The 57,671-nt window shown below is 45.1% G+C and carries 56 protein-coding genes and 1 riboswitch (1 of these 57 running past the window's edge); of the genes, 39 read left to right on the top strand and 17 right to left on the bottom strand.

The window, feature by feature from the left end:
• On the top strand, nt 1-1,477 hold the 3' portion of the coding sequence (locus BUR42_RS28620; RefSeq protein ID WP_074242941.1) for an ABC-F family ATP-binding cassette domain-containing protein. Its footprint begins 167 nt before the window's first position; the window shows 1,477 of its 1,644 coding nt (coding positions 168-1,644); the start codon falls outside the window, past its left edge; its stop codon occupies nt 1,475-1,477.
• A 92-nt stretch (nt 1,478-1,569) separates the two neighbouring features.
• On the opposite strand, the gene BUR42_RS28625 is transcribed toward BUR42_RS28620, so the two are convergent.
• Nucleotides 1,570-1,965 (bottom strand): response regulator, encoded by a 396-nt coding sequence (locus tag BUR42_RS28625; protein ID WP_074243276.1) that lies wholly within the window; start codon nt 1,963-1,965, stop codon nt 1,570-1,572.
• Between the two features lie 297 nt (nt 1,966-2,262).
• Nucleotides 2,263-3,228, bottom strand: coding sequence for a coiled-coil domain-containing protein (locus BUR42_RS28630; protein WP_074242942.1), 966 nt, complete (start codon nt 3,226-3,228; stop codon nt 2,263-2,265).
• 99 nt (nt 3,229-3,327) lie between these two features.
• Here BUR42_RS28630 and BUR42_RS28635 point away from each other — a divergent pair, with 99 nt between their 5' ends.
• Together BUR42_RS28635 and holA are read left to right on the top strand one after the other, a co-directional pair.
• Nucleotides 3,328-4,053, top strand: a complete 726-nt coding sequence (locus tag BUR42_RS28635) for a 3'-5' exonuclease (protein WP_074242943.1) — start codon at nt 3,328-3,330, stop codon at nt 4,051-4,053.
• A gap of 6 nt (nt 4,054-4,059) precedes the next feature.
• Nucleotides 4,060-5,058 carry a DNA polymerase III subunit delta gene (gene holA, locus BUR42_RS28640; protein ID WP_074242944.1) on the top strand — a complete coding sequence of 333 codons (999 nt, stop codon included), beginning with the start codon at nt 4,060-4,062 and terminating at the stop codon, nt 5,056-5,058.
• On the opposite strand, the gene BUR42_RS28645 is transcribed toward holA, so the two are convergent.
• The gene (locus BUR42_RS28645; protein WP_074242945.1) at nt 5,047-5,976 is read right to left on the bottom strand and encodes a bifunctional riboflavin kinase/FAD synthetase; all 930 of its coding nucleotides are present in this window, start codon (nt 5,974-5,976) and stop codon (nt 5,047-5,049) included. The two genes, holA and BUR42_RS28645, sit on opposite strands and share 12 nt — an antisense overlap.
• 100 nt (nt 5,977-6,076) lie before the next feature.
• Between BUR42_RS28645 and BUR42_RS28650 the strand changes: the two genes are divergently transcribed.
• Complete coding sequence (locus BUR42_RS28650) at nt 6,077-7,255, top strand: AIR synthase related protein (protein WP_074242946.1); 1,179 nt, start codon at nt 6,077-6,079, stop codon at nt 7,253-7,255.
• A gap of 92 nt (nt 7,256-7,347) precedes the next feature.
• On the opposite strand, the gene BUR42_RS28655 is transcribed toward BUR42_RS28650, so the two are convergent.
• Together BUR42_RS28655 and BUR42_RS28660 are read right to left on the bottom strand one after the other, a co-directional pair.
• Nucleotides 7,348-9,036 carry a M56 family metallopeptidase gene (locus BUR42_RS28655; RefSeq protein WP_074242947.1) on the bottom strand — a complete coding sequence of 563 codons (1,689 nt, stop codon included), beginning with the start codon at nt 9,034-9,036 and terminating at the stop codon, nt 7,348-7,350.
• Nucleotides 9,033-9,404, bottom strand: coding sequence for a BlaI/MecI/CopY family transcriptional regulator (locus tag BUR42_RS28660; protein WP_074243277.1), 372 nt, complete (start codon nt 9,402-9,404; stop codon nt 9,033-9,035). The genes BUR42_RS28655 and BUR42_RS28660 overlap by 4 nt, the downstream gene beginning before the upstream one ends.
• A 134-nt stretch (nt 9,405-9,538) precedes the next feature.
• Between BUR42_RS28660 and BUR42_RS28665 the strand changes: the two genes are divergently transcribed.
• The 3 genes from BUR42_RS28665 to BUR42_RS28675 all read left to right on the top strand — a co-directional run bounded on the left by BUR42_RS28665 (nt 9,539) and on the right by BUR42_RS28675 (nt 13,122).
• Complete coding sequence (locus tag BUR42_RS28665; RefSeq protein WP_074242948.1) at nt 9,539-10,231, top strand: cell division ATP-binding protein FtsE; 693 nt, start codon at nt 9,539-9,541, stop codon at nt 10,229-10,231.
• A gap of 141 nt (nt 10,232-10,372) precedes the next feature.
• Entirely contained in the window at nt 10,373-10,645 is a 273-nt protein-coding gene (gene rpsO / locus BUR42_RS28670) for a 30S ribosomal protein S15 (protein WP_074243278.1), read from the top strand.
• An 86-nt stretch (nt 10,646-10,731) separates the two neighbouring features.
• On the top strand, nt 10,732-13,122 hold the full coding sequence (locus BUR42_RS28675) for a polyribonucleotide nucleotidyltransferase (RefSeq protein WP_074242949.1): 2,391 nt from the start codon (nt 10,732-10,734) through the stop codon (nt 13,120-13,122).
• 51 nt (nt 13,123-13,173) lie between these two features.
• Here the strand turns inward: BUR42_RS28675 and BUR42_RS28680 are convergent, their stop codons facing one another.
• Entirely contained in the window at nt 13,174-13,749 is a 576-nt protein-coding gene (locus BUR42_RS28680) for a hypothetical protein (RefSeq protein ID WP_074242950.1), read from the bottom strand.
• A 117-nt stretch (nt 13,750-13,866) separates the two neighbouring features.
• On the opposite strand from BUR42_RS28680, the gene prmA reads away from it, so the two are divergent.
• The 3 genes from prmA (at nt 13,867) to BUR42_RS28695 (ending at nt 16,343) form a co-directional block, all read left to right on the top strand.
• Nucleotides 13,867-14,688 (top strand): 50S ribosomal protein L11 methyltransferase, encoded by an 822-nt coding sequence (prmA, locus tag BUR42_RS28685; protein WP_074242951.1) that lies wholly within the window; start codon nt 13,867-13,869, stop codon nt 14,686-14,688.
• 126 nt (nt 14,689-14,814) lie between these two features.
• Nucleotides 14,815-15,465, top strand: coding sequence for a glycerol-3-phosphate 1-O-acyltransferase PlsY (plsY, locus tag BUR42_RS28690; protein ID WP_074242952.1), 651 nt, complete (start codon nt 14,815-14,817; stop codon nt 15,463-15,465).
• A gap of 77 nt (nt 15,466-15,542) precedes the next feature.
• Complete coding sequence (locus BUR42_RS28695) at nt 15,543-16,343, top strand: M48 family metallopeptidase (protein ID WP_074242953.1); 801 nt, start codon at nt 15,543-15,545, stop codon at nt 16,341-16,343.
• Between the two features lie 429 nt (nt 16,344-16,772).
• On the opposite strand, the gene BUR42_RS28700 is transcribed toward BUR42_RS28695, so the two are convergent.
• Both BUR42_RS28700 and topA read right to left on the bottom strand, forming a co-directional pair.
• Nucleotides 16,773-17,642, bottom strand: a complete 870-nt coding sequence (locus BUR42_RS28700) for a transglutaminase-like domain-containing protein (protein ID WP_074242954.1) — start codon at nt 17,640-17,642, stop codon at nt 16,773-16,775.
• Between the two features lie 97 nt (nt 17,643-17,739).
• Entirely contained in the window at nt 17,740-20,091 is a 2,352-nt protein-coding gene (topA, locus tag BUR42_RS28705) for a type I DNA topoisomerase (protein ID WP_074242955.1), read from the bottom strand.
• 279 nt (nt 20,092-20,370) lie between these two features.
• On the opposite strand from topA, the gene BUR42_RS28710 reads away from it, so the two are divergent.
• From BUR42_RS28710 to BUR42_RS28750, 9 genes are all read left to right on the top strand, one after another.
• On the top strand, nt 20,371-21,141 hold the full coding sequence (locus BUR42_RS28710; protein ID WP_074242956.1) for a Rossmann-like and DUF2520 domain-containing protein: 771 nt from the start codon (nt 20,371-20,373) through the stop codon (nt 21,139-21,141).
• Nucleotides 21,142-21,158: 17 nt separating this feature from the next.
• Nucleotides 21,159-21,692 (top strand): KdsC family phosphatase, encoded by a 534-nt coding sequence (locus tag BUR42_RS28715; RefSeq protein WP_074242957.1) that lies wholly within the window; start codon nt 21,159-21,161, stop codon nt 21,690-21,692.
• A gap of 66 nt (nt 21,693-21,758) precedes the next feature.
• Nucleotides 21,759-22,703 carry a geranylgeranylglycerol-phosphate geranylgeranyltransferase gene (locus tag BUR42_RS28720; RefSeq protein ID WP_074242958.1) on the top strand — a complete coding sequence of 315 codons (945 nt, stop codon included), beginning with the start codon at nt 21,759-21,761 and terminating at the stop codon, nt 22,701-22,703.
• Nucleotides 22,703-23,272, top strand: a complete 570-nt coding sequence (locus tag BUR42_RS28725; RefSeq protein WP_074242959.1) for a Maf family protein — start codon at nt 22,703-22,705, stop codon at nt 23,270-23,272. Before BUR42_RS28720 ends, BUR42_RS28725 begins: the two co-directional genes overlap by 1 nt.
• Nucleotides 23,273-23,345: 73 nt before the next feature.
• Entirely contained in the window at nt 23,346-24,134 is a 789-nt protein-coding gene (locus BUR42_RS28730) for a hypothetical protein (RefSeq protein ID WP_074242960.1), read from the top strand.
• A 20-nt stretch (nt 24,135-24,154) separates the two neighbouring features.
• Nucleotides 24,155-24,985 (top strand): hypothetical protein, encoded by an 831-nt coding sequence (locus BUR42_RS28735; protein WP_074242961.1) that lies wholly within the window; start codon nt 24,155-24,157, stop codon nt 24,983-24,985.
• A 77-nt stretch (nt 24,986-25,062) separates the two neighbouring features.
• Nucleotides 25,063-25,878 carry a hypothetical protein gene (locus BUR42_RS28740; protein ID WP_074242962.1) on the top strand — a complete coding sequence of 272 codons (816 nt, stop codon included), beginning with the start codon at nt 25,063-25,065 and terminating at the stop codon, nt 25,876-25,878.
• 9 nt (nt 25,879-25,887) lie between these two features.
• The gene (locus tag BUR42_RS28745; protein WP_074242963.1) at nt 25,888-26,691 is read left to right on the top strand and encodes a hypothetical protein; all 804 of its coding nucleotides are present in this window, start codon (nt 25,888-25,890) and stop codon (nt 26,689-26,691) included.
• Nucleotides 26,688-27,515, top strand: coding sequence for a hypothetical protein (locus tag BUR42_RS28750; RefSeq protein WP_074242964.1), 828 nt, complete (start codon nt 26,688-26,690; stop codon nt 27,513-27,515). The genes BUR42_RS28745 and BUR42_RS28750 overlap by 4 nt, the downstream gene beginning before the upstream one ends.
• Before the next feature lie 233 nt (nt 27,516-27,748).
• Here BUR42_RS28750 and BUR42_RS28755 read toward each other — a convergent pair whose 3' ends face one another.
• Nucleotides 27,749-28,933 carry a homoserine dehydrogenase gene (locus BUR42_RS28755; RefSeq protein ID WP_074242965.1) on the bottom strand — a complete coding sequence of 395 codons (1,185 nt, stop codon included), beginning with the start codon at nt 28,931-28,933 and terminating at the stop codon, nt 27,749-27,751.
• A 3-nt stretch (nt 28,934-28,936) separates the two neighbouring features.
• Nucleotides 28,937-30,115, bottom strand: a complete 1,179-nt coding sequence (locus BUR42_RS28760) for a trans-sulfuration enzyme family protein (RefSeq protein ID WP_074242966.1) — start codon at nt 30,113-30,115, stop codon at nt 28,937-28,939.
• Between the two features lie 171 nt (nt 30,116-30,286).
• A riboswitch (SAM riboswitch) is annotated at nt 30,287-30,398 on the bottom strand.
• A gap of 119 nt (nt 30,399-30,517) precedes the next feature.
• Between BUR42_RS28760 and BUR42_RS28765 the strand changes: the two genes are divergently transcribed.
• Complete coding sequence (locus BUR42_RS28765) at nt 30,518-31,834, top strand: DUF2851 family protein (protein ID WP_074242967.1); 1,317 nt, start codon at nt 30,518-30,520, stop codon at nt 31,832-31,834.
• Between the two features lie 217 nt (nt 31,835-32,051).
• Here the strand turns inward: BUR42_RS28765 and BUR42_RS28770 are convergent, their stop codons facing one another.
• Nucleotides 32,052-32,459 carry an OsmC family protein gene (locus tag BUR42_RS28770; protein WP_074242968.1) on the bottom strand — a complete coding sequence of 136 codons (408 nt, stop codon included), beginning with the start codon at nt 32,457-32,459 and terminating at the stop codon, nt 32,052-32,054.
• A 162-nt stretch (nt 32,460-32,621) separates the two neighbouring features.
• Between BUR42_RS28770 and BUR42_RS28775 the strand changes: the two genes are divergently transcribed.
• The 3 genes from BUR42_RS28775 (at nt 32,622) to BUR42_RS28785 (ending at nt 35,363) form a co-directional block, all read left to right on the top strand.
• The gene (locus BUR42_RS28775) at nt 32,622-33,452 is read left to right on the top strand and encodes a hypothetical protein (RefSeq protein WP_143197623.1); all 831 of its coding nucleotides are present in this window, start codon (nt 32,622-32,624) and stop codon (nt 33,450-33,452) included.
• 30 nt (nt 33,453-33,482) lie between these two features.
• Nucleotides 33,483-34,376: a lipoyl synthase gene (lipA, locus tag BUR42_RS28780; protein ID WP_074242970.1), complete on the top strand. Its 894-nt coding sequence runs from the start codon at nt 33,483-33,485 to the stop codon at nt 34,374-34,376.
• Between the two features lie 72 nt (nt 34,377-34,448).
• On the top strand, nt 34,449-35,363 hold the full coding sequence (locus BUR42_RS28785) for a phosphodiester glycosidase family protein (RefSeq protein ID WP_084185875.1): 915 nt from the start codon (nt 34,449-34,451) through the stop codon (nt 35,361-35,363).
• On the opposite strand, the gene BUR42_RS28790 is transcribed toward BUR42_RS28785, so the two are convergent.
• Nucleotides 35,360-35,761, bottom strand: coding sequence for an SdpI family protein (locus tag BUR42_RS28790; protein WP_074242972.1), 402 nt, complete (start codon nt 35,759-35,761; stop codon nt 35,360-35,362). The genes BUR42_RS28785 and BUR42_RS28790 overlap by 4 nt on opposite strands.
• Nucleotides 35,762-35,869: 108 nt before the next feature.
• Nucleotides 35,870-38,584: an AsmA-like C-terminal region-containing protein gene (locus tag BUR42_RS28795; protein ID WP_074242973.1), complete on the bottom strand. Its 2,715-nt coding sequence runs from the start codon at nt 38,582-38,584 to the stop codon at nt 35,870-35,872.
• Nucleotides 38,585-38,672: 88 nt separating this feature from the next.
• On the opposite strand from BUR42_RS28795, the gene BUR42_RS28800 reads away from it, so the two are divergent.
• The 12 genes from BUR42_RS28800 (at nt 38,673) to BUR42_RS28860 (ending at nt 45,657) form a co-directional block, all read left to right on the top strand.
• On the top strand, nt 38,673-39,269 hold the full coding sequence (locus BUR42_RS28800; RefSeq protein ID WP_074242974.1) for a TrmH family RNA methyltransferase: 597 nt from the start codon (nt 38,673-38,675) through the stop codon (nt 39,267-39,269).
• Nucleotides 39,266-39,730: a TlpA family protein disulfide reductase gene (locus tag BUR42_RS28805; RefSeq protein WP_074242975.1), complete on the top strand. Its 465-nt coding sequence runs from the start codon at nt 39,266-39,268 to the stop codon at nt 39,728-39,730. Before BUR42_RS28800 ends, BUR42_RS28805 begins: the two co-directional genes overlap by 4 nt.
• Nucleotides 39,727-40,221, top strand: coding sequence for a hypothetical protein (locus BUR42_RS28810; RefSeq protein ID WP_074242976.1), 495 nt, complete (start codon nt 39,727-39,729; stop codon nt 40,219-40,221). The genes BUR42_RS28805 and BUR42_RS28810 overlap by 4 nt, the downstream gene beginning before the upstream one ends.
• A gap of 313 nt (nt 40,222-40,534) precedes the next feature.
• On the top strand, nt 40,535-41,125 hold the full coding sequence (locus tag BUR42_RS28815; protein WP_143197624.1) for a hypothetical protein: 591 nt from the start codon (nt 40,535-40,537) through the stop codon (nt 41,123-41,125).
• 97 nt (nt 41,126-41,222) lie between these two features.
• On the top strand, nt 41,223-41,678 hold the full coding sequence (locus BUR42_RS28820) for an RHS repeat domain-containing protein (protein ID WP_262488021.1): 456 nt from the start codon (nt 41,223-41,225) through the stop codon (nt 41,676-41,678).
• Between the two features lie 36 nt (nt 41,679-41,714).
• Nucleotides 41,715-42,155 carry a hypothetical protein gene (locus BUR42_RS28825; RefSeq protein WP_234979822.1) on the top strand — a complete coding sequence of 147 codons (441 nt, stop codon included), beginning with the start codon at nt 41,715-41,717 and terminating at the stop codon, nt 42,153-42,155.
• Between the two features lie 598 nt (nt 42,156-42,753).
• Complete coding sequence (locus tag BUR42_RS28835; RefSeq protein WP_074242981.1) at nt 42,754-43,392, top strand: hypothetical protein; 639 nt, start codon at nt 42,754-42,756, stop codon at nt 43,390-43,392.
• Complete coding sequence (locus tag BUR42_RS28840) at nt 43,389-43,907, top strand: hypothetical protein (RefSeq protein WP_074242982.1); 519 nt, start codon at nt 43,389-43,391, stop codon at nt 43,905-43,907. The genes BUR42_RS28835 and BUR42_RS28840 overlap by 4 nt, the downstream gene beginning before the upstream one ends.
• A gap of 28 nt (nt 43,908-43,935) precedes the next feature.
• Nucleotides 43,936-44,373, top strand: coding sequence for an energy transducer TonB (locus BUR42_RS28845; RefSeq protein WP_159442365.1), 438 nt, complete (start codon nt 43,936-43,938; stop codon nt 44,371-44,373).
• Nucleotides 44,370-44,930 (top strand): DUF7710 domain-containing protein, encoded by a 561-nt coding sequence (locus tag BUR42_RS29940; protein WP_074242984.1) that lies wholly within the window; start codon nt 44,370-44,372, stop codon nt 44,928-44,930. The genes BUR42_RS28845 and BUR42_RS29940 overlap by 4 nt, the downstream gene beginning before the upstream one ends.
• 11 nt (nt 44,931-44,941) lie before the next feature.
• A complete protein-coding gene (locus BUR42_RS28855) occupies nt 44,942-45,253 on the top strand; it encodes a hypothetical protein (RefSeq protein ID WP_143197625.1) in 312 nt (103 codons plus the stop codon).
• The gene (locus BUR42_RS28860; protein WP_074242986.1) at nt 45,250-45,657 is read left to right on the top strand and encodes a hypothetical protein; all 408 of its coding nucleotides are present in this window, start codon (nt 45,250-45,252) and stop codon (nt 45,655-45,657) included. The genes BUR42_RS28855 and BUR42_RS28860 overlap by 4 nt, the downstream gene beginning before the upstream one ends.
• Nucleotides 45,658-45,943: 286 nt before the next feature.
• Here the strand turns inward: BUR42_RS28860 and BUR42_RS28865 are convergent, their stop codons facing one another.
• The 3 genes from BUR42_RS28865 to BUR42_RS28875 all read right to left on the bottom strand — a co-directional run bounded on the left by BUR42_RS28865 (nt 45,944) and on the right by BUR42_RS28875 (nt 51,449).
• On the bottom strand, nt 45,944-48,316 hold the full coding sequence (locus BUR42_RS28865; RefSeq protein ID WP_074242987.1) for a ribonucleoside-diphosphate reductase subunit alpha: 2,373 nt from the start codon (nt 48,314-48,316) through the stop codon (nt 45,944-45,946).
• 51 nt (nt 48,317-48,367) lie between these two features.
• Nucleotides 48,368-49,339: a ribonucleoside-diphosphate reductase small subunit gene (locus BUR42_RS28870; RefSeq protein WP_074242988.1), complete on the bottom strand. Its 972-nt coding sequence runs from the start codon at nt 49,337-49,339 to the stop codon at nt 48,368-48,370.
• Between the two features lie 556 nt (nt 49,340-49,895).
• The gene (locus tag BUR42_RS28875; protein ID WP_074242989.1) at nt 49,896-51,449 is read right to left on the bottom strand and encodes a hypothetical protein; all 1,554 of its coding nucleotides are present in this window, start codon (nt 51,447-51,449) and stop codon (nt 49,896-49,898) included.
• 172 nt (nt 51,450-51,621) lie between these two features.
• Here BUR42_RS28875 and leuC point away from each other — a divergent pair, with 172 nt between their 5' ends.
• The 4 genes from leuC to BUR42_RS28895 are packed head-to-tail and all read left to right on the top strand — an operon-like array spanning nt 51,622 to nt 56,255.
• Nucleotides 51,622-53,019, top strand: coding sequence for a 3-isopropylmalate dehydratase large subunit (gene leuC, locus BUR42_RS28880; RefSeq protein ID WP_074242990.1), 1,398 nt, complete (start codon nt 51,622-51,624; stop codon nt 53,017-53,019).
• Nucleotides 53,020-53,029: 10 nt separating this feature from the next.
• On the top strand, nt 53,030-53,629 hold the full coding sequence (gene leuD, locus BUR42_RS28885) for a 3-isopropylmalate dehydratase small subunit (RefSeq protein WP_074242991.1): 600 nt from the start codon (nt 53,030-53,032) through the stop codon (nt 53,627-53,629).
• Nucleotides 53,630-53,636: 7 nt separating this feature from the next.
• Nucleotides 53,637-54,716 (top strand): 3-isopropylmalate dehydrogenase, encoded by a 1,080-nt coding sequence (gene leuB / locus BUR42_RS28890; protein ID WP_074242992.1) that lies wholly within the window; start codon nt 53,637-53,639, stop codon nt 54,714-54,716.
• A 33-nt stretch (nt 54,717-54,749) separates the two neighbouring features.
• Nucleotides 54,750-56,255 carry a 2-isopropylmalate synthase gene (locus tag BUR42_RS28895; RefSeq protein ID WP_074242993.1) on the top strand — a complete coding sequence of 502 codons (1,506 nt, stop codon included), beginning with the start codon at nt 54,750-54,752 and terminating at the stop codon, nt 56,253-56,255.
• Nucleotides 56,256-56,319: 64 nt separating this feature from the next.
• Here BUR42_RS28895 and BUR42_RS28900 read toward each other — a convergent pair whose 3' ends face one another.
• Entirely contained in the window at nt 56,320-57,660 is a 1,341-nt protein-coding gene (locus BUR42_RS28900; protein ID WP_074242994.1) for a Gfo/Idh/MocA family protein, read from the bottom strand.
• Nucleotides 57,661-57,671 lie beyond the last annotated feature (11 nt).

Below are 57,671 nucleotides of genomic sequence, written 5' to 3' on the forward strand. Positions count from 1 at the left end.
TACGGTAGAGATTACGCCGGGTGAACGTATGTCCGTGCTCAAGCAGAACCACTATGAGTTTGATGAAGTTACCGTATTGAATGCGGTGCTTATGGGAAATAAAAAGCTTTGGGAAATTGCCCACGAACGGGATACTATATACGCTAAGGAAGACTTTACCGAAGAAGACGGCATGCGTGCAGGTGAACTGGAAGCAGAATATGGCGAAATGGGCGGTTACACCGCAGAAAGTGATGCGGGAGTACTGCTGGGCGACCTGGGAGTGAAAGAAGACATGCACGGCATTCTCATGAAGGAACTGAGTGGTGCCCTGAAAGTAAGGGTATTGCTGGCACAGGCCCTGTTCGGTAATCCGGACATACTGCTGCTGGATGAGCCTACCAACCACCTGGACGTTGAAACCATCGGCTGGTTGGAGAACTTCCTCGCTGATTATGAGAACATTGTGATCGTGGTGAGTCACGACAGGCACTTCCTCGATGCAGTTTGTACACACGTGGCAGACGTTGACCGTGCTAAGATCAAGATCTTCACCGGTAACTATACTTTCTGGTACGAATCCAGCCAGTTGATTGCCCGCCAGGTGAATGATAAGAACAAGAAGATGGAAGAGAAGCGGAAAGACCTCCTGGACTTTATCGCCCGGTTCAGTGCTAACGCCTCTAAATCCAAACAGGCTACTTCCCGTAAGAAAGCTTTGGAAAAACTGGTGATAGAAGACATCGAACCATCCAGCCGTAAATACCCGGGTATCATCTTTAAGCAACAGCGGGAAGTGGGTAACCAGATCCTGAATGTAGAGAAACTGGAGAAAACCATCGATGGCCGTAAGATCTTCAGCGATGTGAGCTTCTCTGTAAATAAAGGGGATAAGATCGCCTTCCTGTCTAAAGACCACCTGGCCCTCACTACTTTCTTTGATATCATCAACGGAGAGCAGCAGGCAGACAGTGGTAAGCTGGAATGGGGTACTACCGTTACCAAAGCATACCTGCCTGATGATAACGCCAAGTTCTTCACAGGAGACTATAACCTGATGGACTGGCTGCGTCAGTTTGTTCCGCCACACATTACAACAGATGTGGATGAACCATTCCTGCGCGGTTTCCTGGGTAAAATGCTCTTCAGCGGAGACGAAGTGATGAAGAAAACTTCCGTATTGAGCGGAGGGGAGAAAGTGCGTTGCATGGTGTCCCGTATGATGCTGCAGGACCCTAACGTGGTGATCCTGGACGAACCTACCAACCACCTTGACCTGGAATCTATCCAGTCCTTCAACGAAAGCATGAAAGACTTCAAGGGTATTGTGCTCTTCACCACCCATGACCATACCTTCATGCAATCCGTGGCCACCCGTATCATTGAGATCACACCGGCTGGTATTATCGACCGCCTGACCACCTTTGATGAATACCTGGCGGATGAGCGCATCAAAGCCCTGCGTGCTGAGATGTACGGAGAAGCAGTAACGGCGTAAATAGAAATGAGAAATAATATAAAATGCAAAAGAGCGGAGGTTTACTTCCGCTCTTTTTTTATGGGTTACTTTTTTGGGTATTAGCTCTCTGTTCAGAGATATTCTTCAATTACTTTCATCTTTGATTTGTCCAATGGCTTAGTGATATAAGCCATCAGCTCAGGTGTTTTCTTCACTTTTTCCATATCCTGGATGTTCATGGAAGAAGAACACATAATAATAGGCACATGCTGCCGCAGGCGTGTTTTTAACTCCCGGAAAGCCTCAATGAAATCCCACCCGTTCATTCTTTGCATATTCATATCCAGGATGATCAGGCAAGGCAGGTTCTTGGCTGCAAATGAATTCAGGTTCTCAATAGCATCCTCGGCAGACAAAAAAGAATTCACAGCCACATTCCAACCCTGTAAACCGAACATCTTCTTTACAATAAAGTGGAAAATCTCATCGTCGTCGATCACATAAACTACCTTATTCGTATTTGCCATGTCATAAATATTATCGAATAGCTCCATAATTTGGTCTGGTTTCAAAAGGCTAACCTGCAATTCAGGTTCACAAGCAACTTGGTCTCAGCATATTCTGAACATACACCCCGGGAAAACGCTGTATAAATGCTCCGCAAAGAAAGTTAAATTTATTATATTATTATATATATTTTTTATTCAATAACCAATCTTTAACAACCACATAGGCTTCAAATGGCCTCTTGGAAATAAAAGAAAAGGTGCGGCTACAGCCGCACCTTTCTCAGATGAATGTTGGATATATCTATCTAAAGTTTCCTAGTTAAATAAACCACCTTTTTTCAGGTGAACTTTTCCAGCTCCGATCTTGAAACCATCGTGGTAGATTTCCACGGTATAATCTCCGGCTTTGAAATCGGAGTTTTGTTTCCAGTCCATGCTAACCGGTTGATTGGTACCGGTGCTGTAAGCAACAGTTTTCTTCACGGTGTAAAGCTTTTCAGTACCATCTTCCAAAGTGAAGCGGCCACTGCCTAAAGCTTCTACAGCCAACGGAGAACCGTCAGGAGCGGTAATAGCTACATAAATTTCTTTATCGCCTGCCTGTGCAATACGGTTATCCAGGTCAAAAGACACCCGCATCATATCAGCGCGTTTAGCTTTGGAAGTCACTTCTTCCTTACCATTACGCTTAACATTGATAGGGGAGAGCTGAATGTTGGACGCATGCAGTACAGAACCGAGGTCTACTTTCTTACCCAGGCTGTCTTTCACCACTACAACGGAATCACGCTCTTTACGGGCATAATCACGTTCGCCGGTGATCACCAGTTTTTCTCCTTCCAGTCTTTCAATTGTTTGCACATACCCTTCGGTAGTGGATTTCAATTGTTCGATCAGGCGTTTTGCTTCTGCCAGCTCAGCTGCAGTTGCGTTCTTATTGCTCAGGATACCTTTGATCCGGCCCTTCATGTCTGCAATTTCCTTGTCTTTACTCTTCACGAGGCTGTCCATCCGGCTGTTCTGAGAGATCAGATCATCCAGGCGGGCTTGTGCCGCATCGTATTCAGATTGCAGTTCATTACGGGATGTAGTGAGTGTATCTAATTGATTTTCTTTAGTTACCAGTTCTTTGCTGGTTTGACTTTTGTCGTAAAACATATACCCCCAGGTTCCCACCAGGGCGGCAATGAGAACGCCGTAAATCACTCCGTTTTTGTTGCTTTTTGGTTTTTCAGGTCCGGAATTACTGGGCGTACCAGTCGTAAATGTGTTTTCCGCCATAATAGTGATGTTTTATTTTTGATTGTTTATATGGGTAAAATTTTCTAAAAATCCGAAACGTTAAAATTTGTTTAAATTACACGTTTTAAAACTTTTGCCGTGCTCAATAACGTTGCCCTCGATCAATTATTACTCCTCGATATAGAAACTACTCCGCTCACTGCATCCTTTGATCATCTGCCAGACGAGCTTCAGGCCCTCTGGTTGGAGAAAAACGCAAAAACTGCGCCAGAATCTGAAAACGCTTTTGAAAATTTCAATGAAAGAGCTGGTTTATTAGCAGAATTCGGAAGGATCGTTTGTATCTCGGCCGGTTTCTTCTTTACGGAAAATGGTCATTATCAGCTTCGTATCAAATCTTTTTATGGAAATGACGAAAAAGAACTGCTTTCCGGATTTTTGGAACTAACACATAAGTTTTTTACCCGTCACCCCCGTTTTCAATTTGCCGGGCATAACATCCGCGAATTTGATATTCCCTATATTTGCCGCCGCGCACTCATCAATGGTCTTTCTTTACCCGTTTCCCTGCAATTGAATAACTTCAAACCCTGGGAACAACCATTGCTGGATACCATGCAGTTATGGCGTTTCGGAGAGTTCCGGAATTACACTTCCCTCAAACTCCTGGCGGCTGTAATGGGCATTCCCACGCCAAAAGATGATATCGACGGCAGCATGGTAGGCAAAGTATATTGGGAAACCGGAGACGTGAAAAGGATCGCAGATTACTGCCAGAAAGATGTGTTGACCGTAGCACAATTGTTATTGAAATTCAAAGGTTTGCCTTTGATCGAAAAAGATGGAATTTCTATCGTAGCTTAATATAAAATGGACTACCAGGATATTATAAAAGATTGGAAGAGTAATAAGTTCCGGCCGCTTTACTGGCTGGAAGGGGAAGAGGATTTCTTCATTGACCAGGTGGTGGACTATGCAGAACATCATTTGCTCAGCGAAGCAGAACAGGGGTTTAACCTCACCGTATTATATGGAAAGGATACAGACTGGGCCACGGTAGTGAATGCCTGTCGCCGTTATCCCATGTTCGCTGAACGCCAGGTGGTGATCCTCAAAGAAGCGCAGGCTATGAAAGACCTGCTGAAACTGGAAGCCTACATTGAACAACCCTTGGGTTCCACCATTTTTGTAGTGGCCCATAAACAGGGTAAAATAGATGGCCGCAGTAAAACGGCCAAGCTGATCAAGGATAAAGGGGTAGTGCTTTCTACCAAAAAAATGTACGATAACCAGATCCCTGCCTGGGCAGAAGCGTATGTACGCAGCCAGGGGCTGGGCATTTCGGAAAAAGCCTGTGTGCTGCTGGCAGACCATATCGGTAACGATCTGTCCCGCATTGCCAATGAAATAGATAAATTAAAAGTGAACCTGCCCGCCGGCAAGAAAATAGATGAGGCCGACATTGAGAAATATGTAGGCATCAGCAAGGAATACAATGTATTTGAATTACAGAATGCACTGGGCATGCAGGATATGGGTAAAGTGATGCGCATTATCAAATACTTCTCCGCCAACCCCAAAGCAGCGCCTATTCAAATGGTGATCCCTGCCCTGTATAATTATTTCGCCAAGATCAGTTTGCTGTTTGGCGTAAAAGGAGGAGAGAAGGAAATGGCATCCGCAATAGGCGTACATCCTTTTTTCGTGAAAGATTATATGGCAGCGGCAAGGAAATTTGGCCCTGATGGTACAGAAAGAGCGCTCCTGTTATTACATCAGTACAACCTGCGCAGTATTGGTATCAACGACAGCGGAACGGAAGATGGGGAGTTGATGAAGGAAATGGCGTACAGGATGTTAAGACCTTAAGATCAACCGCGCCTTAGCCACATCATCTGTGATCTGCACCACCAGCGCATCTACAGCATCAAATTTTTTATCTGCACGGATAAACTCTATGAAGGAAACATGGATCTCTGCTCCATAGATATCTTCATTAAAATCAAGGATATATACTTCGATCCTTAGCTCGGTGCCATTAAAAGTAGGCCGGGTACCTATATTCAGCGCACCTTTCCATTCTTTGCCGGCTACAGTAACGTTCACTGCATATACTCCCTGGGCGGGAATTAATTTACGGCTGTCGTGCAAAGCGATATTGGCCGTGGGGAAACCCAGCTGCCGGCCCATTTTATCTCCATGTACCACTTTCCCGTTAATGAAATAAGGGTATCCCAGCAATTCATTGGCCAGCAGGATAGCTCCTTCCTGCAGGCTGTTCCTGATCTTGGTGGAACTTACCGTAAGGTCATGTACTACCTGTTGCGGGATCTCCAGCAACTGGAAACCAAATTTCTGCTGCTCCGCCTCCAGTAATTCCAATCCCCCTTCCCGGTTATGCCCGAAACGGTGATCGTATCCTATAATAATAGTATGTGGGCGGAAAGTGCTGATAAGGAAGTCTTCTAAATATGCGGTGGCAGAGAGTTCTGAGAAAGCTTTGGTGAATGGCACCACCACCAGGTGATGGATCCCCCATTTTTCCAGTAACTGGATCTTTTCATCCAGCGTGGTCAGCAGGTGTACTGTTTTATTCTGGGGAGCCAGTACTTCCCGCGGGTGAGGATCAAAGGTAATGATCACCGTTTCTCCATGGCAGGCCTCCGCAGCCTCTTGCAATTGCTGCAAAATGTACTGATGGCCTGTATGCACGCCGTCGAAAGTACCGATGGTGATCACGGCATTCCTGAAATCGGGCAATTGTTGTAAATCTCTGTGAACCTGCATCGTTAGATGATCATATTTTCAAAAACGCCGGTGCAAATCTAAATGTTTTGAACGGATTCCAATACTTTTGCAATTCATACAATTAATACATAGGAACATCGTGGATCAAAACCTTTACGCCCAAAGAGGCGTTTCTGCCGGCAAAGAGGATGTGCATAACGCCATCCGGCATATAGATAAGGGATTATTCCCCCAGGCTTTTTGCAAGATCATCCCGGATATCCTGGGCGGAGATGCAGACTGGTGCAATATTATGCATGCAGACGGGGCCGGCACCAAATCTTCCCTCGCTTACGCCTATTGGAAAGAAACAGGCGATATCAGCGTTTGGCGTGGTATTGCCCAGGATGCCATTATCATGAATACAGACGATCTGCTTTGTGTAGGCGCTACAGATAACATCCTGCTGTCTTCCACCATTGGCCGTAACAAGAACCTCGTTCCGGGAGAAGTGATCGCCGCCATCATCAACGGTACGGAAGAGATACTGGAAGAACTGCGGAGTTATGGCATGGGTATCTACTCCACTGGCGGGGAAACTGCTGACGTGGGAGACCTGGTACGTACCATTATTGTGGATTCTACCGTTACCTGCCGCATGAAAAGGGCCGACGTTATTTCCAACGACCGTATCAAAGCAGGCGACGTGGTAGTAGGTTTATCCTCTTCAGGCCAGGCTACCTATGAACGGGAATACAATGGAGGTATGGGCAGTAATGGCCTAACTTCCGCAAGGCACGATGTTTTCAATAAAACAGTAGCGCAGAAATTCCCTGAAAGCTATGATCCCTCCATCCCGCAGGAATTAGTGTTCAGTGGTAAAAAAGCACTGACGGATCTGGTGAATGTGCCGGGAGTAGGTAATATTACTGCCGGAAAGCTGGTATTGTCACCTACCCGTACCTATGCGCCTGTGATCAAACAGATCCTGGAGCAATACCGTTCCCAGGTGAATGGCATGGTACATTGCAGTGGCGGTGCACAAACCAAAGTGCTGCACTTCATCAATAACCTGCATGTGATCAAGGATAACTTATTCCCCATACCACCTTTATTCTCCCTGATCCAGGAGCAATCCGGTACCAGCTGGAAAGAAATGTACCAGGTGTTTAATATGGGCCACCGTATGGAGTTGTATGTACCGGAGCAGATTGCGGAAGATATCATTCGCATCAGCCAGACTTACAACATCGATGCACAGATAGTGGGAAGGGTTACAGATAGTCCTGCTAAGAAAGTAACGGTGAAGAGTGAATTCGGAACTTTTGAATATGCCTAGAAAGGCCTTTGATGCTTCATACAAACTGCCTTACTGCATGCACAATATGCATATAAGAACGCCTCAGCAATACTGAGGCGTTTTCCTTTTATCTACTTAGTTAACCTGAATGCAACCGGTAACACAAACCGTACCCGCACTGGCTCCCCTTTTTCCCTGCCGGGATTCCAGTTCGGCATTTTCTTCACTACCCTGATCGCTTCTTCTTCCAATCCGCTGCCAATCGCTTTATTCACTGACTGTACATTGCTGATAGAACCATCTTTATCAATGTCAAACTTCACGTATACGGTACCCGCCATATTCTTGTCAACAGCGGATTTGGGGTAACGAACATTGGACGAAAGGTATTGCATCATAGCATTCTGGCCACCCGGATAAGTGGGCATTTCTTCTACCATTAAGTAAGCGCCGTCATCTGCTATTTTCTTTTTAGGTTCGCCACTTTCCTGCAAGGTAAAACGGATAGGCAGGTTGAATTGTACATTTACAAGTTGGCCATTTTGCTTGCCGGGTACCCACCTCGGCATTTTCTCAACCACCCTTATGGCTTCTTCTTCCAGTCCGCCACCTTTTGGTGCGCCCACTGTTTTTACATCCATTACGTTACCATCATCTGATACGATAAAAGATACGAAAACAGTACCCTGGATATTTTTCTCCGTAGCAGTATGCGGATACCTGATATTAGTGGCCAGGAACTTATTCAATGCTGCATCCCCGCCTGCAAAAGTAGGGGGCTGTTCCACGAAAGTGAAAACCTCTTTCCCGTTTTTCTGCTGAGGTTTAAACTGTACTTTGGGATTTTTTGCAGGAGCTGGTGGTGGCGGCGGTTTTATTGTACTATCCTTCTTTTGCAGTATCTGAATGTCTGGCGGAGCAGAAACAAGTTTATCAATGTTCTCCTCCGTGATAACAAAAGCAAGTGAGGAAAATATCATGATGGCTATGGGCAGGATCATTAACCTGCGCAGATAGCTGAATCTCAGTTTACGTGATTGCGTCAGCATAAGGATGCGTCGTTTAATAGGTTGATGAGAGAAATTGTTAGTCATGCTGAAGCTGCGGTTCGTTTGCAAAGCCATCTGCAGTATGGTTTGAGCATAGTCTGCCACATTACCGTTCACAACGGATTTTTTATCAGCAATAAATTCGTGGATAAGCGAAAGTTCCCGTTTAATAAGATGAAAGAATGGATTGATCCAGCAAACAGCTGTGATGATCTCCATGAAAAGCTTATCAGTACTGTGTTTTTCCTGAACATGCACCATTTCGTGCTGCAACATCTGCCGTCCTTCCTGTGTGGTGGCATTCACCCGTTTGTTCCAGAAAATGTATCTAAAGAAAGAGAACGGTGCTGTGATCTGCTCTGAAAGTACCATCCAGTAAGGCTTTACAAACTCCACGCGGCTCATATGTATTAGCCGTACAATCTTCCAGTAACCAAATAATAACCTTCCTGCTAAAACTACTATCACCGCTGAATATAAAAACAGCACCCAGTTGAAATGCGTAACCGGCAAAGGCCCTGCAGGGGTAAACACCTGTTCACGAAGGGTAACTACCTGGCTGGTATATACGAAGAGGGTATCAGTATCTTCAGGAGTAAAAGAAATAGGAATGCGAAGCAAGGGCACCACCAGGCTGAGCAAAGTGCAAAGCAGCAGGTAAAACCTGTTCCACTGGTGAAAACGGTTATTACGTAAAGCCATGTGATAATAAGCATACAGGATCCCTGAGCAGATGATCACTTTAGCGAGATAGGCCAGGAGCGGTGTCATTTTTCAGTGTTTTTGGCGTTCTTGATCTGTTGCAGTAATTTTTCGAGATCGGCTACACTCATATCTTTCTCCTTCACAAAGAAAGAAACCATGTTACTGAATGAGCCCTCAAAATAACCGGATACCAGGTGTTTCACTGTTTTATGACTGTATTCGTCCTTAGTGATCAACGCATAGTACTGATGACTTTTCCCGTATGCCTTAAAGCTGACAAAACCTTTATCCACCAGTATCTTCACCAATGTGGAAATGGTGTTGTAATGCGGCCGCGGTTCCGGCATCTCATCTATCATATCTTTTACAAATGAAGGACCCAGCTTCCATAATACCTGCATGATCTGCTCTTCAGCTTTTGTCAGTGTTTTCATGATCGGGAGCATATTTTCGCGCTCAATTCAAATGTAAAACTATTTATTTAGTTTTCAAACTATTTTTTTAGTTAATAACCTTCGCAGATCAATAACAGGGAATTAGTTATTTTTGAATTTCTAAAAGGAAATAAATGGTGGATCAACCCATAGTTCAACTGACGAATGTTAATATATACCAGGGCCATTCATTGATCTTATCCGATGTGAATATTACGGTCAACAGGGGTGAATTTGTTTACCTGATCGGCAAAACGGGTACAGGTAAATCAAGCCTGCTGAAAACTTTGTACGGAGATCTCACCCTGAAAGAGGGGAACGGCCAGGTAGTGGGGTTTGATCTGAAGAAGATGGACTGGAAGAAAGTACCCTACCTGCGCAGGAACCTGGGCGTAGTGTTCCAGGATTTTCAACTGCTTACAGACCGTAATGTACACGATAACCTCAAGTTTGCCCTTAAAGCCACGGGCTGGCAGGAACCCAAGCAGATCGAGGATAAGATCCATGACGTACTGGAAAAGGTAGGCTTGGGCACTAAAGGTTTCAAAATGCCTTATGAACTGTCTGGCGGAGAGCAGCAAAGGGTAGATATTGCCCGCGCCCTGCTCAATTCCCCCAAACTGATCCTGGCGGATGAACCTACCGGTAACCTGGACCCTGAAACCTCAGACGGCATTATGCAGCTGCTGTTCAGGATCTGCCGGGAAGATGGTACGGCCCTCATCATGGCTACCCACGACTACATTGTACTTCAGAAGTTCCCTTCCCGCGTTTTACGCACCGAAAACGGACAGGTAACAGACAATGCAGCCGTAAGTTTTGTATAAAATTTTATATTGGTATAAAGCTGATCCTCAACGCAAAGTAGAGAAAGTAGGTACATTTTCATTTGTATTTGCTAATACAAACGTAACTTCATACCTTTGCACCGGAAAAATAGCGAGTTAAAAAAATTATTTTTATTCAAGATGCCTTACTTAACAGTAGAAAAGAAAGCTAACATTTTCAAAGAATTTGGTGGTAGCGAAAAGAACACCGGTTCCGTGGAAGCGCAAATCGCTTTAGTAACCGAGCGGATCAACAGTATCTCTGCTCACCTGAAACAAAACAAAAAAGATTTCTCTACGCACCGTGGTCTGATGAAAATGGTAGGACAAAGAAAGCGTTTGCTGTCTTATCTCTCCAAAACCAACCTCTCTGGCTACCGCGCCCTCATTGAGAAGTTAGGAATCAGAAAGTAATCTGAAACTTATTATAGCGCTATTCCCAACTAATATAGTTGGGAATAGTTTTTTTGTATGTGTACCTTATTAATCCTCACACAAGTATGAATCTTACACCTGCTTCGGTTAAATTTGATATAGGCGGTGGTCGCGAGGTAACGATAGAAACCGGCAAAATGGCCCGTCAGGCCGATGGTTCGGTTACTGTGCGCTTGGGAAATTGTATCCTTCTGGCTACCGTTGTTGCCAGCCAAAAACCCAAACCCGGCCAATCTTTCTTTCCCCTTACTGTTGATTACCAGGAAAAATTTGCTTCTGCCGGCCGTATCCCCGGTTCTTTCTTCAAAAGAGAAGGTAAACTGAGCGACTACGAAGTGTTGATCTCCCGTTTGATCGACCGCGCTTTGCGCCCTTTATTCCCTGACGATTATTTATGCGATGTACAGGTTCTCGTGAGCCTCATCTCTTCAGATAAAGAAGTTATGCCCGATGCATTGGCTGCGCTCGCTGCCTCTGCTGCACTGGCCGTTTCTGATGTTCCCATCCAGGAGATCATTTCAGAAGTACGCGTTGCCCGTGTTGAAGGTGAATTTGTTATTAACCCTACCCGCACTCAATTAGCTGCGGCGGATATGGACTTCATCGTTGCTGCTACTGCCAAGAACATCATGATGGTGGAAGGCGAAAGCAAGGAGTGCAGTGAAGAAGACCTGGTGAAAGTGATCGAACTCGGCCACGAAGCCATTAAAGTTCAGGTGAAAGCACAGGAAGATCTCCGCGCCCTGGTAGGTAACCCTGCTAAACGTGAATACGAAAAGCCTCACCAGAACGAAGAACTGAAAGCGAAAGTAGCGGCGTTTGCGCAAGCTAAGATCCTCGAAGTTTCTAAAGGTGCCCTCGGTAAACACGCCCGTACAGATGCTTTCAAAAAGATCGAGGAAGAACTCGTGGAATCCCTGGGAGAACTGCCTGAAGAAGATGCGCCATTAGTTGGTGAATACTTCCACGACCTGGAAAAAGAAACCGTACGTAACATGATCCTGGACGAAAAGGTCCGTTTGGATGGCCGCGTACTGGACCAGGTTCGTCCTTTGGCGATGGAAGTAGACCTGCTGCCATCTCCGCACGGCTCTGCATTGTTCACCCGCGGTGAAACGCAATCCCTCACAACCGTTACGCTGGGTACACCAGATGATGAGTTGCTGATCGAAAGCGCTGCAAACTCTGCTTATTCTAAATTTATCCTGCACTATAATTTCCCTCCCTTCTCAACCGGTGAGGTGAAAATGATGCGCGGCCCCGGCCGTCGTGAAGTTGGGCATGGTAACCTTGCCCTCCGTTCCCTGAAACAAATGATGCCCGGTAGCGATTACGCTTACACGGTGCGCGTTGTGTCAGACATCCTGGAATCTAACGGTTCCTCTTCCATGGCCACCGTTTGCGCGGGTTCACTGGCCCTCATGGATGCAGGCGTTCCTTTACCTAAACACGTTTCCGGTATCGCAATGGGATTGATCTCCCGTGCAAGCGATGGAAAATGGGCGGTATTGAGCGACATCCTTGGGGATGAAGATCACCTGGGTGATATGGACTTTAAAGTAACCGGTACCCGCGATGGTATCTGTGGCGTTCAAATGGATATTAAAGTTGATGGCCTGAGCATGGATGTAATGCGCGCTGCGCTTGCACAAGCCCGCCAGGGTCGTTTACACATCCTGGAAGCTATGTACACCGCAATGCCGGCTTTCCGTCCTGAACCTAAACCACATGCGCCACGCATGGAAAAACTGATCATCGACCGTGAATTCATCGGCGCTGTGATCGGACCAGGTGGTAAAGTGATCCAGGAGATCCAACGCGAAACAGGTACTACTATCAATATCGAAGAAGTTGGCCAGACCGGTGAAGTAAGCATCTTCTCTGCACAGAAAGAAAACCTGGACAAGGCTATGGCCTGGGTGAAAGGTATCGTTTCTGTTCCTGAAGTAGGTGAAGTATATGAATCCACCGTGAAGAGCGTAATGCCTTATGGTGCTTTCGTAGAATTCATGCCTGGTAAACAAGGTTTGCTGCACATCTCCGAAGTTTCCTGGAAACGCCTCGAAACAATGGATGGTGTACTCGCCGAAGGAGATAAAGTGAAAGTGAAACTGGTAGGTACAGATCCTAAAACCGGTAAATTCAAACTCAGCCGCAAAGTGCTGATGGATAAACCGGAAGGATATGTAGAAAGACCAGAACGTGAAGATCGTGGAGATAGGGGAGACCGTGGTGATCGCGGAGACCGTGGTGGTGATCGTGGTGATCGCAGAGGTGGTGGAGACCGTCCTCGCGGAGACCGTGATCGTGGTGGAGACCGTGGTGGTGACCGTCCTCGTTTTGACCGTGGTGGCGATCGTGGAGACAGAGGTGATCGTGGAGACCGTGGTGGTTACAACCGCCCTCCGCAACAAACTGAAGGTCCTATCGAAGGCCCGGTGTTCGACGAACAATAGAAATTATCAGCATAAAAAAAGGACCGTTCATTTGAGCGGTCCTTTTTTATTTTAGTTACCTACAGTAGACATCTGCTCTACAAACACCTCACTTTCCCGCCACATGATCCTACCCTTGATGAACTTAAAGATCTTGTAAGACTTTACGCCCACTTCCTCAAAATTCATTTCATACTTCTGCACCCGTTTATTCGTAGAACGGTCCACCACCTGGATCTTACCACCTTCCAGCAGATCAGGCAATATTTCATCCAGGTAAGGCATTAATACCGTTTCGTTGTCATTCCAGAAAAGCGTGATCCGGTCTGTGCTATAATTCATTGGATTGTTCTTGTTCGCCGCCCAGAATTTGGACACCATTTTATAATGCCTTTGCACTTCTTCAGGATTCAGGTGAAGGAACTGGATGTTCCGGAAAACATCTTTGGAATATTTCCGCTGCGGAAGGATCGTATCCAGTCCTTTAAAATAGTCTTCCACATCCTGTTTATCAATAATGAAAACAGCGGTTTGTACCTGGTAGAAAATAGAATCCTTCAGTTCAATCTCATATGGTTTGATAATGGTTTGGGCGGAACCACACAAGTAAAAGGCCATAGCGGCCAGGAGGGTGAATAGATTTTTCATAGGATAAGGTTATATTATTATAATTCAAATATAAGCCTTGGGGCTGAATCTGGCAAAGGATTTTGAAAAATGCGTTTTCCGTATTGGCACTGAGGAATTTGTAACTATCTTGCGGATATGTCACATATTGCGATCACGGTATCTGCTCCATCAGCTTTGAAAGACATTTTAGTGGCTCAACTGTCAGACGCGGGTTATGAAGGGTTTGAAGAAACGGCGGACACACTCGTTGCTTATATCCCTACTACACAATTTGAAGAGAATATTTTACTCGGTATTTTAGGAAGCCACGGGGTAGACTACACGAAAGAAACCATTGCACAGGCCAACTGGAATGCCGTATGGGAAAGCAACTTCCAGCCAGTATTGGTAGATGATTTTTGCGGTATCCGCGCAGGCTTCCATGACTCCCTGCAGGGGCAGGTGTTACATGAGATCATCATCACACCAAAAATGTCCTTCGGCACCGGCCACCATGCCACTACGTATTCTGTGATCAAGTTGATGGAAAACATCAGCATCAAAGGAAAACAAGTATTTGATTTTGGTACCGGCACCGGCATCCTGGCTATTCTCGCAGACAAAATGGATGCAGCACAGGCAGATGCCATCGATAATGATTCCTGGGCGGTAGACAATGCCATTGAGAATGTAGTGGCCAACGGCGCCAGGAATGTACGCGTCTGGCGGGCAGATAACCTGGATGCCATTGCAGATGGCATGTACGACATCCTCCTGGCCAATATCAACCGTAACATCCTGCTGGCCAACATGGCCCACATGAAAAGAATTATGAAACCCGATGGATTATTGATTTTGAGTGGTATATTGCAAGAGGATGAAACTGTAATCGTTAAGGCTGCCAACAGCCAAAACCTAAGCCTGGAGAGAAAAGCATCGAGAGACAACTGGCTGGCCATATCCTTTAAGGCGGATTAAGACCGTCAATATGGAAAAATTTATATATTTTAATTGCTGATTGACGAGTATTTGTCTTATTATTGCAGTGAACTTTGTAATTTTTTTAACACGAGATTTACTATCTTAGCACTCTAACTTATTGTGATGACTGAATTATTGCTACTAATAGGTGCCTATCTTATTGGCTCTTTTGCCACCGCCGTATGGGTGAGTAAAGGGGTTTTCGGGATGGATATTCGCGAACATGGTTCCGGTAATGCCGGTGCCACCAACACTTTCCGTGTATTGGGCCCTAAAGCCGGTACCTTTGTGATGGTCGTGGATATGCTCAAGGGCGTATTAGCCGTAAGATTATCCTATTTGCTCCCTATTTACAACGAACCGGATCAGATCACGCAACTGGTGAACCTCCAGGTAGGCTTGGGCCTTGCGGCCGTAGTGGGTCATATCTTCCCCATTTGGGCAGGTTTCCGTGGCGGTAAAGGTATTGCCACCCTCTTCGGGATGGTGCTTGCCATTCAGCCCTTAGTGGCCCTGTGTTGCGTAGGCGTATTCCTTATGATCCTTTTCCTTACCAGGTACGTTTCTTTAAGTTCTATTATTGCCAGTATCGCATTCCCAGTGCTGATACTTTTCATATTCCGTGAAAAAGAGGTATTCTATCGCATCTTTGCCATAGCTGTGGCTTTAATGGTGGTATTAACCCACCAGAAGAACATTGCCAGGTTACTTACCGGCAGCGAAAGCAAAGTACCCCTGTTCAAGAATCGCAAAAACAAGCACGACAGAGCGTAGTGCCCAAATCCGGCACAACGATTGCTCTATGTGAAGAAAGCGGTATTTTCGGATATCCATCTTCAAAATATTAACCGATGAAAAAAATTGCATTGTTATTTGTAGCCGGTACGGGTTTGCTGTATGCATGTACCCGTGTACCGATTACAGGCCGTAGCCAGTTAAACCTCATCCCTGAAAGCACCATCCAATCCATGGCCTTGCAGGAGTATCAGACCTTTCTTTCTCAGAATAAAACTGTTTCTCCCACCGGCAGCAAGGATGCTGAGATGGTAAGGAGGGTAGGAGGCCGGATTGCCCAGGCCGTAACCACTTATATGGCACAGAACAACCTGGGTAACGAAGTGGCCAACTACAAATGGGAATTCAATCTTGTGAACGATAAACAGGTGAATGCCTGGTGTATGCCAGGAGGAAAGGTGGTAGTATATACCGGCCTTTTACCCGTAACACAGAACGAAACCGCGCTGGCTTGCGTAATGGGCCACGAGATCGCCCATGCCATCGCCCGCCATGGTAACGAACGTATGAGCCAGGGACTCGTAGCCCAGGGGATCCAGGTAGCAGGTGCTGTTGCCCTCAACAAGAACCCCCAGGCCCAGAATATCTTCATGCAGGCCTTCAACGTAGGCGGCCCCCTCGGCCTCATGGCCTATGGCCGCCAGAATGAGCTGGAAGCAGACCACCTCGGCCTGATCTTTATGGCCATGGCCGGCTACAACCCGCAGGAAGCCGTTCCCTTCTGGACCCGCATGGCCAATACAGGCGGCCAAAAACCACCTGAACTGCTCAGCACTCACCCCAGCGACGAACGCCGCATCGCCCAATTACAGAAGCTGATGCCCGAAGCCATGAAGTACTACAGTACCCAGCGCTAAAAGGCCCAATCATAACTTATCCAAAGGGTGCCTCCACAAGGGGCACCCTTCTTCTTTCAGAGAGCATTCCAATACCTTAGATAGGCTTCACATAGGCTCAAGATAGGGTAATCCTTCTCCCATCCTATACTCAAAGTAGTGCCAAAGATAGTTTTGGGACCAGCTTTTGATCAACGATCAGCCCCCGTTGTGTCACTCCCTTCAGCGACAGTATATACCTGAACAAGAACAAACACCACTCAACTCCCAACCAAAAAAACACCAGCGGAAATAAGCATAAAAAAAATTCGTCCGAAAACTGTTCCCTCTTGCCTCTTATAACCACCGGGCTAGTTTTTTCAGTCGAATTTTTTTTATGCTTATTGGGAGCGGCGGAATAAAAAAAGGCTGTCCCAGCGGACAGCCTTTACATTTTATATAAAAAGGATTTTACTCCAATATCTGCGAGAGATTATTCAACTCATCAAACTTGTACTGCTCCTTATCATTCCTGAAACACTTAGCCAGCTCTGATATAAGGAACTGAATGATCCGCTGATTGCTCATCGGTTTATAATACTCCGGCAACTGCGGCACATTCACCCGTTTAAAGTAAGTCTCCACATCCTGTTGCGTATAGATCTGCCCCTGGATAGGATCTATAAAGAAGAGGATCCTGTAATCCCCCGGATCGGTAGGCTCCGTAAAATCGTAGAAAGTATCGAAATAAGCGAGGATGAATTGCCGCGGAATGTTCACGGCATATACCGGAAGGTCCAGCATAGAACAAAGGCTCTGATAGATGATCCCATTCGTAATAGGATTCCCCTTCTTCGCTTCCATTACCTGGTTAAGGAAGAACTGGTTCTTACGCTGATAGGATACTTCTTCGCCCTTTAATCCGAAATAATTATAGATCATGCTGTTGAGCACGTTGATCTGCTCCAGCGGGGTGAGGTAGTTATTTAATTCAAGCCAGATATTACGTTTGATCCGCTCTATTTCAGTATTCACCTGCTGGGCAGCAAGGTCCGGATACTGATAACGCGCTGCAAGGATAGCACCCTGCACCAGGTCCTGTGTACCGGTATTCCCCCAGATCCGTACAGCCTCCTGCAGGTCCTGGTAATGAACACGGTGAATCAGCAGTTCTATTCTTTCCTGGATAGACTCATCGTAGGTGGTTTCCCAGAGATGCTCCAGGTTCGGAATGATCTCTTTTCCGAACAGAAGGATCTTGTTGGCCACCGTATCAAATACTTCCTGATCCGGATCATCCAAAAGATGGAACAATGCGTTTATTTCCCTGGTCTCGTTCAATGCAGCTAAGTTAGATTCTGGTAAACAATTTACGAATTGTCATCTGAATTGGAAGCATTGTATTTCTACAATTAAATCAGTATCTTCTATCAAACGATCATTCTGCTTTCTTCTTGCGTGCAGGCGCTTTCTTTTTCGGAGGATTGGCCTTGATCTCTTCAATGATCGCTTTCGCCTCTTCCACGGTAAGGTCTGCCGCTGTATCTATCTTCTCTTTAGGGATCTTGAAATTCCTTAGTCCTACTTTGAGATAAGGCCCATAAGGCCCCTTCAGCACCTGGATCTTTTCTTTCTCAAACACCTTGATGGTCCGTTCATCCTTGGCCGTACGTTTTTCCGCGATCAGTGGCGCTACTTCTTCCAGCTCTACAGAGTAAGGGTCCATTTCCTTTTTCAGGGAATAGAACTTTTTATCATGTTGGGCATATGGGCCAAAACGACCAATATTCACCAGCACTTCTGTTCCTTCAAAGAGGCCCAGGTTACGCGGAAGGCGGAACAGGTCCATCGCTTCCTCCATGCTGATGGTTTCAATACTTTGTGTTTGTTTCAGTTTGGCGAAGCGCGGTTTCTCTTCATCTTCCACTTTACCGATCTGCACCATCGGGCCAAACCGTCCCATACGGGCTACAACCGGTTTGCCGGTGGCAGGATCTTCTCCCAGCAGCCTTTCTCCTTTCACCCTTTCCGCTTTCTCCAGTGTTTCTTCCACCGTGTGGTGGAAAGGATTATAGAACTCATCCAGCATGATGTTCCATACCTTCTTGCCATGGGCTATCTCATCAAACTGCTGCTCAATATTAGCAGTGAAGCTATAGTCCATTACTTTTTCGAAGTATTGTTTCAGGAAGTCGGTTACCAGCATACCCAGGTCTGTAGGGAACAGCTTGGATTTCTCTGCGCCGGTATTTTCCTGGTCTGTTTGTTTGGTGATCTGGTCCTTTTTCAGGAACAGGATGCGCACATCCCTTTTCACGCCTTCTTTATCACGTTTTTCCACGTAACCACGTTTCTGAACAGTGGTAATAGTGGGAGCGTAAGTAGAGGGGCGGCCGATCCCCAGCTCTTCCAGTTTCTTTACCAGGCTGGCCTCCGTATAACGGGGAGCAGGGCGGGTAAAACGTTCTGTGGCTTTCATTTCCTTCAATTCCAGCGCCTGCTTAACCGTGAGCGGTGGTAATACGCCTTCCTGGTCTTCATCTGCTTCATCCTCATCATCCTGGCCTTCCATGTATATCTTCAGGAACCCGTCGAACTTCAATACTTCACCGCTGGCAGTGAGTTCTTCTTTATTAGTAGAGATCTCAATTTTAGCGATGGTCTTTTCCAGTTCGGCATCACTCATCTGGCTGGCGATGGTACGTTTCCAGATCAGTTCATATAATCTTTTGAGGTCAGAATCGTCCACGGTGGCATTCTCCATGTAAGTAGGGCGAATGGCTTCGTGGGCTTCCTGGGCATTCTCGTTTTTGTTCTTGTATTTGCGGGACTGGTAATAACGTTCTCCGTAGTTTTTATGGATGGCGTTGCTGATATCCGTCATAGCGGTTTCCGAGAGGTTCACGGAATCCGTTCTCATATAGGTGATCTGACCGCTTTCGTAAAGCTTCTGAGCCAGCAGCATCGTTTTGGAAACACTGTAACCCAGTTTCCGGCTGGCTTCCTGCTGAAGGGTAGAAGTGGTGAAAGGGGCTGAAGGGCTCTTCTTGCCCGGTTTTACCTGTATGTCCTTCACGGTATACGCAGCACCTACACATTGTTGCAGGAACTTTTCCGCGTCGTCCGCAGTTTTGAACTTGGTAGGTCCTTCCGCTTTAAAAGTGATTGTTTTCCCGGTAATGTCCTTTGCCAGGAAGAAAGCTTCCACTTTAAAGGTACTGGTAGTAGTAAAGCTATTGATCTCCCTTTCCCTTTCCACGATCAGGCGTACGGCAACAGATTGAACACGGCCGGCGGAAAGAGAATTGCGCATGCTCATCTTTCTCCATAATACAGGCGATAGTTCAAAACCAACAATACGGTCAAGTATCCGGCGGGCTTGCTGTGCATTCACGAGGTCCATGTTCAGCAGGCGGGGATTCAGAACGGCTTTTTCAATGGCAGGCTTCGTAATCTCGTGAAATACAATGCGTTTGGTGGTGGCAGGGTCTAGCTTGAGTACTTCGCAAAGGTGCCAGGATATGGCTTCCCCTTCACGGTCCTCATCCGTTGCCAACCAAACCTCATCGGAGTCCTTAGCTATTTTTTTTAAGTCCTTTACAACCTTTTCCTTATCTTCTGGTATTATATACTTGGGTTTGAAGCTGTTCTGAATATCAATACCCATGTCATCCTTTTCAAGATCCCGGATATGACCAAAACAAGATTTAACCTCAAAGTCTTTACCTAAAATTTTTTCTATCGTTTTTGCCTTTGCCGGGGACTCAACAATTACAAGATTTTTAGCCATGAACGCCTGCTTTATTTACTATAATTACGCCAAAATTTGCACAAAAGGTGCGAATCCGCATTCTGCAAGTATATAAAAGTAGGTTGATATAAAAAATATTATCCGGTAAATAGTTGATTTCGAGCCGGCAACGGCAGAACGCAATCCTACATATAATATATTTAGTCTCCTATTAGCTCTAAAGGCAGTAATATTACATGTTAAAATATAACCATGTATTTGGGGCTTGGCATAGAATTGGGGGCCAGGTTACCGTTAACCGAATTTTAAATAAGTATCATGGACATAGTTATTATAGGAGCTGGCAATGTGGCACACTGTTTTGGTCACCTGATGAAGTTACACGGTCACCATGTAACCCAGGTGATCAGCAGGCGGAAAGAGCATGCGCGGGAACTGGCTGAATTACTGGGAGGGGAGTTCACCACCGATCTGATAGATATTAATATGGAGGCGGATGTTTACCTGCTGGCCGTAAATGATAGCGTAATCCCTGAATTGAACGACCTCCTGCGGCTGGGAAGAAGGATTGTGGTCCATACCGCCGGAGCAGTTCCCATGGAAGCCATCGCCCGCATTTCCACCAATGTGGGGGTGATGTATCCCCTGCAAAGTATCCGGAAGGAGATCAAGAGCTATCCCGCCATCCCCCTCATCCTGGAAGGACGGAACGAGGAAGTATTAAAAAGGTTGCATGCCCTGGCCCAAAGTATATCTCCCATTACAGCCACCATGGACTCTGCCCAACGCCTCCAGATGCACCTGGCAGCTGTGTTCTGCAATAACTTCACCAATCACCTCATTGCCCTCGCTAAATTCTATTGTGAGCAGGAAGGAAGGGATTTTTCGCTGCTGGCCCCCATTATCCGGGAAACTTTCCAGCGGCTGGATAAATATCCACCCGAATCTGTACAGACCGGGCCGGCTTTAAGGCACGATGAACAGACCATGGCCCTTCATGAATCCATCCTGGCACAGTATCCTGCCATGCAGCAGATCTATCCCATGTTGTCCGAAAGTATTTACCAGTTCCACCACGCAGAAAAATAGCCTATTTTTGCCCATTCATGGAAAAACAGATGAATGTATTGGAACAATTCAGGCACATCCGCACCTTCGTATTTGATGTGGATGGTGTGCTGACAGACGGAACGGTACAATTGCTCCCGAATGGGGAACAAAGCCGCAAAATGAATATCCGGGACGGCTATGCCCTGCAGCTTGCGGTAAAAAAGGGCTATCGCATAGCCGTTATTTCCGGCGGACGTTCGGAAAGCGTAATTACACGCCTCAACGGATTAGGTATCACAGACATTTTCACCGGCGTGAACAATAAACAGGAGAAACTGGAAGATTATGCCCTTGAGCACGATCTGCTTTGGGAAGAAGTATTGTTCATGGGAGACGATATCCCGGATTACAGGGCCATGCAGTTATGCGGTTTACCGGTTTGCCCCGGAGACGCCACGCCAGAGATCAAAAGTATCAGTAAATATATTTCCCCCGTTGCCGGTGGCCAGGGCTGCGTACGTGATGTGATCGAAAAAGTACTGAAACTCAACGATCACTGGACAATGGACGAAGGGGTGCCATCAAGATAATGAGGGATGACGATTAGTTCCATTACTTTCGTGATTCAAATTGAATAATTCTACATAGAACTAAATATGACTCTCCTCGCGGCTTTTTTCAGAATGATACGTTACCCGAACCTGATCTATATTGCACTGACGCAACTGCTGCTGCAATATTGCGTGGTTAGGCCCGTATTATTAAATAGTGGCGCGGAGCCTTCACTCACCCTCCCGCACTTCCTGATGTTAACCCTGTCTACCATCCTGGTAGCAGCCGGCGGATATATCATCAATGATTATTTCGACATCAATATAGACCTCGTCAATAAACCGGAAAAAATGGTGGTGGACAGGATCATCAACCGCCGCTGGGCCATGGCATGGCATACCATATTAAATATGGCCGGCGTATCGCTTGGTTTCCTTGTCGCTTTCCAGATCGGGCAGTTCTACCTGGGTTTTGTTCAGGTGATCTGCACCCTGCTGCTCTGGTTCTATTCCACTTCTTTCAAACGCCAGGTGCTGATCGGTAACGTGGTGATCTCCATCCTCACCGCACTGAGTGTTGTAGTGGTGGGTTTTTATGAAAAACAGATCTATTCCAGCTTTGAAGCCATTATGTCCTTCGAGGGCAGAAAGCTCATTAAGATCATTGGCGTATATGCCACCTTTGCTTTCGTATTATCCATGGTCCGCGAGATCGTGAAAGATATGGAAGACATGATCGGCGACAGCAAAGATGGTTGCCGCACCTTACCCATCGTATGGGGATTGAAAAAAACAAAACGTTTTACCATCCTCCTGATGGTGATCCTGCAGGCTTTGCTGATCACTATTATGATCGTAACGGGTTTGAAGGAATGGTATGCGGCCGTTGCTTACATCTTCGTTTTTGTACTGGTACCCTTTACGTTCTTTGTACAGAAACCATTTCTTACGGCCTATTCGCCGGAACAATATCATAAGATCAGTACCTGGATCAAGATCGTTATGCTCACAGGTATACTCTCCATGATCTTCTTTAAAATCATGTTATAATGTACGCTGGTAAACGTGTAATCCTTGCATCGCAATCTCCGCGCCGCAGGCAGTTATTGGAACAGGCCGGTATTCCTTTTGAAGTGATGGTAAGTGATGCGGAAGAAACCTTCCCGCCGGAAATGCCTGCCGCCGAAGTACCGGTCCATATTGCCCGGCTAAAGGCTAATGCCGTCAGCGCATCTTTTGGAAAAGAAGATGTGGTCATTGCCGCAGATACCATTGTACTGCTCGATAAAAAGATCATCGGCAAGCCGGTGGACCGGACAGATGCCATCAATATCCTTTCCAGCTTAAGCGGACGTATACACGAAGTGATCACCGGCGTAGTGATCCGTTTCAATGGTTCGGAAGACGCCTTCTCCCAAACAACAGAAGTGCATTTCAAGCCCCTCAGCCGGGAACAGATCGAATACTATGTGGATCATTATCAGCCTTTTGATAAAGCCGGGGCCTATGCCATCCAGGAATGGATAGGGGCGGTGGGCATCGACCGCATTAATGGCTGCTTCTATAATGTAATGGGGCTCCCCATCAGCCAGGTAGCGGAACGGTTAACCAGATTATAATTATCTATACATTATAAAAATAATATTTATATTTGTCCCCGAAATGCAGAAATTTATAATGTAAGGAAGCCCTATGCTGAAAACCATTGGATGCTTAACAGTGCTGGCAATAACCCTGGCAGCCTGTAGGAAAAAAGACACTCCGCCCGCTCCTCCAGTGGACTACTGGTTGGTTTCCAGCATAATAAGGGGAACAGATACCATCCGCCTTACCTATTCTTCCAACAGAACAGTGAAACAGGTAAATGAAGCCAATGATTCATGCCGGATCGTGTATGAAAATGGCCGCATCAAACAGTTCGTGTACCTGATGGAATATGTGAAAAATCTGCCTTTTAAATCATTCAGCTACAACGGGAACAATATCGTGCGTATCAACCAGTACGGCTGGAACCTGCAGAATGAATGGGTGATCCTGGATTACGATTCCCTGGTATACAGGAATGGCCGCCTGGCTGAATATCATCAGATCAACGGAGGCGTACGCAGCAGGGTAAATAAATTTACCTGGGAAGGGAAGAACATTATCAAAGAGGAAGGTTTTGATGTAAACCAGGAAGTGGATATACCGGCTTATGTGAACACCTATACGTATGCTGAAGAAGCAGGTGTGCAAAACCGCATTAACGGTCAGTTCCTTTTCCTGTACCTCTTCCGGGACTTTACCCTGATGAGTGATAAGATGCTGGCCAAAGCAGAACGTGCAAGGGTTCCGGGTGATATACTCTTCTCCCGTACGGTAAAAGAGTTTGTACTGGAAGATAAAAATGTCATAAAAACAATGGAAACAATAGAAGACATCGATAACAACCAAACATCAACATATAATACCGTGTTCAAATACACGAAGTTTAACCAGTAAAACCTTACAGATCCTATCCTATGAAAAAGACACTATTAAGTATCACCGTTGTGATACTGCTTTTTGCAGGCTGCAACGACAAGGATGATACAACTCCCAAAGCTGAAAAATGGTACATCAGCAAATCCATCGAGAAAAGAGGAAGCGGAAACGCAGATGATACAACAGTAGTAACGTACAACGCGGATAATACGGTAAAAGAATTCTCCAGCGGATCCGGCATTGATTACCAGGCTTCAGGCCCTGTATATGAAGGAGGAAAGATCATCCGTATCCAGGAAAAAAGGTCCGAGCAGGGTATACCGGGTACCCGGGCATCATTCGTTTACACCGGTGATCAACTGACCAGGATCAATAATTTTGGGTACGATGCTGACCGCAATGAATGGTATGATGAGAGTTACGATTCTTTGGTGTACAAAAACGGCAAACTTTCCGAATTCTACGAATTTGAAAAGACCGGGTATACATTATTCTTCAAACTCACCTGGGAAGGCAGCAATGTTAAAACAGTGGAACGTTCTTCCAAAGCGCCCGAAGATGCTGCTTATACTTTGCATAGTATAGCTACCAATACCTATGATAACAAAGCAGCCTTACACCTCCTGCTGAACAACAATTACATCTGGCTGGTGAATGTAATGAACTTCGAAAACCTGAGTGCCAACAACCTCGTTAAACAGGAAGTACACTATCAGCCATCAGGCATACTTAATGACCGCACTACCATTACCTTAACCTACAACGATGCGGGCCTGCCGGAAGGAATAGATACCAAATGGGAATACCTGCAGGTAGATCCCTCACACGTAGAGAACAGCCAGACATTATTTATATACGCTAAACGTTAAGCTCTATGAAAAAATATTGCTGGCTTTTACTACTATAACACTCCTTCAAAAGATAAAATATACAAACCAGATACCCTATGAAAAAAACACTGTTGGGCTTAACAGCCATAACCCTCTTTTTTGCAGCCTGTAAAAAAGATGATGCTTCACCGGAAACCTACTACCTGAGCAAACTGATCGATGTGGGAGAAGATGGTAATGATACCACGCTGATCTCTTATAATGCAGACAACACTTTCAAAGAAACCTACAGTGCAGCCATGAATAATGGCCAGCTGGAATTCTTTGCAGAAGGTCCTGTATATGAAGGTGGGAAAATAGTGGCTATCCAGCAAAGAAGCAGTTTTACGCCTACGTCTCATTATTCCAGATCATTTGTTTATACAGGTACCCAGGTAACCAAAGTGAATTACTATTGGGACAATGATCAGGATGGACAATATGTTATAGCGCCTGTTTTTGATTCTCTGGTATATACTGCCGGCAAACTATCTGAATTATGGCATCTTGACCCGAATATGCCGGATAACCAGACTAAATACCTCCTTACCTGGGAAGGGAACAATGTGAAAACATGCAGTCTTTACTTTAAAATGCCCGGCACTGATTTCCTGCTGCACAGCGTAACGAAATATACCTATGATAACAAGCCGGGATTCCAGCATATCCTCGGAAGTTACCATTGGCTAAGCAATCCTACTTCCTTTGAATACCTGAGTGCCAATAACCTGCTGAAAGAAGAAGAGTACAGGGAAGATGTACTGCGTTTTACTTCCACTAATGTATACACCTATGAAGGCAACCTGCTGAAAATGGTGGATACGGAAGATAAATACACTGAACCGGCCAGCACAGAAACCTACAAAACTAAACTTGAATATACCACCAGATAACACCATCCTATGAGAAAAACACTGTTAGGCTTAACGGCCATTTCCCTCTTTTTTGGAGCCTGTAAAAAGGACGATGCTTCCCCTGAAACCTACTATCTCAGCAAAATGATCGAAATAGGAGAAGATAGTAATGATACTACATTCATCTCCTATAACGGGGACAATACTTTCAAAGAATTATCGTATGCCTATACCAGCAACGGGGAGCCTGTATCCTATTCGGAAGGCGCGGTATATGAAGGAGGAAAAATAGTATCCCTTTACGAAAAAAGGAACGGCACTACTACAACTACAAGGTCCTTTGTTTATACAGCGGGTGTAGTTACCCGGGTAATATATCATGGAGACATTAACGGAGATGGGTTGGAAGATAATCGTTATGATTCCCTGGTATACGCTTCAGGAAAACTCAGTGAAATTTATTCAATGGACGGATCTAATGCCGGTTATGTCTATAAATACCTTCTTACCTGGGAGGGTAATAATGTGAAAACTCGCAGTACTTTCTATAAGTTTTCCGGCACTGAATACACATCAGATGGTGTTTCAAAATATACCTATGATAACAAGCCCGGTTTCCAAAAGCTCTTTGGCAGCTATCAGTGGTTAAACGATCTGAGCAGTGTTGAAAACCTGAGTGCCAATAATATCACAAAAGAAGAGTCCTACAGGGATGATGTGCTGCGTGCCACTTATTCTAATGTATATACTTACGAAGGTAACCTGCTGAAAATGGTAGATTCTGAGAATACATATCCGGATCCTGCTTACAATGAAACCTATAAAGTTAAACTTGAATACATCAAAAAATGAGAAAAATACTTTTAAGCGCTGCTGCTTTTATGCTGCTGCTGTCTGCCTGTAAGAAGGATGATGCAACGCCTGCTGAGGAATGGTACCTCAGTAAATTCACGAGTGTGGAAGCAGGCCGTACGGATACTATTACCACTACGGTGAAGTTAACCAATAATACCATCTCTGAATTAACGGAAGGAGGTATGGATGCAGGAACACCCTGGTACTTTACCACACAAACGGTATTTGAAGGCAACAAATTAACGCAAGTCAAAGAATCCAGTGATGTAGATCCCACACCAAGGGTGATCAATTCACTGGAATATACTGGCGATAAAATTGCGAAGATCAACTATTACGGCTCTAACCAGGGCCAGGACTGGGGCATTACCGGTTACCATGAAATGGTATACAATGCACAGGGTAAAGTAACAGAGATCAGAACAAAAGGGGTACCGGCAAATGAGTATGCTACATTATACAAGATCACCTGGGAAGGCGAAAATGTGAAGAGCCTCACGGTGTTTAATGTAGTAGGTACCGATACCAGCCAGGCAAATACCGAAAAGTATTCCTATGACGACAAACCAGGTATTCACCGTGCACTTTTTGGCAGCGGTTTTATCTGGAATGGCGCTCCCACCTCAGTGGAGAACCTGAGTGCTAATAACCTGTTGAAGAAAGAGATCTATTACAATGAAACGCTGTATACCCGTATCACTTATGAACGGACTTATAACGAAAGGAACCAGGTGAAAGAGCAAAAAATGAAGATCGAATCACTTCAGGAGCCAACATCAACACAAAATAAGATCATTACCTATACTTACACGAAGAAGTAGTAGGCTTGCTGAGAAAAAAAAGAGGCTGTATCATAACTGATACAGCCTCTTTAGTTATCTGCTTTGAAAAAGTATCTCTTATCCAAAAAAGTGCTTCTTACCCGAAGACACTTCTTACCCGGTAAAATAAAAAGCATCTCTTATCCAAAAACACCTCTTATCCGAAAAATACCTCCTGCCTGGTAAAATAAAAAAACTCCGCCCTCTGCTGCGCGGCAAGGTCCCGGCAAAAACTAATGTTCCAACACCAGCAAATTCACCTCTTTATTCTTCAACCACGCCGCATCTTTTAATTTATCAAGGTTGATAGTCCCCACCACGTAACGGTAAGTAGGCGATTCATACTTCTCCGAAATATTGTAGAACTCCGTAAGATCAACCTGGTCAGGCCTGCTGTACCTCACATATACCTGCAATTGAAGGTCGTTAGTGAAAGTAGGCTGGTTGGATTGTTTGATCTTCTTATACTCGTAGCGGTAATTGTATAATAATGCAGAAATATCGCTTAGTACGGCACTGCCGGTAGCAGTACCACCTGCACCTTTACCCACAAAGAACTGCTTATCCGTGAACGCGCTTTCCAACAGAATACCGTTGTATTCATTATACACATCATAAAGCAGGTTGTGCTCCCTGATAAGATGTGGTAATACATAAGCATTCACATGCCCGTTCTGCCTGCGGCAGGTACCGATCAGTTTGATGGTACAGTTACGCTGGCGGGCAAACTGAATATCGAAATCATTCAGGTGGCTGATACCGAAGTTGTATACATTCTCAGGTTTCACAAACGTACCGAACGCATGCAGCAACAGGATCACGATCTTAAATTTAGGATCATATCCTTCAATGTCCAGCGTAGGGTCTGTTTCTGCGAAGCCGAGGTCCTGCGCCTGTTGCAGTGCAGTTTCAAAGCTGAGGTTCTCTTCAAATATCTTGGTGAGAATGAAGTTGGTAGAACCATTGCAGATACCTTCCACTGCATTCAGCAGATCGTTGTCATAATATTCTTCCAGGTTACGGATGATGGGAATACTCGCGCAGCTGGATGCTTCGTAGAGGAACGGAACTTTGTTCTCCACCTGCAGCTGATACAGTGCAGGCAGGTTCTCTGCGATCATACGTTTGCTGGCGCTTACCACCGCTTTACCATTCTTCAGGGCAGTGCTTACGATATTGAAAGCAGCGTCCGTTTCGTTGATCAATTCCACTACCACATCGATAGTAGGATCGTTAAGGATATCGTTAGGGTCCGTCGTGAAATAGCTCATGTCTATCGGACGGGGTTTACTGGGGTCTTTAATACAGATCTTTTTGATCCTTGCGTTGATACCTTTTGTTCGGTTCAGTACTTCATAGAGGCCCTGGCCTACACAGCCAAATCCGAAAATGCCAAGATTAATGTTCTTCTTTTCCATAGTTTATTGCAGTACAGTAATTTGTTTGCCGATAGGCTGATTAAGTTTATCCAAAGCTTGTTTAAGGTCATTGATGAGATCTTCCGCATCTTCGATGCCTACAGACAAACGGATGCAGGAATCCTGCAGCCCGGCCTTGCGACGGAATTCTTCAGGTATGTTGCGATGCGTCATTGTCACCGGGTGATTGAGCATGCTTTTTACGCCGCCAAAACTTTCAGCCAGTTTAAACAGCTTGGTAGCGTTTACAATACGGATCGCATTTTTGATCTGGTCTTCCTTCAGTGAAAAGCTCACCATACCACCATATCCTTTTTGCTGCTTACGTGCAATATGATGGTTCTTATGGGTAGGCAGCCCCGGATAGAATACCTTATCCACCGCAGGATGGTCTGCCAGGAAAGTAGCCACGGCAGTAGCGTTGGCACATTGTTTCTCCAATCGCAGCGACATGGTTTCTATCCCCCTGATCGTAAGCCATGCTTCAAAAGGACTGAGGATACTACCGGAGATATTCTGGTTAAACCTGATCTGATCTGCCAGTGTTTTATTATTCACCACAACCAGTCCTGCTATTACATCAGAATGGCCGGAGAGATATTTGGAGGCACTGTGGATCACAATATCAGCCCCCAGTGGAATAGGTTTCAGCAGCAGGGGAGTGGAGAAAGTATTGTCCACCACCAGCAGGATGTTATGCTGTTTGGCGATCTTGCTGATAGACTTGATATCAGAGATCTTCAAAGTGGGATTGGTGGGAGATTCCAGCCAGATGATCTTCGTTTTCGGCGTGATCTTCTCCAGCACTTTATCAATATCGCTGGTATCAACAAAATTCACTTTGATGCCAAAGCGCTCGAACATGGCGTTAAAGATCTGGAAGATCCCACCGTAGGTATCTTCCACAGCCATGATCTCATCACCACTCTTTAATAATTTCAATACGGCATCTATGGCAGACATTCCACTGGCAAAGGCGAATCCTGCATAACCCTCTTCCAGGCTGCAGATCAGGTCTTCCAGCACTTTTCGCGTGGGATTATTGGCCCGCGAAAATTCGAATCCTTTATTAATGCCCGGGCTTTCCTGCACAAACGTTGAAGTTTGGTAGATCGGCACCGAAATGGCTCCCGTCAGTTCATCTATCGGGATGCTGTGGATCAGTTGCGTAGATGGTTTCATGGTCGATCAATGTTTTTACGAAACGAACAAGCCGTTGCGATTGCGATTCACTGTAAACGTGTAAGTTCTGAATTTTCAGCTTAATGTGCAGAAAGGAGCGGGCATAAAAAAAGCCCTTCCGGGGTTGGAAGAGCGTAAGCAATATAATGATGCTATCGTAATATCTCTGCCAACTTATCTTTCCCCTTATATAGGGGCCGGAATTAGCACCTTTTTTCCGTGTAACCGGAATTGGTTGCTAAGGCTTCGCAGGGCCAGTACCCTCTGCCTTTCTGGATAAGTGATGTTTAAGAACTGTGCGCAAAGGTAATGGTAGAAGGGCCAGATTTCCAAATACGGTCTCAGAATTTCGATTTTTAATAATTTTTGTAGTAATTTATTGACGGTTTGTAATAGTATTTTATGTTTGTTGACCCATTATTCTCAGAGGAATTGCTGCAGCATATCTGGCAATTCGGTTTGTTCGACCAGCGCCACCTTTCCACCATCAGGGGAGAGCCCATCACCATTATCAAAGCCGGGATCCTTAACCGGGATGCCGGGCCGGACTTTACAGCAGCCAGGGTCCGCATCGGCGGAGTGGAATGGGCAGGGAATGTAGAATTGCATTATCGCAGCTCGGATTGGCGCAAACACGGCCACCATCGCAATCAGCGCTATGATAATGTGATCCTGCATGTGGTTTTTGAACACGATACCGATGCCCTGAACATTCCCTGCCTGGAATTGCAGCAGCGGATCCCTAAAATGCTGCTGAAGCGCTACCAGCAATTAAAAGAGGAGGCTGCCTTTGTTCCCTGTACCCCTTTATTACACCGGATCACGGAAGAAGATTGGCAAACCTGGAAGGGTAAACTCATGCGGGAGAGGTTTGAACGTAAAACCAGCCTCTTTTTGAACTGGCTGCAGCAGAATCATTTTAATTGGGAGGAGGTTTGTTTCCGTGCTATGGCACAGGGTTTTGGCATGCCGGTGAATACGGATGCCTTTCTGCAACTGGCCCAATCCATGCCCTTTGTATTACTGGCCCGTCAGCGGCCGCATTTACAAAGACTGGAATCTCTGCTGTTCGGGCAGGCTGGTATGCTGGCAGGAAGTTTTAAAGATGCCTATCCGCAGCAGTTGCAGGAAGAATATCGTTTCCTGCAGCATAAACATCAACTGGAACCTTTGCCATCCCATGGCTGGCGTTGGCTAAGGATGAGGCCTTCCGCTTTTCCTACTATGCGGATCGCCTGTTTTTCCATGCTGCTGCATCATACCCCGCATCTCTTTTCCCGCATCCTTGAAACAGAAGACCTGCCATCGCTGGAGAAACTTTTTTTCGTAGCACCTTCCCCGTATTGGGAAGATCATTACCGTTTTGATATCCCCGCCATACGTACTGCCGGGATCGGAAAAGGCACGGTGCATCACATCCTCATTAACACGGTTATCCCCTTATTACATTTATACGGCAAACACATGGGCCTGCCTCAATACCCGCAAAGGGCGGCCAGGTTCCTCCAACAATTGCCTGCTGAAAATAACCGTATCATTCGCGGCTGGGCAGCAGAAAATACCATAGCGGCTTCCGCCTGGGATTCCCAGTCTTTGCTGCAATTAAAACAGTATTACTGTGAGGAAAAGAAGTGCCTGGAATGTATGGTAGGCCGGCGTTTGATCAGAGGTGCCGATGTGAATGAATGCCGGGAGGATGAGTTGGGCTTTGAACTATAAAAAGCCCTGCCGCAGCAGGAGAGGTGTAGAGCATTACAAGACCACCGCTGTAGGTGCAAATCAGAGATTAAACAGAACAGGTTAAACGGGTTCCTGCCGTCAAAAAGTCCCGCCGCAGGCAAAGATAGATTAAATGAATTCCTTCCATCGGAGAGCCCGCCGCAGGCGTAAACCGGATTAAACAGAACGCAGTTCTGTTTAATCCGCCTAAAAAATATTACCAGTTAAAGGTCACATCCTGCTTAATGTCCGGGTGCACACTCTCAGCCACAGGGCAGGTAAAAGCCACATTCTCCAGGATCTTCTGATCTTTTTCCTCCAATCCATGCCCTGCCGGAAAATCAAACTGGATCTTCACCCCAATAATCCTCCGCGGCTCAGTCCCCATGATCTTTTCCACACTTACCGCCGTACCATCAATATTCCATCCCTTATCCCTTGCTTTAATTCCCATGATCGTAAGCATACAGGAACCAAGGGCCGTCGCCACCAGGTCACTCGGCGAAAACCGCTCTCCTTTTCCGTTATTATCCACCGGTGCATCCGTTTCTATTACCGTACCTGACCGGAGATGCTTTGCTGTAGTTCTGAGTTCGCCATTGTAAAGGATCGCTGCTGTTTGCATGATATATGAATTTGTCTGTAAAATAAGTGTATTTTTAGTAAATCCGCCTATACGAAGGTACGCCTGAACTACTGCCAACTCTCAACAAATTTGTCTATGTTTGTATAGGAATAAAACATAAAACGTATTCAGGCGTTTAATTAAAATATAATCGCGCTCACGGTGAAAAAAATAAATGTACTCTTACTATTATTGCTGACTTCCACCATGCTCTATGCCCAAAGTAGCCGGCAATCCAAAAAGGAGGAAAAGGAAGAGAAAAGGCTCAGGAAGATCTCACTTTTCAGGGAGATCGAAGAAGGGGATAACCTCTTTAACAGGGAGTTTTCCGGTGGCGCCCGCCTTAATACAGACGGATGGACGGGTTTCCTGGAAATGGGCTTCCGCAAGAACGCCTCTTTCGTGAACTACTTCCAGTTCGAATTTTCAGAAAAAAGAGATCCCAAACAGGATCGTGCTTCCAGGGTATTGAATTCCCAGATGGGCTACACCATCAGCACCACCCCCTTTGTATATGGGAAAAAGAATAATTTCTACCAGGCCAAACTGGGCGTGGGGCAGAAATACCTCATTGGAGGAAAAGGCAATAAGAACGGTGTGGAAGTGAATGCCATCTATTATGGTGGTCTGTCCCTCGGCCTCGTGAAGCCTTATTACCTGGACCTTATGAATGATTCCGGCGATCCCAATAACCGCCGGACAGTAAAGTATTCCGAAGATATACGGGAGGATTTCCTGAACCGTGACCTGATATACGGCGCCGGCGGCTTTACCAAAGGCTGGAGCGAATTGAAAATGAACCCCGGGCTGCATGCCAAGTTAGGGTTCCGCTTCGATTGGGCCAAGTTCAATGAAGTAGTCTCCGCCCTGGAAGTAGGTATAAACGCCGAATATTACACCAAAAAGGTGGAAATCATGGTGGATGACGCTGGTAAGTCCTTCTTTTTCAATGCTTATGTAGGAATACAACTGGGGAAACGCTGGAATAAGTAACTTTGTATCTTATTAAAGAAAGGATTTGCGATGCAAGAATTACCCGTAATCGCAGCTGAACCAGCTGCGCCGAGAGTGAAAAAGCCCGACTGGCTGCGTGTGAAACTACCAATCGGAGAGAATTACAGGCAGGTAAGGAACCTGGTAGACACACATAAATTACACACCATCTGCGAAAGCGGAAATTGTCCAAATATGGGCGAGTGCTGGGGAGCCGGTACTGCCACTTTCATGATCCTGGGCAATGTCTGTACCCGAAGCTGCGGATTCTGCGCCGTAGCCACCGGTCGCCCTGAACCGGTTGATTGGGATGAACCCCAAAGGGTGGCAGAAGCCATCTACCTGATGAAGGTAAAACACGCCGTTATCACTTCTGTTGACCGCGATGAATTAAAAGATGGTGGTTCCATCATCTGGGCCAATACTATCAAAGCTGTTCGCGCCCTCAATCCTGATACCACCATGGAAACCCTGATCCCTGACTTCAGAGGCATCTGGGAAAACCTGGAACGTGTGATCGAAGCTGCGCCGGAAGTGGTATCCCACAACCTGGAAACAGTGGAACGTATGACCAAACAGGTGCGTATCCAGGCCAAATATCACCGTAGCCTTGAAGTGATCCGCCGCTTAAAAGAAGGTGGCATGCGTACCAAAAGTGGCATCATGTTAGGCCTTGGCGAAACCAAAGAAGAAGTGGTACAGGCTATGCAGGACCTCGCAGACAATGGTTGTGATGTAATAACCCTGGGTCAGTACCTTCAACCTACTCCCAAACACCTTCCCGTGATCCGCTTTGTACATCCTGATGAATTTGCAGAGCTGAGAGAGATCGGTTACAACATGGGACTGGACTATGTAGAAGCCGGACCACTGGTTCGTTCTTCCTACCATGCTGAAAAACACATTTTCAGCGGCAGAAAATAACAATACTATTACCATGATATTAAAAGGCTAAAGAGGCATACTCTTTAGCCTTTTATTTTTCTATTTTGCGGCATGAAACGGATACTACTATTGCTCCTGACAATTCCGTCCTTCGCATCTGCACAGCTGCGCTGGCACCTCTCCGAAACACATAACCAGGGCCTGCCGGATGGCGTGAAGGTATATGAAACAACAGATTCATTAGACGGCAAACCGTTCAGGGCTTTTTACCTGGAGGCAGACCTGAAAGATCCGCAGCTGGAATTCAGTGTAAGAGAAGGGAAAGGGAAACGTTATACACCTGCGCAGTATGATAGCATCGAAGGGCCCAATGTGATCGCTGTCATGAATACTACCTTTTTCTCCTTCACTACCAACAGAAGCCTCAACCTGGTAGTACATGAAGGGAAAGTAGTGGATGTGAACCCCAAATCCGTAAAGAACAAATATTTCACCCGTTCTGCTTTTGGCCTCGACCGTAAAGGCCGCCCGGACATTGCCTGGGTATATAATGTTGGAAAGAAAGAAGTGCCCTATGCATATGATGTACCCAATACTGGTAAGATAAACGGAACGGATACCATCTGGCAACAACCCGGAAAAAGGGGCGCGCATAAATGGAAGATGAAAGAAGCCGTAGGCGGGGGCCCTATCCTCGTGCAGAATGGGCAGCCTTATATAACCCCGGCTGAAGAAGGTATGGGAGGATCATTACTTCTTTTCCATCCCAGAACGGCGATCGGGTATACGGCAGATCACAAACTGATCATGATGGTGATTGAAGGAAGGAATAAAGGAGTAGCAGAAGGTGCTATCTTCCCGCAAATGGCAAAGATCTTTACAGACCTGCATTGTGTGGAAGCCATGAATATGGATGGCGGCGGTTCTTCTGCTTTGTTCGTAAACGGAAAGAACACCATCAAAACATCTGATGGATCACAAAGACCGGTACCCGCTGTGTTAATGATCAAACGAAAAGCACCTTAGCCAACATCCACACCATCTTTCTTATCTCCTTTTCGTTCCCCGTCTTCATCAAAGACTTGTAACAGATGCCACTCCGTCATGCCCGTCATCAGCAACGCGCAGAAAATAACCGGGCAGATGGTGAGGTACAGGAAGGCATCCGTTTGTGTTTTGAACAACAATGCCATTAACAGTCCGAAAGGGATCAGCACGTAAGCCATGCAACGGGAAAGATAAGCGGCATACTGATTGGCTTCATGCCAGGTTTTCTCATTAATAGTAGAGGAGAAGGTGCGGTAGCCATACCAGGCTTTCATACTGCGAGGGGGGTATTTCCGGATCATGAAACCCATGAAGAGGAAGAGCAGTCCTGCTAACAAACTGGCATTACAGAAGGGGCTGTAGATAATGCTTTGCATAAAAAAACGTGGCATAACGTATTTACACCGCTATACCACGTCTTTAAAACACTTTTCACGATTGTTTTGTTGAGTTGGCTGATGCTTTTTTACAATTCACCAGTCCTTCTATTGTTTTGTGGAGTCTGCCGGTGCTTTTTTGCGGTTCAGCAGTCCTTTTAATGTATTATTCAGTGTTTTCTCCGCAGCTTTCCCTGCATCCTGTAATGGTTTGCCTGATTGGGTACTGTCCTTATTGCCCAGCAGCTGTTTTTTCAATTCATCTTTCACGGCAGAAGCCACTTCTTTCTTCACCGATTGCAAAGAATCTTTTACAGTGTTCTTAATAGTATCCACTTTATTCTTTACCAATGCCGTAGCCTGATCTTTCAGGTTATTGGCGGCGTTACCCGCTACTTCTTTCAGATCAGTTTTCAGGGATGGTTTCAGCAAACTTCCACCCATCAGTACATTGAGATAAACCGTATCACTAATGGTAACAGGGATGCCTTTATTATTCGCCTGTGTAACCAGGTTGTTCACCAGGCTGTTTCCCTGCTGGCCCAGCAATGCACGGGGCAATGCCAGTTGCATGGTGTAGTCCATAGACTGATCAAAACCATGTGAACCACCAATTAACATGTTCATGTTAGAAAGCTTCACACGGAAAGGGTTCACCTTCATGCGCCCGTTCTCAAATGCGAAATAGTTCTTGATATCCCTTACAGAAATATCTTTCAGGGAATTCACATTCAATTGCGTAGCCAGTTGGTCCAGCGGAGCGAATTTCTTCAGGAAGCCCTGTATCAGCAGCAGGTTACCATCTCCTGTAAGTGTGCTGAGGTCTGGGGACATGTCCTTGCCCAGCTTACCTTTCATCGTCAATTGCGAACTCAGTTTACCACTCAGGAATTGTGCGATGGGCATGAGCTTCTGTACTGTATTGAAAGCTTTAAAGGTTTGCTGGATATCCAGTTCCTTTACATCGTAGGTAAGACTGATATCAGGATGCAGTTTGTCTGTTTTTGTAGAGTAAGTACCATCTACTTTCATGCTTCCCTGCAGCGTATTCCCTTTGATATCCTTCATGGTTACCGTCTGATCGCTGATCAGCAAAGTACCGGATAACCCGGTGAGGTCTACTTTATCATAATGCACTTTATCAGCCTGGGCCTGTATTGTGAAATCGAGGTTATTGGGAACAGCAAAAGGAACTGCCGCTGCAGTATCGGCAGGTTTGGCATCCGTACTACCTTCCGTATTGCCGGTAGCCATCCATTTATCAAGATTGATGTTGTCCGCTTTCAAAGCCAGCCGCCCATTCAGCGCATCGTTGCGGAGTGCGTAAGCCAGCAGGTTATTTACTTCACCGGTTGCGGAGAAATTAGTTCCGAGGTATTGCCCCATGAATTCCTGTACCGTTACATTCTTTGGATTGAACTGCATCAGCAGGCTGGATACTTTCACGCCATCAGGATAATCCTTGCTGCTGTAAGCCATGTTATTCACCGCCAGTTTTCCGGAGGCGTCGAAGTTTTCATATTGCTGCTTTTCTATGGCACTCATATATCCCCGCGCTTTCAGGTCCGCATCCAGTAATCCGCTGAGTTTGGTGCCTGCTTCCAGTTTCACGAACTGCATCACTTTGCTGAGGTCCAGTTTACCTTTGGCAGCAGCATCCAGGTAAAGGTCAGATACCGGTGTTTTTACCATCAGGCGGAGGTCTACAGGGCTTTCATCCATTTCAAGATGAGCCTGTGGTACATCCACGATGGTATGGTCAGGTACACCATCCGGGTTACTAACGTTCACGGCTAACTGAATGTTCTTCACCGGCTTAGGCAGGTCAGGATATTGGAAGAAACCATTCTTGATGGTCAGGTGTAATCCATATGCCGGTAATTGCTCCGGTGTATAGGTACCTTTCACAAAACCTGAAAAGGTAGTGCTGCCACTGGTTTTGATACTGGCAAAGTCCTGGGAGTAAATGGCCGGGATCAGGGAGAGGATGTCTTTGAAGTCCGTAGAAGGCGCATCGAATTTGATATCCATTTTATAGGTGCTGTCGGTCAGCAGCTGGATAAACCCTTCTGATGCAATCTTCAGGTTGTTAACTGAGATCTTATCCGTTTTGAAAGCGTAGGTGCTTGTTTTATTGGCGATATTGATATCTGCGAGGATTTCTGCCTTTGCATTAAGCAGGTAAGGAATGAACCCTTGTGCATAACTAACTGATTCCGCAGTAGTAGTGGTTTGCAGGGTGAATTCATCCTGGGAGAAATCTCCTTTTCCTTTATGGTTCAGCTGCTCGATGGTCAATGCCATATGTCCCTGGCGGTCAGTGTATTTGATAGTGGCATCCTCAATACTGTATTGCTGCAGGCTGAGGGCAAATTCACTTTGTGCAGTATCTGCGGGTGCTGTAGCGGAGGTAGTGGTATCAGGTTTAGTGATATCCCAGTTGGCACGGCCTTGTTCATCCACGGTGGCGTAAATGCGGGGCTGTTGTAATACTACGTTGTAGATATCGATATTATCCCCTTTAATGGCGCTCATGAGGTTCATGGCCAGGTCCAGGCGGCGTACGGCCAGCAGCGTATCTCCTTCAAAATGATTTACGCCGGTGATGGATAATTCTTCCAGTGCTACCGCTAAGCGGGGAAATCTGCGGAAGAGGCTGATATCCACATCTTTAAAATCTACTTTGGCATTCAGGTTTTTGTTCAGCTCAGTCTTCAACTTCGCCATGATCTGGCCCTTAAAGAAATAGGGAATAGCGATCAGTAATCCGATTATTACGAGCAATGTGATCCCGATACCTTTCAGTACCTTTTTTAACTTCATAGGATGCTTTTTATTAAACAATGTCTAAAGATAGCAAATCACCCCACCTAAACTTAATTTCTGTTAATTTTGCCATTAAATTAACAACATGACGCCGGAAAGGAAAGAAAGGCTCTTATCAGTATTAAACAAACGGCAGGCCAATCTGACAGTGGTATTGGAAAACGTGGAAGACCCGCATAATATTTCAGCCGCCATGCGCACCTGCGATGCCGTTGGTATCCAGGATATGTATGTACTGACTAACAAAACACCCCGCCGCCATTGGGGAAGAAGAAGTTCTTCCAGTGCGGACAAGTGGCTGACCATCCATCAGTACACGGATGTAAATGAACTCTTTGCCGTATTGCGCCAGCGATTCGATAAAATATATACCACCCATCTTTCTTCAGATGCCGTAAGCCTCTATGAACTGGATTTTACCGGTTCTGTGGCTTTAGTATTCGGTAGTGAGCATTATGGGATCAGCGAAGAAACCCGTGCCCTGGCAGACGGGAATTTTATTATTCCCATGCAGGGGATCATCCGTTCCCTGAATATCTCTGTGGCTTGTGCTATCAGCATCTATGAAGCCATGCGCCAGAAAATGGCGGCCGGCCATTATGAACAGCCCAGTTTGCCTGCAGCACAGCGGGAAATGTTGTTAAACGAATGGGGATTTAAAGAAGAAGACCTTACAACATGAAAAAGCTTTTACCTGTTTTATTATTTTTTTGCCTTCCCGCCTTTTCGTTTTCGCAGGAAGTGACGCGTATTAAAGCCTCCGACCTGGATCAATTGATGCAGTATAAAGATAGCCCTGTAGTGATCAATCTCTGGGCCACCTGGTGCGGGCCCTGCATTAAGGAAATGCCTCATTTTGTAAAACAGGCGGCGAAATTCCCGCAGGTGAAATTTGTTTTCCTGAGCCTTGATATGAAGGATGCGTATCCCGCACAGATCACCAAGTTTGCACGCAGGCATAAGATCCGTTCTTCCCTTGTATGGCTGGATGAATCTAACGCCAATAAATATGCGGCAAAGATTGATCCGCGTTGGGAAGGAAGTATACCTGCTACTATTTTTATTAATAAAGGAGGATACAGGAAATTTGTGGAGGGGATGATAAAGGAAGAGGAATTGATCAAAGAACTGCGCTCCCTATGAAAATGCGCGATTACCTTCAGCAGAAGAAGTCTGAAAACTACCAGGACGCAGAAGCCAGGGGTTTGCTGAAAGCTGGTGCCGTAGCAATACTTCTTTCTAAAAAATTCAATACAAAGATATCTGCGAAAGAGTTGATCCCCTTTGCCCAGGAATGGCATCATGCAGGTATATTCAAAGTGGGAGACCGGCTGAAGGGGAAAAGGGTTTATTTCTTTCATCCTTCTCAGGTAGAAGATATCCCTTTGGAAAAGATCCTGCAGAACAGGACGCCTGTGGTCGTAAAAGATATCGTGCAGGGCTGGTACCCCCAATTCTTCAAAATGACAGATCCGGTTACCCGCAGAACATCTTCCAAACCGTTTCTGGGCATCTATAAGGGCCCGGCTAATAAAGCCCCGAAGGGTTTCAAATCATTGAATGAAGAGCAGTTGGCAAGTGCGGAGAAACAGCGGGGGAGGGCTTTGAAACCTTTTGAGGATTGTGTATTTTAAGTGATGCTGAAATAAATAATAGCACTATGAAGATCCTGCTTAGTTTGTTTCTTTTTTTGACCCATTTCAGGCAGGACAAATTATTGCTGATCCAACTATTGAAACAGTTCAGCTTAAGCATAGTGGTAAAGGACGGTTTGGTGAAGCAGGCTGGTTAGCTAATGAAGACGAACAAGGGTTAGATAAGAGTAAAATCACAACGAATACAAATAATAGTGTTAATCATTCTATTCATTCATTTATGAGCGATATTTCAAAATTAGCGGAAGGTACATTACAAGTGGGATGGTAAAAATTGGATAAAACAATAGTTATGGTAATCGTCAGAAAATTAGCATATATTTTATTTTTTTCGTATTGTCTCTTAAACTCCTCCTGTGGGGAAGTAAGGCTTAAACGTTTTACACCAAAGGAGTTTGTAAACAATGTAAATGTTCCTAGGGCACAGTATATAAGAGACAGTATTCAAATACAAGACACATTAAAAAGTTATTTAAAAGAACATCGATATTCATTTTATTCTAAAGAATATTTTGACTCAACGCAAATTATCATTGATACTATTATTTATGATAATTCGCACAAAAAGTTTATAGTTTTTGTTATGGTTAAGAACCCAACAAATAGGCAAGTTCAGCCGAATAGTAATTGGTATTTTGACGCGACATCTTATATCGGAGCCAAAAGCGGTGAAGATATTAGATTAGCTTGGGTTGGGCCTAATTTTAGTAATGCAGTCAACCAATCAGAATTATCAAATATTATAAGAAGTGCCTATTTTACGGAGTTTGCAACCTCCGACACCATTGGGAACAATATGTACAAGTATAATATGAACGATACTCGCTTTTGGCAGTCATCTATATGGGAGAAAATAAACAAAGTGAGCGGTGAAAGCCGCTAGTAGAGATGTATTATTATCAGTGGTTATTATGTTATCATGTTGAGTTTGGGAAATTCTCATGAAAGCATGAAGGAAGTATTGATATTGGTCAGAAATAATAAAGCTACAACATAATGAGTTCAGCAATAGCAGTGGTTTAGAGTGGTATGACTATGGAGCAAGGATGCAAGACCCTCAGATAGGTAGATGGCATGTGGTTGATCCTCTTAGTGAGATATCAAGAAGATGGAATCCATATAATTACGCTGCTAATAATCCTATACGCTTCATCGACCCTGATGGCATGAGCATAGAAGATTCGCAGAATCAGGAAGGTAAAAAGGATTTTCAGGATTTTTTGAGAAATGAAAGAGATAGGCAAGTTGGGAGAATGGTCCTAACTAAAAGGACTCCTCAGCCGGATAGGAAAGGACTTATAGTACAAGCAAATCAGGGCAACCTCAGGAAACTGCCAGAGGCGATGAAAGCTTATCGTGAATTAATTAAAAAGGTTCCTGATCCAGCAAGAACACAAGCAATTAGGGAAAAGATACTGGATCTACTGCTTAAATAAAATTTTGGTATGCTGATAGTTCACTTTCTCCGGGATATGTTCAAGCTATACTATGTTGCCAACATGGTAGATTCTGATGGGCTTAACATCAATGATGTGGTTTATAGAAAAGAATTAAACTCAAAAGATAATGAGGGGTTTATAGGTTTTTTTGATTGGCTCAGGGCAGATGAGAGTATAATCGTAGGCATTCGAATTTGTTATTTTGAAAACCAGCCATACAATGAACTATTGAGACATCTTCCATATATACGCCCTACTTTTGATGGTAAATGCATGGAGTTGTTGTTTGGAGAAAATACTTACAATCCAGACCTTAGCGGTGATCAGGATTTTACTAACAATTATGTATTCAAATCAAAAGGTGGTGATTACTTATTTACATTTGGATTAGATCACTTGACGGATAAAGAACTCAGCAGCCTGTTAAAGTATTGTGAAGCATTGAATAGAGACAGTTTGCAAACAGGGCATTAGTAAGACGATATTAATTAATATCATAATTTCATAAAGCCCCCACAGTTTGCGGGCCCTTATCGTTTACTGGTTATGCGCTTTTTTACTTTAAAATCTCTGAATGCCGTATCTGGGGGGAGGGATAAATTTTCTAGTCTCTCAGGCAGTTGGGAAATATCTTCCAGGGGTTAAGGCACCTGTTTATCCGGGTCCATTTTTGTTTTACCGGAGAGGAATTTGAAACCTTTTTTGAAGATTGCGGATTCTAATAGCCGTACTAGGAAATAGATGAATAAAGTTTGTTCCTTTTATCAACATATACTTATGGATTTTTTAATAAAAGGCATCCTGGCTATACTATTGAATGCAATAGTCTTTTTTGGATTGCAGTTCATTAGCGAGGTTTTACATTTTACTTTTATCGGAAAGTATTCGGAAAATATCTCACTGGTTTTTGTTGTTGCTCAAATTGCTATGGTAGTGATCATTTATTGGGGAAAATGGGCTGTAAAGGATTTGTATGTAGTGCTGTTAAGTATAATTCTGGTGTTAGTGTTATATTTTCTGGACCGTTAGATTACTGGGAAATATATCTCTTGATTAATCACTATATAGCTATATGAGAAGAAGTATAATCATTACCATATTGATCCTAAACTACCTTTTCCTGTCTGGCCAAAGCCTGAAAAGAAAAAGCCTGACAAAAGCTGATAAGGAGCATACCGTCAGATGGCGTTATGAATATCGTAGCAAGGAAGGTTTTTTTGGCGAATCACTATTACTATTTAAGAGCGGGAGATATAAATATGAAGCAGGTGGCTGTCTTCAGGGCTTTTTCAGCGAAGGGAGATGGGCAGTTGTGGGTAATGAAATGATATTAAATAGTGATGTAAAGAAAAATGATGTTCCCGTTTCAGTATCTTATACCAACGATACATCAGACATCGTAAATGCATTTAAGTTTGGTATAGTCCGGAATAGAAAAGGAGATCTTATGACAGATGCTTTCGTGATTATTAACAATGATAGTGTCAAATGTTTGCCTATGGCGGGGGGATGTGTTGGAACTTATAATAGGATAGACAGTGTAAGGCTGCAATTTGAGAACGGATTTACTTCCAGGTGGATGGGGATAGCAAATAATGATAAGCATGTATTGATAAGAGCGGAGGTTGACATTAAGATAGAAGGTTACAAGTCATTTGATAATGTTAAGTACCGGCTGCATGGTAAGTTACTGATCCCTGATAAACAATGAAAAGACTTCTAAGTGGCATTTTCTTCTTACTATTCCTTAATAACTGTAATAATACAGCCGGGAAAGCGGAGGTATTAGCAACAGTACTGAAAGGCTTTGGCCGGCATAGCTATTTTGTAAGCGTAAAGGTGAAGGACGGAAACCAATATGTGATCACTAACACTGAGCTATACCTATACTTTAAGCAAAAAGAGGGTTTTGATGAAAAGAGGTATCAGAGCTATATGATGTCTGTTTTAAGCAATGCAAGTATCTTGACCGTAGACACTACGTTCCTGGCCAAATTCCAGTTTAACAAAGTAGACAGGATGGAAGAAATCGTAGATGCCGCAATCATTTTCAGAAGATATTTTAATAAGACACCAGAGAATTACTGGCTGAAGGATGGTGTTTCTGATAGGAAGAAGGTTTATCTTATCAATGCTTTATTTGATAAGAACATCGTTTCCAGGATTGATGATGAGTCCGGCTCCCTGATAGTTCCTTACTGGCAGTTCAAAGATGAAAAACAATGATGGTAGATCTAAATCAAGAAGGCCAGATATGAAATATTTGTTGCTCATTATCTTTGGTCTGGGACTGGGGACATTTTCTTCCCAGGCTCAAACAAAAAACTGTAGTTCTGAATACGATTCTTTGTTAAAAAGAAAGGTCTATACCTTTGTTGACCAAATGCCGGAATATCCTACTGGTGAAGCTGAAATGGTAGCGTTCTTTGCAAAAAACCTTCGATATCCTGACCATCAGGAGTCCGTTCAGGGCCGTGTTAGTTTGGTTTTTATAATAATGGAGGATGGCAGGATAAAGGGAGAACGCATTCCTCATAAAAAGCAGAATGAGCTTACACCTATCGATAAAGAAGCGCTAAAGGTTCTAAGGAAAATGCCTGCCTGGAAGGCTGGAACATGTGGAGGAAAGAAGGTGCCGGTTAAATTTAGCTTACCTATCAGCTGTTTAATGCCAATAAAGGAACAACCATGAGCAAAACAAACATGCCGGAATATGTATGGGTCTTTAACGGAGATAACAGCCGTTTTTCCAGTGGTGTTTTCCAGAGCATGGAGAAAGCAGAAGAATGGATTGCAATAAACAGGCTTAGTGGCATATTGACTAAATACCCGCTCGATACAGGCGTTTATGAGTGGGCTATCCAAAATCGCCTTTTTTCAGTCAAGAAAGAAGAACAAAAGCATCCGGCATTTATTGGGAGATTTACTTCTGCCAGCCTGGATCATTTTCATTATGAGAATGGAAAGAAGGATGATGCAACAGCGGAAAAACAACAGTCTGAAACAGTACCGCTGGAATCATTGCCGAAAATATTCGCCGATTTTAATAACAATGATACTTTGGGGCGTATTCGTTTAAACACAAATGGTACTATGAGAGACCTTGCAAAGCTAAATATCAAATTAGAAGAAGGGCTTGTTTTGTTATTGGATGATACCGAATTGTCAACCAGGGGAGTAGTTCAATTTTCCGAAATAGAAAATATTTGGGTAGTTGTTGTAGATTGGGACCATCTGCATAATCAATAAAAGAGACTATGATGTCAACTCTAGTAAATCATCAGAGAGAAAATGAGGCATCACAAACGATCAGGCAATTAGGCAAGGGCGGTGCTTTGTATCTCATAGTAACAAGTGGTGTTGAAATTGATAAGGAGATAGATGCATATACCTCTGAGAATGGTGTTACTGTAGCTGTAATGTTTGCTTATGAAAATCCTGAAAAAAAGGCAGTAGATAAGAAAGGAAACTTTACCGGTGTTTATTCTACTGATAAAAATGGAAAACAAATAATCATTTCGATTGCTGATTGGAACAAGCAATTTGAGAAACAAAACCCGAGAGGGCAATGAAAAAAATAAAATTTTCACTCATAGCCTCTGCTATATTGGTTGTAAGTTCTTTTGTGCCGATTATTCAAGTTTTGATACTAACGGCAAATGGCGCATTTTTGAGCCTATTTACAAGTAGTGATACCAAGATTATTTTATTGATAAATGGGATTGCTTTTTTGCTAATGCTTGTACTTTTTTACTTTGCTAAAACTACTGCTGCAAAGGTCTTTTCAATATTTGGGTTCTTGCTCTTCTTCCTACCTCTATTTTTTTATTCAACAGGGGATTTATTTATAGACGAAACAGGAAATCTACGATTAGAAAATCTTTATTTTCTACAGTTCTTGTTAGCAGGAATTGCAGCAGGTGTGTTGCTTACTGTAATAGAACTTATGAAAGCAAAAGCCCCGAAATATATGTAGTGCCCTCTATAAGTGTCTAACTTTTTGGGACACTACAAAGATATCAGTATGAACTTAATCCACATTTAGCTAGTGAACTAATGATGCTAAATTTGAGTTATATCGCCTATGCTATGAAGAATATTCAAAACTTCCGAGGAAATATTTAAGCAGTTATAAAAAGAGTTTTTAAAAAAAGGTAACTACTATATTCAAGCCATTGGATGAATCTCTGCTTGATTACAGAAACAAAAAAGTCTTGGAAGCACAAGGCTCCCAAGACTTTTCTAATATCTAAAGTCAGCAATTATGCACTGCAGGTAACACAACCTTCTTCCATCGTGCACACAGCCCCTTCAGGAACTTCCAGCTCCATCACATCTCCGGAATTAACTACAGGTACCATGTTCTGGCCACCTTGTTTTTCCACCGTGAACTGAACCGCTTGCGTAGCAGCTTGTGTACGCAGGTAGTACATACCGGTTTTGAGACCTTTCTTCCAGGCGTAGAAGTGCATAGAAGTAAGTTTGGATGCAGATGGTGTATCTACGAACAGGTTGAGACTTTGTGACTGGCAGATGAATGCGCCACGGTCTGCCGCCATATCAATGATCGTACGTTGTTTGATCTCCCATACTGTTTTGTACAGTTCCTTGATATTGGATGGGATCTCAGCAATATTCTGTACGGAACCATTAGCTGCGATGATCTTGTTCTTCATGTCATTATCCCACAGGCCCAGTTCTACCAGGTCTTTCAGCAGGTGTTTGTTCACTACCACAAACTCACCGCTCAATACACGGCGGGTGTAGATGTTGGAAGTGTATGGCTCAAAGCACTCGTTGTTACCCAGGATCTGAGAAGTAGAGGCAGTTGGCATAGGTGCCAGCAACAGGGAGTTGCGTACACCATGTTTCTTGATCTCTGCTTTCAGGCCAGCCCAATCCCAGCGTGGAGATGGAGTAACGCCCCACATATCATATTGCAGGATGCCTTTGGAAACAGGAGAACCTTCGTATGTTTCATATGCACCATCTTTCGCAGCGAGGTCTTTAGAAGCAGTCAATGCAGCAAAGTAGATGGTTTCAAAGATCTCTTTATTCAGTTGTTGAGCCTGTGCGCTTTCAAATGGATAGCGCAACAGGAAGAACGCATCGGCCAAACCTTGTACACCCAGGCCGATAGGACGGTGACGCATGTTACTGCGGCGTGCTTCTTCAACAGGGTAGTAGTTGGTATCGATGATCACGTTCAGGTTCAGTGCAGCCTGGTAAGTTACATCATACAATTTCTGATGATCGAACTTGCCATCGATCACAAAGCGTGGTAATGCCAGTGATGCGAGGTTACATACGGCTACTTCATCAGGAGAAGTGTACTCGATGATCTCTGTGCAAAGGTTGGAACTCTTGATAGTACCCAGGTTCTGCTGGTTGGATTTGCGGTTGGCAGAATCTTTATACAGCAGGTAAGGTGTACCGGTTTCGATCTGTGCATCGAGGATAGCGAACCAGAGGTCCTGTGCTTTTACGGTTTTACGTGCGCGGCCTTCTTTTTCGTATTGTGCGTACAGTTTTTCGAATTCTTCACCCCATGTATCTGCCAGTCCTGGTGCTTCGTGAGGGCAGAACAGGCTCCAGTCTCCACCAGCTTCAACACGTTGCATGAAGAGGTCTGGCATCCAGAGGGCATAGAACAGATCGCGCGCGCGCATTTCTTCTTTACCGTGGTTTTTACGGAGGTCAAGGAATTCAAATACATCAGCATGCCATGGCTCCAGGTAGATAGCGAAAGCGCCTTTGCGTTTTCCACCGCCCTGATCTACATAACGTGCAGTATCATTGAATACACGCAACATGGGGATGATACCATTAGAAGTACCATTGGTACCACTGATGTAAGAGCCTGTTGCGCGGATATTGTGAATGCTTAAACCTATGCCACCAGCACTCTGAGAGATCTTGGCAGTTTGTTTCAGTGTATCATAGATACCTTCAATGCTATCTCCCTGCATCGTCAGCAGGAAGCAGCTGCTCATTTGTGGTTTAGGCGTACCTGCGTTGAAGAGGGTAGGCGTGGCATGTGTGAACCAGCGCTCGCTCATCAGGTTATATGTTTTGATAGCAGCGTCGATATCATTTCTGTGGATACCAACAGATACACGCATGAACATATGCTGAGGGCGCTCAGCGATCTTGCCGTCTATTTTCAGCAGGTAAGAACGTTCCAGTGTTTTGAAACCAAAGTAGTCAAAAGCAAAGTCGCGGTCGTAGATGATCGTTGAATCCAGGATGTCTGCATTATCCCTGATGATCTCCCATACCTCATCGCTCAGCATACCAGCTGGTTTGCCGGTTTTAGGATCGATATAATCGTATAGTTTCTTCATCGTTTTGGAAAACGACTTCTCAGTATTCTTATGCAGGTTGCTCACCGCAATACGGGAAGCAAGCTGTGCGTAGTCAGGATGTTTAGTAGTAAGTGAAGCAGCGGTTTCTGCAGCCAGGTTATCTAATTCAGTGGTCGTAACACCATCGTACAGTCCCTGAATTACCTTTTTTGCCACATCGATAGAATCAACATATTCCGGCGCGAGTCCATAGCACAATTTCTCTACTCTTGCTGTGATCTTGTCAAATTTGACAGACTCTTTTCTGCCGTCTCTTTTTATAACGAACATGGTGTAATGGATTTAATGGGTGATGAATATATGGAGGTTAGTAGTATTTTCTTAAAAGTCTTCATCAAGGCTGAACGTATTTGCTTCTTTGCCACCGATCACGCCTGATTTTTGATAGTCACCTACCCGTTTTTCGAAGAAATTGGTTTTTCCCTGTAAGGATATCATTTCCATAAAGTCGAAAGGATTGGTTGCATTGTAGATCTTCTTGCAGCCGAGCTCGCTGATCCAGCGGTCTGCCACAAATTCGATGTATTGTTTCATCAGCTCGCTGTTCATGCCGATCAATGCAGCAGGCAAAGCGTCTGTAATAAATTCTTTTTCTATCTCTACGGCATCGCGGATGATCTCGTGTACTTCTTTTTCATCCAGTTTGCCGTTCAGCATGCTGTAAAGCAGGCAGGCAAATTCGCAGTGTAATCCTTCATCACGGCTGATCAGCTCATTGGAGAAGGTCAGGCCGGGCATGAGGCCGCGTTTTTTCAGCCAGAAGATGGAGCAGAAACTTCCACTGAAGAAAATACCTTCTACGGCAGCAAAAGCTACCAGGCGCTGTGCGAATGTGCCGTTGTTGATCCAACGCAAAGCCCACTGAGCTTTTTTGGTAACAGCAGGGATGGTATCAATCGCATGGAAAAGGCGGTTCTTCTCAACAGGATCGCTGATATATGTATCGATCAGCAATGCATATGTTTCAGAGTGGATGTTTTCCATCATGATCTGGAAACCATAAAAACAACGTGCTTCAGGGATCTGCACTTCACTCATGAAGTTCACGGCCAGGTTCTCGTTCACAATCCCGTCAGACGCAGCAAAAAATGCCAGTACGTGTGAGATAAAGTGACGCTCTCCGTCATTCATGTTATTCCAATCTTTCAGATCACTGGAAAGGTCAATTTCTTCGGCAGTCCAGAAACTGGCTTCGTGGCGTTTATAGTGTTCCCAGATGGCGGGGTAGTTTATCGGGAGGATTACAAACCGGTCTTTGTTTTCCTTCAGTAATATCTCATTCTCGTTACTCATAAAAAATTTATAATATGGTTATGACTGTCCAATGTTTTTCGAATAAAGACGCGGGCCCGACGGTAGATAACAATCCGTAAAATTGGAAGGGTCACTCACACCATAACCTTAACTCGCGAAATACTTTGAAAATTAAGTTCTAAGGGTTGTTTTTCTAACGATAGAAGCCCATAGAATTTAACCAAGACTGTTTGCAAATCTAATGATCAAAGGGGTGGGAGAAAGGCAAAAGTTCCTAACAGATGTGGATAAAGAATACCGCTTTTTTCAAGAGGTAGCAGGGGTGTACAATACGGACTTTTGCACATATAAAAGCAGGTCGATGGTATAATATATTTGTAAAATGTGTTAAAAAACTGGCACGAAAAATATAAAAAGAAATTACAAAAAATATGTATTCCTGAATTACTGATCAGCAATGTTTTGATGAATGTTTGATCAGTAAAGTAAACAACAGTGGGATGTTTTGGCCACGCCGAGCGTTAACAGGATTCTTCTATGGTATTTTAATTTAATGTTATCATTTGGGATGTGCACATTTCCCATTGTGGATAACTCAGATCCGAGGTACTTTCCCTATGAATTTCTTCCTGATCACCGTCTGCACCGGAATCCCCTCTATCTTGCTTTCCAGCCAGGAAACAATATCCAGGTACAGGTAACTCCTGCGTTCAAAAGGATTCTTTGCGATCTGTTCCAGTTTTCCTTTCAAGTCCTTAAACGCCGTGCGCAGCGCTTTGGGATTGGCATACATATTCTTACGAAGGAATTTCAATATTTCCTCCAATACAAGGCTAAGGTCTTTATGTTTCGCAATGAAGTGATAGACGGACTTGATCAGGTATTCCACCAGGCTGTAGTTCTCCAGTTCATAGTGCGCTATCAGGTGCAGGATCCGTGCAAAACATTGAATATCTGCCCGCAGATTACCAATACGCAATTGAATGATCTTATTCAGGTACACAATGGCATTATCGTTATCCCCGCTGCCAAAATATAAACACGCGATCTTGTAATAGAATACCAATACCCGATGCTGGTCTACCGTTAACTGGTGTTCTGATATTTTCTCTTCTACTTCGGCCACTAATGAAAGCCCCTCTGTGAAGGTGCCATCCAGGAAGTGGCTGTTGATCTTACCGGTATAGAGGTACACGAATGCAGAAGTACGGGTATTTTCGTTGAGGCTTTCCTCCTTTTCAATGATGAACTTTTCCATCACTCCCAGCACCTCAATGAACCTGTCGTGGTTCATGGTATGGAAATGTGCCGTGAGCAGATTATGTAAGGCCTTGATGTACAGGTCTACATCCGTATCCTTCAAAGAAGGATATTCGGTAAAGAGGTCCACCCACTTCTGGGTATAGCGGTAATACATCAGGAAATCCTGCAGGATGTAATAATACCAGCAATAGGCCTGGTACAGGTATACCCTTTCATAGAAGCTCATGCCTTGTAAAGGCACTACGGGCAGGTTGGAGTCGAAAAAGCTTTTCAGCATGTGCACGTCCTTCACATCCCTGGCATGCCCCAGTTTAAGGTACATTCCATACATGCGGAGCGCAAGTGTGGACAACTTGCTGACGTTATTGAGCTGCTCGTTGATAATACGGGATTCGTCACTGAGCTCATCTGCGCGGTTATCCAGGCTGCGGGTGATATGCCGGGTTTCGATCAGCTTCTCAAATTCCACGATCTCGAAATACAGCATTACCTCTTCCTGTTCCCGGGCACTCACTTTGGCTTTTGCCAGGATCTTGAGGCTTTGGTTATACAAGCCTTTATTGTAAAGTACCCTGGCATAATCCAACTGCTCCCGCAGTTCGATCAGGGGGTCCTTGGTTTTATACAGGAGCCGTAAAGTAGTGAGTAAGTGTTTGTATAAATGGGCTTTTACATTGCTCAACTGTTGTTTCTTCAGGTCCGGGATCCGCTTCAATACCTCGGCTTCGTCGTACTCCTTCAGCTTGTCCAATGTCTGGAACAGCTGAATGAACAGTACGTCCTCTTTAGTGTTATCCCGGTTAAAAGCCAGTTGAAAATTCCTTTTTTCGGCCTTCGTAAGCGTTTTAATCAATATAAATAGCGCATCATTCTGCGAGTTGGACATCGTTGATACTGGATTATAAATAATTGATCCTTAATAGGTTAATGGCGATACCTAGCGGTTGCGAATCGTAATAATGACAAATTTAACGAACTGTGGTTTAAATGTGTCAATTAGATTTGAATGAGTAAAACTGATAAGAAAAGCAAATATAGGGTGTAAACGTAAACTACACATGGGTAAAACATTATTTGACAAGATTTGGGATAGTCACATTGTGGCTGCTAAGCCGGGTTTCCCGGATGCCGTGTACATCAATACACATTTTATACATGAAGTAACCAGCCCCCAGGCGTTTGACGGATTAAGGAAAAGGAATATACCCGTTTTCAGACCAGCCAAAACCAGGGCTACAGCAGATCATAACGTGCCTACCCTGGAACAGCACCTTCCCATCAAGGAAGCACTGAGCAGGAAACAGGTAGAAATGCTAACAAAGAACACTGCAGAATTTGGGGTGGAATTATACGGATTGGGCCATCCTTACCAGGGGATTGTGCATGTGATAGGCCCGGAACTGGGTATAACCCTTCCCGGCATGACGATAGTTTGCGGGGACAGTCATACTTCCACACACGGGGCCTTTGGTACCATTGCCTTCGGGATCGGTACTTCCGAAGTAGAGCAGGTACTGGCCACCCAGTGCATCCTGCAATACAAGCCCAAAAAGATGAAGATTGAGGTGAACGGGCAATTGAAGAAAGGGGTGGTTTCCAAAGACATTATCCTCTATATCATTGCGCAGATCTCTGCTTCCGGCGCTACGGGTTATTTTGTGGAATATGCCGGAGAGGCCATCCGCAACCTGAGCATGGAAGCCCGGATGACCATCTGTAATATGAGTATCGAAATGGGCGCACGTGGCGGATTGATTGCACCGGATGCCACCACTTTTGAATATATCAAAGGCCGTGAGTTTGCACCGAAGGGGGCAGACTGGGATAAAGCCCTTGCTTACTGGGAAACACTGAAAACGGATGAAGACGCGGAATTTGATGCCGTACTCACCTTTGATGCGGCGGATATTGAACCCCAGATCACTTATGGCACTAACCCGGGAATGGGCATAGGGGTTACCCAACACATTCCTTCCCTGGGAGAGATAGACGACAAGGAAAAACCTTCTTTCTCCAAATCCCTGCAGTACATGGATCTGGAGCCAGGCAGCCAGCTGCTGGGAAAGAAAGTGGACTATGTGTTCATTGGCAGCTGTACGAATTCCCGGATCGAAGACCTCCGCATGGTGGCAGACTTCGTAAAAGGAAAACGCAAAGCAAACGATGTAACGGTTTGGATCGTTCCCGGCTCCAAACAAGTGGAAGCACAGGCTATTGCAGAGGGAATAGACAAAGTGTTTGAAGCAGCCGGATTCCAGCTGCGCCAACCGGGTTGTTCTGCCTGCCTGGCCATGAATGAGGACAAAATACCGGCAGGGAAGTATTGCATTGCCACTTCCAACCGTAACTTTGAAGGCCGCCAGGGCCCCAATGCCCGTACTTTCCTGGCAAGTCCGCTAACTGCAGCAGCTGCCGCTATTACCGGAAATGTAACGGACGTGAGAGACCTGATCTAATTAAAACACCATGGACAAGAAATTTTCAAACCTGGTATCCACTGTGGTACCTTTACCGATAGAAAACATAGACACAGACCAGATCATCCCGGCCCGGTTCCTGAAAGCTACCACCCGTGAGGGCTTTGGTGAGAACCTGTTCCGCGACTGGCGTTTTGATGATCAACAGGTGCCGAAAAAGGATTTTGTACTCAACAACCCCCTGTATAAAGGGCGCGTACTGGTAGCCGGCAAAAACTTCGGTTGCGGCTCTTCCAGGGAACACGCTGCCTGGGCATTGGGAGATTACGGGTTCAAAGTAGTAGTAAGCAGTTTCTTTGCAGATATCTTTAAGAACAATGCATTGAATAACTTCATCCTGCCCATCCAGGTAAGTGATGATTTCCTGCAAAAGATCTTTGCCGCCGTTGAAAAAGATCCTGCCGCTGAACTTGAAATTAACCTGGAAGAGCAGTACATTAAAATATTGGCTTCCGGAGAAAAGGCATCTTTCGATATCAACGCATACAAAAAAACGTGCCTCCTGAACGGTTATGACGACATCGATTACCTGCTCAGCCTAAGCAATGAAGTAGCAGCTTATGAAAGAACAAGACCATTTAATTTCTAAATAACATATGGGAGTCACAAAGAAAATCCTGGTAATACCCGGAGACGGGATCGGGCAGGAAGTAACAGCCTGGGGAAGAAAAGTATTGGAAACAATTGCGGAGAACTACAAACATACGTTTACATTCCACGAAGGCATCATGGGCCACGTAGCCATTGAAGCCACCGGTGATCCGCTGCCGGATGAAACACTGGAAAAAGCACGCCGCAGCGATGCCATTCTGTTTGGTGCCATCGGCCATGCTAAATACGATAATGATCCTACCCTGAAAGTACGCCCCGAACAGGGATTGCTGAAGATCAGGAAAGAACTGGGCCTTTATGCCAACCTTCGCCCCATCAAATTATTCGATGATCTCCTGCATGCCTCCAGCATTAAACCGGAGATCTTACAGGGTGCAGACATCCTTTTCTTCCGTGAACTCACAGGGGATGTATATTTTGGAGAGAAACAAAGAAGTGAAGACCGCAATTCAGCATCTGACCTGATGATCTATCACAAGTACGAAGTAGAACGCATTGCCCGCAAAGCATACGATGCTGCCCGTACCCGCCGTAAAAAACTCTGCTCTGTAGATAAAGCTAATGTGCTGGAAGCATCCCGCCTCTGGAGAGAAGTAGTGCAGGAAATAGCAAAAGAATATCCTGACGTGGAAACAGAACATATGTTCATTGATAATGCTGCCATGCAATTGATCAGGGACCCTAAGCGTTTTGATGTGGTAGTTACCGGCAACCTGTTTGGAGATATCCTCACAGATGAAGCCTCTCAGATCGCCGGATCTATGGGTATGCTGGCCTCTGCATCCGTAGGAGACGCTATCGGTTTCTATGAACCTATTCACGGTTCCGCGCACGACATCACCGGAAAAGGTATTGCCAATCCGCTGGCTTCTATCTTATCTGCTGCGTTGTTGCTGGATATCTCTTTCGGATTAAAAGAAGAATCACAACGTGTGATCCGTGCAGTAGATGCCACGCTGCGCCAGGGGTACCGTACAATGGATATTGCCAACAAACATACACCTAACGAATTTTTATTAGGCACAGACGCCATGGGCGCCAAAGTGCTGGAAAACCTGAATTAATTATTATTAGCTCATTTGAAATAGTATAAAACCATGGATAAAAATCGTGTTTACGTTTTTGATACAACCCTGCGTGATGGAGAACAAGTGCCGGGTTGCCAGCTAACGACCGTGGAAAAGATCATTGTAGCGAAAGAACTGGAAGCCCTGGGTGTGGACGTGATAGAAGCAGGCTTTCCTATCTCCAGCCCGGGCGATTTTCAAAGCGTTGTCGAAATCTCCAAAGCAGTAAGCGAACCAGTGATCTGTGCGCTTACACGTGCCAATACCGCAGATATTGATGCAGCGGCAGCAGCGCTTAAATATGCCAAACGCAAGCGCATACATACTGGTATCGGTGCTTCAGATATGCACATCAAATACAAGTTCAACAGTACCCGGGAGAACATCCTGGAACGTGCAGTAGAAGCAGTGAAATACTCCCGCAAATTTGTAGATGACGTGGAGTTCTACGCAGAAGATGCCGGCCGTGCAGATAATGCTTACCTCGCACAAATGATCGAAGCAGTGATCGCTGCAGGTGCCACCGTAGTGAACATCCCTGATACCAATGGTTACTGCCTGCCGGAACAATACGGTGCCAAGATCAAATACCTGATGGACCACGTGTCCAATATCGATAAAGCCATTATTTCCGTACACTGCCACAACGATCTCGGACTGGCTACTGCCAACACCATTGCAGGTGTATTCAATGGCGCACGCCAGGTAGAATGTACCATCAATGGTATTGGAGAACGCGCAGGTAACACTTCACTTGAAGAAGTAGCGATGATCCTCAAAACCCACCATGCACTGGGTTATACCACAGGCATCAACAGCAAACGCATCTATGAGCTGAGCAACTTAGTTTCCAATATGATGCGCATGCCGGTACAGCCGAATAAAGCCATCGTTGGCCGCAATGCTTTTGCGCACAGCTCAGGTATTCACCAGGATGGTGTGCTGAAGCATCGGGAAAACTACGAGATCCTCGACCCTGAGGATATCGGATTGCAATCCAACTCTATTATCCTCACTGCACGCAGCGGGCGCCACGCATTGAAGCATCACCTGGAAAGGCTGGGCTACAAACTGGAAAAGATCAATATCGACGATGTATATGCCCGCTTCCTTGAAATGGCAGATACCCGCAAAGAGATCACAGATCACGACCTGCTCACACTCATGGGCGATGGTGCGGATAGCAACTATGACGATAAAGCCATCAAAGTAACGCTGTTACAGGTAGTATGCGGAGATCCTTTACGTCCGATGGCTACTGTAAAACTGCGTATCAACGGAGAAGAGAAGGAGGGTAGTGCAGCGGGTAACGGTCCGGTGAATGCAACCATCAATGCGATCCATACCATCATATCCGATGATATTGAGCTGGATGAATTCAGCATTCAGGCTATGCGCGGTGGTAGTGAAGATGTAAGTAAAGTGAACATGCGTGTGAATCACAACGGCAAATCATACTATGGTTTCGGTTATTCAACAGACATTGTGAATGCCAGTGTACATGCGTATGTAGATGCTTTGAATAAGATTTTCTAGGAAGTGTTTTCGATGTATGTAATAGCTAAGCTGCTCCGGTCTTTCGGAGCAGCTTTTTTGGTATTTATAATTTAGGTTCCCAGCCCGGCTGATAATCCCGTTTCCAGAGTTTCATAGCCGCAGCATCATTTTTGATATGCCCGTTGGAAGGATCAATATGTAATGCATTACCTGTAAGCAGGGCAATATTACCTAACTGGCAGAGCAGGGTGCTTTGGTGCCCGCTCAGGATATCTGAATTGAGCGCGGTGCCATTTTTAATACCGTCAAAGAAGTTCTGGAAATGCAGCGCATCCAGGTCGGCGGCAGGGTTAGTCACATTCCGGGCGTCGATGGCTTTGGTGTTCTTCACTTCCTTCACCACTTTACTCTTCAGATCGTACACGGTATAAGCATTGCCGTCAATCACCAGTGATCCCGTTTCCCCGTAGAAAATAACGCCTACAGAACTACCTTCTACATACTGACCATTGCAACTGCGGCCTTCCCATACCATACTGGTATTATTGGCGAATTCGAGGGAGATCACCTGTGTATCCGGGGTTTCCCAATCATCTTTATAACGGTAGCGCCCGCCGGAAGAGGTAACACGTGTGGGATAATCAACCTGCAAACCCCAGCGCATCAGGTCTACCATATGTGTTCCATTATTGCAGGCTTCGCCGGTTCCCCAATTCCAGAACCAATGCCAGTTATAGTGAATGAGGTTATCCTGGAAAGCGCGGCGTGGTGCAGGGCCTTGCCACAGATCATAATTTAACCAGGAAGGAACGCCTGTTTTTTTACCGGTACCAATAGACTCGCGGTTGTTGGTATACCAGCCTTTGGCAAAGTAAGCACGGCCGATAGTGCCGCTGTGTATCTCTTTGATAGCTGCTATCACATTAGGCCAGGAGCGGCGCTGATTGCCCATCTGGATCACCTTGTTGTATTTCTTCTGCACCTGGATCAACAGCTCTCCCTCATACGGATTGTGGCTGCAGGGCTTTTCCAGGTATACATGTTTACCTGCTTTGGCAGCCAGTATAGCAGCAGGGGCATGCCAGTGATCCGGTGCAGCGATTACCAGTGCATCCAGGTCTTTATTCTCCAGCGCTTTCCTGAAATCCGGAATAGCAGTAGGGGCTTTTTGCTGTACTTCCTTTACTTTCTCTATACACTTCTCCGCTGCACGGGTATCCACATCAGAAACAGAGATCACTTCGCAGTTGGGCTGGCGCGCATAATTGGTAGCCAGGGCAAGGCCCCTGGCATTTACGCCCATCATGCCCACACGGATACGGTCGTTGGCACCCAGGATGCTGGCATAACTTTTTGCACTCATGCCTGGAAGCATGCTGCCGATCATCAAGGCTGCCGAGCCTTTTACGGTATTCTTGAGGAAAGCTCTGCGGGACTTTTTCATATTTTAAGGTA

Source organism: Chitinophaga niabensis (assembly GCF_900129465.1).
GTDB classification, from domain to species: Bacteria; Bacteroidota; Bacteroidia; order Chitinophagales; family Chitinophagaceae; genus Chitinophaga; species Chitinophaga niabensis.

Coding starts and splice junctions, on each gene's coding strand:
- BUR42_RS28625 (WP_074243276.1), bottom strand. CDS start 1,965: ATGGCAAATACGAATAAGGTAGTTTATGTGATCGACGACGATGAGATT.
- BUR42_RS28630 (WP_074242942.1), bottom strand. CDS start 3,228: ATGGCGGAAAACACATTTACGACTGGTACGCCCAGTAATTCCGGACCT.
- holA (WP_074242944.1), top strand. CDS start 4,060: ATGGACTACCAGGATATTATAAAAGATTGGAAGAGTAATAAGTTCCGG.
- BUR42_RS28645 (WP_074242945.1), bottom strand. CDS start 5,976: ATGCAGGTTCACAGAGATTTACAACAATTGCCCGATTTCAGGAATGCC.
- BUR42_RS28655 (WP_074242947.1), bottom strand. CDS start 9,036: ATGACACCGCTCCTGGCCTATCTCGCTAAAGTGATCATCTGCTCAGGG.
- BUR42_RS28660 (WP_074243277.1), bottom strand. CDS start 9,404: ATGAAAACACTGACAAAAGCTGAAGAGCAGATCATGCAGGTATTATGG.
- BUR42_RS28665 (WP_074242948.1), top strand. CDS start 9,539: ATGGTGGATCAACCCATAGTTCAACTGACGAATGTTAATATATACCAG.
- rpsO (WP_074243278.1), top strand. CDS start 10,373: ATGCCTTACTTAACAGTAGAAAAGAAAGCTAACATTTTCAAAGAATTT.
- BUR42_RS28675 (WP_074242949.1), top strand. CDS start 10,732: ATGAATCTTACACCTGCTTCGGTTAAATTTGATATAGGCGGTGGTCGC.
- BUR42_RS28680 (WP_074242950.1), bottom strand. CDS start 13,749: ATGAAAAATCTATTCACCCTCCTGGCCGCTATGGCCTTTTACTTGTGT.
- prmA (WP_074242951.1), top strand. CDS start 13,867: ATGTCACATATTGCGATCACGGTATCTGCTCCATCAGCTTTGAAAGAC.
- plsY (WP_074242952.1), top strand. CDS start 14,815: ATGACTGAATTATTGCTACTAATAGGTGCCTATCTTATTGGCTCTTTT.
- BUR42_RS28695 (WP_074242953.1), top strand. CDS start 15,543: ATGAAAAAAATTGCATTGTTATTTGTAGCCGGTACGGGTTTGCTGTAT.
- topA (WP_074242955.1), bottom strand. CDS start 20,091: ATGGCTAAAAATCTTGTAATTGTTGAGTCCCCGGCAAAGGCAAAAACG.
- BUR42_RS28710 (WP_074242956.1), top strand. CDS start 20,371: ATGGACATAGTTATTATAGGAGCTGGCAATGTGGCACACTGTTTTGGT.
- BUR42_RS28715 (WP_074242957.1), top strand. CDS start 21,159: ATGGAAAAACAGATGAATGTATTGGAACAATTCAGGCACATCCGCACC.
- BUR42_RS28720 (WP_074242958.1), top strand. CDS start 21,759: ATGACTCTCCTCGCGGCTTTTTTCAGAATGATACGTTACCCGAACCTG.
- BUR42_RS28725 (WP_074242959.1), top strand. CDS start 22,703: ATGTACGCTGGTAAACGTGTAATCCTTGCATCGCAATCTCCGCGCCGC.
- BUR42_RS28730 (WP_074242960.1), top strand. CDS start 23,346: ATGCTGAAAACCATTGGATGCTTAACAGTGCTGGCAATAACCCTGGCA.
- BUR42_RS28735 (WP_074242961.1), top strand. CDS start 24,155: ATGAAAAAGACACTATTAAGTATCACCGTTGTGATACTGCTTTTTGCA.
- BUR42_RS28740 (WP_074242962.1), top strand. CDS start 25,063: ATGAAAAAAACACTGTTGGGCTTAACAGCCATAACCCTCTTTTTTGCA.
- BUR42_RS28745 (WP_074242963.1), top strand. CDS start 25,888: ATGAGAAAAACACTGTTAGGCTTAACGGCCATTTCCCTCTTTTTTGGA.
- BUR42_RS28750 (WP_074242964.1), top strand. CDS start 26,688: ATGAGAAAAATACTTTTAAGCGCTGCTGCTTTTATGCTGCTGCTGTCT.
- BUR42_RS28755 (WP_074242965.1), bottom strand. CDS start 28,933: ATGGAAAAGAAGAACATTAATCTTGGCATTTTCGGATTTGGCTGTGTA.
- BUR42_RS28760 (WP_074242966.1), bottom strand. CDS start 30,115: ATGAAACCATCTACGCAACTGATCCACAGCATCCCGATAGATGAACTG.
- BUR42_RS28765 (WP_074242967.1), top strand. CDS start 30,518: ATGTTTGTTGACCCATTATTCTCAGAGGAATTGCTGCAGCATATCTGG.
- BUR42_RS28770 (WP_074242968.1), bottom strand. CDS start 32,459: ATGCAAACAGCAGCGATCCTTTACAATGGCGAACTCAGAACTACAGCA.
- lipA (WP_074242970.1), top strand. CDS start 33,483: ATGCAAGAATTACCCGTAATCGCAGCTGAACCAGCTGCGCCGAGAGTG.
- BUR42_RS28785 (WP_084185875.1), top strand. CDS start 34,449: ATGAAACGGATACTACTATTGCTCCTGACAATTCCGTCCTTCGCATCT.
- BUR42_RS28790 (WP_074242972.1), bottom strand. CDS start 35,761: ATGCAAAGCATTATCTACAGCCCCTTCTGTAATGCCAGTTTGTTAGCA.
- BUR42_RS28795 (WP_074242973.1), bottom strand. CDS start 38,584: ATGAAGTTAAAAAAGGTACTGAAAGGTATCGGGATCACATTGCTCGTA.
- BUR42_RS28800 (WP_074242974.1), top strand. CDS start 38,673: ATGACGCCGGAAAGGAAAGAAAGGCTCTTATCAGTATTAAACAAACGG.
- BUR42_RS28805 (WP_074242975.1), top strand. CDS start 39,266: ATGAAAAAGCTTTTACCTGTTTTATTATTTTTTTGCCTTCCCGCCTTT.
- BUR42_RS28810 (WP_074242976.1), top strand. CDS start 39,727: ATGAAAATGCGCGATTACCTTCAGCAGAAGAAGTCTGAAAACTACCAG.
- BUR42_RS28815 (WP_143197624.1), top strand. CDS start 40,535: ATGGTAATCGTCAGAAAATTAGCATATATTTTATTTTTTTCGTATTGT.
- BUR42_RS28825 (WP_234979822.1), top strand. CDS start 41,715: ATGTTCAAGCTATACTATGTTGCCAACATGGTAGATTCTGATGGGCTT.
- BUR42_RS28835 (WP_074242981.1), top strand. CDS start 42,754: ATGAGAAGAAGTATAATCATTACCATATTGATCCTAAACTACCTTTTC.
- BUR42_RS28840 (WP_074242982.1), top strand. CDS start 43,389: ATGAAAAGACTTCTAAGTGGCATTTTCTTCTTACTATTCCTTAATAAC.
- BUR42_RS28845 (WP_159442365.1), top strand. CDS start 43,936: ATGAAATATTTGTTGCTCATTATCTTTGGTCTGGGACTGGGGACATTT.
- BUR42_RS29940 (WP_074242984.1), top strand. CDS start 44,370: ATGAGCAAAACAAACATGCCGGAATATGTATGGGTCTTTAACGGAGAT.
- BUR42_RS28855 (WP_143197625.1), top strand. CDS start 44,942: ATGTCAACTCTAGTAAATCATCAGAGAGAAAATGAGGCATCACAAACG.
- BUR42_RS28860 (WP_074242986.1), top strand. CDS start 45,250: ATGAAAAAAATAAAATTTTCACTCATAGCCTCTGCTATATTGGTTGTA.
- BUR42_RS28865 (WP_074242987.1), bottom strand. CDS start 48,316: ATGTTCGTTATAAAAAGAGACGGCAGAAAAGAGTCTGTCAAATTTGAC.
- BUR42_RS28870 (WP_074242988.1), bottom strand. CDS start 49,339: ATGAGTAACGAGAATGAGATATTACTGAAGGAAAACAAAGACCGGTTT.
- BUR42_RS28875 (WP_074242989.1), bottom strand. CDS start 51,449: ATGTCCAACTCGCAGAATGATGCGCTATTTATATTGATTAAAACGCTT.
- leuC (WP_074242990.1), top strand. CDS start 51,622: ATGGGTAAAACATTATTTGACAAGATTTGGGATAGTCACATTGTGGCT.
- leuD (WP_074242991.1), top strand. CDS start 53,030: ATGGACAAGAAATTTTCAAACCTGGTATCCACTGTGGTACCTTTACCG.
- leuB (WP_074242992.1), top strand. CDS start 53,637: ATGGGAGTCACAAAGAAAATCCTGGTAATACCCGGAGACGGGATCGGG.
- BUR42_RS28895 (WP_074242993.1), top strand. CDS start 54,750: ATGGATAAAAATCGTGTTTACGTTTTTGATACAACCCTGCGTGATGGA.
- BUR42_RS28900 (WP_074242994.1), bottom strand. CDS start 57,660: ATGAAAAAGTCCCGCAGAGCTTTCCTCAAGAATACCGTAAAAGGCTCG.